A 56,563-nucleotide genomic window follows, 5' to 3' on the forward strand; every position below is an offset into this window, starting at 1 on the left:
CGCCCTCGGCCGGCGCGGTGCCGGCGGCGGGCTCACGGCCCTCCGCCGGCTCCCGGCCCTCCGCGGACCTGCGGCCCGGCTCGGCCGCCCGCTGCGCGGACGCCGCGGCCCGCTGGGCCGCCTTCTTCAACGGCTTCAGCTCGAGCCGGCGCTCGTGCTTGCGCTCCGAGCGGCGCTCCGTGCGCCGCTCGGCCTGCTTCTCGGCGCGGCGCTCCCGCTTCGCATCCTCCGGGGCCTTCTCGCCCGGTGCCCCGGCGGCGGGGGTGGCGGTCTCCCGGCGCGGGGCGCGCTCCTTGACCGGGGCGCTGCCCGAGGCGCGCAGCCGCCGGTAGTGCTCGGCCGCCTCCTCCTGGCGCCGGGCCTCGATCCCCGTGGCGATCTCGGCCCGCAGGTGCTCCGGCTCGAGCTCGAACGCGGCCACGAGGTCGAGGGCGTGCGGGCGCAGGCGGGCGAGCAGCCGGTCGATGTACTCGTCGAGGCTGCGCCCGCGCCGCATGGACAGCCGGCCGTAGGAGAGGTACCACGCGAGGTTCTTCTCGATGAGCCGCAGCCCGAAGACGTCGCGCAGCCAGGTGAGCACAGTGCGGGTGCCCGGGTCCTCGACCTGCTCCAGGCCGCGGGTGAAGGCCTCCCACTGCAGCAGCTCGGCGTGGGCGCGCGCCGCGGCGATGATCTTGTGCTGGTTCTCGTTGAACAGCGCCGCGGCCTCCGCTCGGGGGAGCTTGGCGCTGGGCCGCAGGTTCTCCGCGATCTCGGCGACCATGGTCTGCACCCGGTCCGTGAGCAGCGCGCGCTGCGCGGACTCCTCGCGCAGGGCGTTGACGGAGCGGCGGACGTCCCCGGTGTCCCGGAAGGCCTGGCCGAGCTTGCGCAGCCCCGACCGGTGGTAGGTGGCCTCGGTGGCCCGGCCGGCCACGTAGCGGGCCATCACGCCCACGTCGACGTGCTTGAACTCGTCCGCCCAGTCGGAGAGAAGCCGCTTGGCCACGAGCTGCAGCAGCACCGTGTTGTCGCCCTCGAACGTCGCGTAGACGTCCAGGTCGTGGCGCAGGGAGGTGAGCCGGTTCTTGGTCAGGAACCCCGCCCCGCCGCAGGCCTCGCGGCATTCCTGGACGGTGTCGAGGGCGCTCCAGGTGGACAGCGCCTTCAGGGCCGCGGCGAGCGTCTCGAGGTCCTGCCGGTTCTCGTCGGTGTCCTCGCGGCCGGAGAAGACGTCGTCGTACTTGTGCAGCAGCTCCTGGTGGGCGAAGTGCATGGCGTAGGTCTCCGCCAGCCGGGGCAGCAGCCGCCGCTGGTGCTGCTGGTAGTCCATCAGCACCTCCTCCTGGACGTCGGAGGACGCGTTGAACTGTCGGCGCTCGCTGCCGTAGCGGATCGCGATGCTCAGCGCGGCCTTGTTCGCCAGGACGGCCGCGCCGTCGAGGGAGACCCGGCCCTGCACCAGGGTGCCGATCATCGTGAAGAACCGGCGGCCCGGGCTCGCGATGGGCGAGCTGTAGGTGCCGTCCGGAGCCACGGCGCCGTACTTGTCCAGCAGGTGCGTGCGCGGGACCCGCACCCGGGTGAAGTGCAGCCGCCCGTTGTCGATCCCGTTGAGCCCGCCCTTGTGGCCGTCGTCCTCGCCGCCCACGCCGGGCAGGAAGTTCCCGTCCGCGTCCCGCAGGTCCACCCAGAACGCGTGCACGCCGTGGTTCACGCCGAGCGTGACGAGCTGGGCGAAGACCACGGCGGCGCGCCCGTGCACGGCGGCGTTGCCGAGGTAGTCCTTCCACGCCGCCGTGAAGGGGGTGTGGATCTCGAACTCCTCCGTGGCGGGGTCGTACGTGGCGGTGGTGCCGATCGAGGCGACGTCGGAGCCGTGGCCGATCTCGGTCATCGCGAACACGCCCGGGATCTTCAGGTCCCGGATGTCCGCGAGCCAGCGCCGGTGGTGCTCCTCGGTGCCGAGGTTGAGCACCGCGGAGCCGAACAGGCCCCACTGCACCCCGGCCTTGATCTGCATCGAGGGGTCCCCGAGCAGCAGCTCCTCGAAGCCCGAGACGTTGCCGCCCGGGTCGTTGTGCCCGCCGTACTCCTCCGGCAGCCCGCGGCTCATCGCCCCGTGCTCCACCAGCAGGTGCAGCTGGCCCAGGACCCGCTCGCGGTGCTCGTGGTGGGTGAGGCCCGGCTGCTGGTGCAGCCGCTCGTCGAGCAGCATCCGGCGGGTCTCGCGCCGGACCTCGGCCCAGCGCCCGAGCAGCACCTCGCCGAGGGCGGCGACGTCCACGGCGGGCGCCGGGAGCCCGGCGCCGTCCGCGGTGGCGGGCCCGGCGGCGGAGCCGGCTGCGGCGGTGGTCGGTCGGTCGACGGTGGTGGTCATGTTCGCTCCTGTCGTGGGTGACCGGCGGTGGCCGGTGCGGTCACGGGGTGGTGGGGCCGGCCGGGGTCCGTGCCGGCCCGGGCGGTGGTCAGGTCGAGGGGGGCTCCGGCACGGGTGCGCCGGGCGGGCGCAGGCCGTCGACGGCCCAGCCCACGATCAGCTCCGTCATCCGCTCGCGGGACGGTCGCCGCGTGCCCTCGGGGGTGTTCATCCAGGCCTCGCCGGCGCCGCGGACCATGCCGATCGTGGACGCGGCCCAGTAGCTGAGCACCGGCTCCTCGAGCCGGCGCTCGGTGGGGGTGTGGCGCACGTGGGCCTCCGCGAGCAGCCCGCTGACGGACTCGGCGAACTCCTGGATCAGCCAGCGCTCGCCGCCGTCCCCGGCCGGGGCGTCCTCCTTGCCGGAGCGCTCGCCGCGGGCCCGCTCGGCCCGGTGCCGGTCGTGCCGCGAGCGCCCGGGGTCGGGGGAGAGGGCCACGACGAAGCGGTACACCGACGCCGAGCGCTCGATGCTGAGCAGGTACTCCGCGACCATCGCCTCGACCGAGTCCTCGAAGGAGCCGGCCGCGCGGGCCGCCTCCTCGAGCCGGTCGCGCATCCGCGTCACGGTGTACTCGCCGACCGCCCGCTGCAGTCCCGCCTTGTCCCCGAAGTACCGGTAGTAGACGGACTTGGAGGTCTGGCACGCGGTGGCGATCTCCTCCATGGACGCCTGCGCGCCGAGCTCGTCCACGGCGCTGCGCGCCGTGCGGATGAGCTCGATCCGGCGCTGCGCGCGGTGCCGGGCCCAGCGGGAGGAGCGTCCGTCCGTGGCGGGCGTGCCGCCCGGGGCGGCGGAGTCAGTGGCGTCGACCTGTTTCACGATACCCAGAGTATCAGGTATTGTCTTTGGTGACGTGATCATCATCACAACACCACCGAGGAGTTACCTGTGAGCGAGTCCACCCCCGAGCAGACCGTCGAGCCCACCGCCGAGCACACGACCCCCAGCGGCGCCGGACGCACCGGCGTGGCCCGCCGTGCGGTCGTGGTCGGCGCCAACCGCATCCCCTTCGCCCGGGCGCACGGCGCCTACGCCAACGCCGGCAACCAGGACATGCTCACCGCCGCCCTGGACGGCCTGGCCGCCCGCTACGGCCTCGCCGGGGAGCGGATCGGCGAGGTCGCAGCCGGCGCCGTGCTCAAGCACCCCAAGGACTTCAACCTCACGCGCGAGTCCGTGCTCGGGTCCGTCCTGGACCCCCGCACCCCGGCCTTCGACGTGCAGCAGGCCTGCGCCACCGGCATGGAGGCCGTCTCCACGCTGGTCAACAAGATCCGGCTCGGCCAGATCGACTCGGCCGTCGCCGGCGGCGTCGACTCCGCCTCGGACGCGCCCGTCGTGGTGAGCGAGCGGCTGCGCCGGAGCCTGCTCGAGCTCAACCGGGCCAAGAGCACCCCGCAGAAGCTCAAGGCCCTCGCGGGCCTGCGCCCGGCCGACCTCAAGCCGGTGGCCCCCGGCACGGGGGAGCCGCGCACGGGGCTGTCCATGGGAGAGCACCAGGCCCTCACCACCGCCCGCTGGGGGATCTCCCGCGAGGCCCAGGACGAGCTCGCCGCCGCGAGCCACCGCAACCTGGCGGCCGCCTACGAGCGCGGGTTCTTCGACGACCTCGTCACCTCCTTCCGCGGCCTGTCCCGGGACAACAACCTCCGCCCGGACAGCACGGTCGAGAAGCTCGCCGGGCTCAAGCCGGTCTTCGGGAAGTCCCTCGACGCCGGGGCCACCATGACGGCGGGCAACTCCACGCCCCTCACCGACGGCGCCTCCACCGTGCTGCTCGCCTCCGAGGACTGGGCCGCGGAGCGCTCCCTGCCCGTGCTCGCCGACGTCGTGGACGTCGAGGCGGCCGCCGTCGACTTCGTGCACGGCGACGAGGGCCTGCTGATGGCCGGCGCCTACGCCGTGCCCCGCCTGCTGGCCCGCCAGGGCCTGGCGCTCGAGGACTTCGACTTCGTCGAGATCCACGAGGCGTTCGCCGCGACCGTGCTCGCAACCCTCGCCGCGTGGGAGGACGAGCAGTTCGGCCGCGAGCGGCTGGGCCTGGACGGCGCCTTCGGCACCGTGGACCGCAGCCGGCTCAACGTCACGGGCTCCTCGCTCGCGGCCGGGCACCCGTTCGCCGCGACCGGCGGGCGCATCGTCGGCACCCTCGCCAAGCTCCTGCGCGAGCGCGCCGACGAGACCGGCCGCCCCGCCCGCGGGCTCATCTCGGTGTGCGCCGCCGGCGGCCTGGGCGTCACCGCGGTCCTCGAGGCCCGCTGAGCCCGCGCCCCCGACACCCCGCCGACCCCCACAGCAAGGACCCCGCCCCCATGGCAGACACCTATCTCGACCTCGTCAGCTCCGGCCCCGGCGGCCGGCTCGCCCGGCAGCTCGGGCTGCCCGCCCCCGCCCGGCTGCGCCGCCACCGCGCCGGGGACCCGCTCGTGCCTGGGCCCGTCCTCGTGCTGGGGTGGGGGGAGGAGGCCGACCGGATCGCCGCGGCCCTGCTCGGCTGGGACCTCGACGTGCGCCGCCACCCCGACGACGTCCACCGCTTCGGCGCGGTCGTGCTGGCCCTGACCGAGCTCGCCCGGCCCGCCGAGCTGGCCGAGCCCGCGCTCGGCCTGGGCGGGGCGCTGCGCTCGCTCGCCCCCGGCGGCCGGGTGGTCACCGTGTCCCGGCCCGCCCCGGGCATCGGCACGGGCGCGGCCTCGGCCACGCCCGCGGCGGCGGAGCCGCTCGACCCGGCCGTCGCCGCGGCCCGCCAGGCCGTCGTCGGCCTGCTGCGCTCCACCGCCCAGGAGATGCGCGGCGGGGCCACCGCCAACGGCGTCCTGCTCGCCGAGGGCGTCGCCCCCGAGGCCCCCAGCGTGCTGGGCGCCCTGCGGTTCCTGCTCTCCGGGCGCAGCGCCTTCGTCTCCGGGCAGTTCGTGACGGTCGGGGACGACGCCGGGGCCCTGCCCGCGGACTGGGAGGCCCCCCTGCGGGGCAGGGTCGCCGCCGTCACCGGCGCCGCCCGCGGCATCGGCGCACAGATCGCCCGCACGCTCACCGGCGCCGGCGCGCGCGTCGTCGTCGTGGACGTTCCCGCCGCGGGCGAGCCCCTGGCCGCCCTCGCCAACGAGATCCACGCCGTGGCCCTCCAGCTCGACGTCACGGACGAGCACGCCGGCGAGCGGATCCTCGGGCTCGCCCGGGAGCGCTTCGGGCACCTGGACGTGGTGGTGCACAACGCCGGGATCACCCGGGACAAGCTGCTGGCCAACATGGACGAGTCCCGCTGGGCCTCGGTGCTGGCCGTGAACCTCGAGTCGCAGCTGCGGATGAACGACCAGCTCCTGGCGGGGGAGGGCCTCGGCGAGGCGCCGCGGATCGTCTGCCTGGCCTCCACGAGCGGTGTGGCGGGCAACCGCGGTCAGACCAACTACGCCGCCTCGAAGGCCGGGGTGATCGGGATGGTCGCCGCCACCGCGCCCCTGCTGGCCCGGCGCGGCGGCAGCATCAACGCCGTGGCCCCCGGGTTCATCGAGACGGAGATGACCGCCCGGATCCCGGCGGCCCGCCGCCAGGTCGCGCGCCGGCTGAACTCCCTGCAGCAGGGCGGGCTGCCGGAGGACGTGGCCCAGGCCGTGCTGTTCCTCGCCTCGGACGCCGCCGGCGGCGTCAACGGGCAGACGCTGCGCGTGTGCGGCCAGAACCTGGTGGGGGCGTGAGCATGGCCGCCGACCGGCACGAGACCGTGGTCCTGCCCGGCGTCCCCTCGCTGGGCGGGCTCTACGCCCGTGCGGCGGCGGGGGCGGCCGGGGACCTGCTGCCGCGCGCCCTCGCCGACCGGGTGCCGGGCCGGCTGTCCGGCCGGCTGCCCGGCCGGCCGGCCGGGTCGCGCCGCGGCACCGGCGACGCCCCGCTCGAGCTGCCGGCGGTGGCGCACGTCGTCGAGGACGTGGTCGTCGACCCCGCCGGGCACGAGGCGTTCTGCCGCGCGGTCGGGGCGCCGCTGCGCGAGGGCCCCGGCGGCACCGAGGCCTTCTCCGGGCACCTGCACGCCCTGGCGTTCCCCGTGGCCATGAGCGTGCTCACCCGCCCGGACTTCCCGCTGCCGGTCCTCGGCATGGTGCACCTGGCCAACGAGGTCGAGCACCTCCGGGCCGCGGCGGTCGGGGAACACCTCACGGTCACCGCCACCGCCGAGCGGCTGCGCCCGCACCGCTCCGGCGCGCAGGTGGACGTCGTCGCCCGCCTCGCGCGCCGGGACGGCGAGACCGTCTGGACGGGCCGCTCCACCTACCTCGCCCGGGGCGTGCGCGTGCCCGGGACGGCCGACGACACCCCGCGCGCGGAGTTCGTGCCCCCGGCGCCGACCGGGCACTGGCGCCTGGCGGCCGGCACGGGGCGGGACTACGCCGCGGTGAGCGGGGACTGGAACCCCATCCACCTCTCCGGCCCGAGCGCCCGGGCGCTCGGCATGAAGGGCGCCATCGCCCACGGCATGTACTCCGCCTCGCGCGCCCTCGCCGAGGTGGGGGTGCCGCCCGGGACGCCCTTCCGCTGGACGGTCGAGTTCGCGGCCCCGGTCCTGCTCCCGGGCACGGTCGCGGTCGCGATCACCGACGACGGCCGGGGCCCCGGCTGGCGGGGCTCGCGCTTCGCCGGATGGGACCCGCGGCGCAGGCGCCCGCACTTCACGGGGACGGTGGCGCGGCTGGACGGCTGACCCGCCGCCGCGGGCCCGGTCGACGGTGACGTCCGGCGCGTGGGCCACAATGGTCGGGTGAGCCCACAGCAGAGGACAGACGCACGACCCGTCGACGCCACCGGCCAGGACCTCCACCCCGCCCCGCCCAGCGAGGACCTCAAGGAGCAGTACGCGGAGCTCGTGGACCGGGTGCGCGCGGCACGGACCGCCTACTACGTCGAGGACGCGCCCACCATCTCGGACGCGGAGTACGACGAGCTCTACCGGCGGCTCGAGGAGGTCGAGGCGCTGCACCCCGAGCTGGTGGCCAACGACTCGCCCACCCAGGAGGTCGGCGGCGAGGTCTCCGCGGCGTTCACGCCCGTGACGCACCTCGCGCGGATGTACTCCCTCGAGGACGTCTTCTCGATCGACGAGCTCACGGCCTGGCTGGCGAAGGCCTCCGCCTCCATCGAGGCGCTGCCGGACGCGCCGGAGTCCGCGTGGCTCACCGAGCTGAAGATCGACGGGCTGGCCGTGAACCTGCTCTACCGCAACGGCGAGCTCGTGCGGGCCGCGACCCGGGGGGACGGCACCACGGGCGAGGACGTCACGCACAACGTGCGCACCATCGCCACCATCCCCACCGTGCTCACAGGGGAGGACGTGCCCGAGGAGGTCGAGATCCGCGGCGAGGTGTTCATCTCCTCCCGCGACTTCCGCGCCCTCAACGACGCCATCGTGGCCGAGGGCCGGGCGCCCTTCGCCAACCCCCGCAACGCCGCGGCGGGCTCGCTGCGGCAGAAGGACCCGGCGGTCACGGCCCGGCGCCGGCTGTCCATGTACGTGCACGGGGTGGGCGCCGCCACGGGCCTGCACGCCGACACCCAGTCCCAGGTCTACGAGCTGCTCGAGCGGTGGGGCCTGCCCGTCAGCCCGTACTACCGCGTGCTGCCCTCCACGGAGGACGTCCTCGCGTTCATCGAGGAGTACGGCCGCCGCCGCCACGACCTCATCCACGAGATCGACGGCATCGTGGTCAAGGTCGACGACCGCCGCACCCAGTTCCGGCTCGGGCACACCTCCCGGGTGCCCCGCTGGTCCGTGGCCTACAAGTACCCGCCCGAGGAGGTGCACACCCGGCTCAAGGACATCCTGGTCAACGTGGGCCGCACCGGGCGGGTCACCCCGTTCGGGCTCATGGAGCCGGTGCGGGTCGCCGGGTCCACCGTGGAGATGGCCACCCTGCACAACCAGGACGTGGTGCGGGCCAAGGGCGTGCTCATCGGGGACACCGTGGTGCTGCGCAAGGCGGGCGACGTGATCCCCGAGATCGTGGGGCCTGTGGTGGCGCTGCGGGACGGCACGGAGCGCGAGTTCGTGATGCCCACCCACTGCCCGTCCTGCGGCACGGAGCTGCGCCCGGCCAAGGAGGGCGACGTCGACATCCGCTGCCCCAACGCCCGCAGCTGCCCGTCCCAGCTGCGGGAGCGGGTCTTCCACGCCGCCGGCCGCGGCGCGTTCGACATCGAGGCCCTCGGTTACGAGGCCGCCCTCGCCCTGACCCGGCCCGACGAGCCGGAGACCCCGCCGCTGACCAGCGAGGCGCACCTGTTCGACCTCACCCCCGAGGACCTGCGCGAGGTGCGGATCCGGCGGGAGAAGAAGTCGCGCGGCACGCCCACGGGCGAGACCGAGCTCGTGCCCTACTTCTGGACGAAGGGCACGGCCAAGAAGCCCTCCGAGCCCACCGCCACCACCCGCAAGCTGTTCGAGGAGCTCGAGAAGGCCAAGGCGCAGCCGCTGTGGCGCGTGCTCGTGGCCCTGTCCGTCCGGCACGTCGGCCCGACCGCGGCCCGCTCCCTGGCCACGGCCTTCGGCTCGCTGCCGGCCATCCGCGACGCCGACGAGGAGACCCTGGCCCAGGCCGACGGGGTGGGGCCCGTGATCGCCGCGGCCCTCACCGAGTGGTTCGCCGAGCCGTGGCGCCGGGAGATCGTGGAGCGCTGGGCGGCCGCGGGCGTGCGCATGGAGGACGAGGTGGACGAGTCCGTGCCGCGGACCCTCGAGGGCACCACCGTGGTGATCACCGGCACCCTCGAGCGCTTCAGCCGCGACTCCGCGAAGGAGGCGGTGCTGGTGCGCGGCGGCAAGGCCTCCGGCTCCGTGTCGAAGAAGACGCACTTCCTGGTGGCGGGCGAGAACGCCGGCACCAAGCTGGACAAGGCCGAGCAGCTGGGGGTGACCGTGCTCGACGAGGCCGGGTTCGAGCGGCTCCTCGCCGAGGGGCCGGACGCGCTCGCCGGCGCGGCCGGGAGCACCTCCGAGGACGCCGCGGTCGGCACGGAGAACGGCACGGAGAACGGTACCGACGACGAGGACGGGGCCTGAGCATGGGACGCCACGACGACGCGCTGGAGGGCCTCGGCCCGACCGGCGCCCACCTGGAGGAGCTGCTGGAGCTGGCCCTGGCGGCCGCCGAGTCCGGGGCGGAGGTCCTGCGGGGCCGCGACGCCGGCCGGCTGGGCGTCACCGGCAAGTCGGGGGAGGGGGACTGGGTCACCCGCTTCGACGTCGCCGCCGAGCAGGCCGTGCTGCGCACCATCCTGGACCGCCGCCCGCACGACACCGTCACCGGCGAGGAGTCGGGCACGCACCGCCCGGAGCCCCCCTCCGGGATCCGCTGGTCGGTGGACCCGCTCGACGGCACCACCAACTTCATCCGCGGCATCGTCTACTACTGCACGTCCGTGGCCGCCGCCGACGCACAGGGCAACTGGCTCGTGGGCGCCGTCAACGCCCCCGCCCTGCGCCGCACCTACTTCGCCGTGCGCGGGGCCGGCGCGTGGGTGGAGGAGGACGGCGCGTCCCGCCGGCTCGAGGGTCCCGTGCCGGACCGGGCGGGCCGGCTCTACGGCACCGGCTTCTCCTTCGACGCCGACCGGCGCGAGCGCCAGTTCCCCGCCTTCGCCGCCACCATGCGGCAGTACACGGACATGCGGCGCCTGGGCTCGGCGGCCCTGGACCTGTGCATGGTCGCGGACGGCGCGCTCGACGGGTACGGCGAGCAGGGTCTGCACGAGCACGACTGGGCCGCCGGCGCGCTCATCGCCGAGGAGGCCGGCGCCCTCGTGACCCGGCCGGAGCTGCCCTCCCCGGCGGCGGGCGAAGTGCCGGCCGCCGACCGCCTCGCGGCCTGGATCACCGCACGCGAGCGCGGCATTCCGGGCTGAGTGCGGGCCGGGGCCCGGCCCGCTGAACGTGTGAGATGGCTCTCGTCACTTGACCGAGACCAAAACGTTGCCATAGCGTGACCTTCGAAGCGTTCTTCCCGAGGGCATGCCCTCCGCTTCCCGGAGTGCGAACTCCTGCGCCGGCGTCCTTCACGGGCCGGCACCCCTGCAGACCGCGAACGTGTGATACCTCACGACGGGCCGAAAGGGGTAGCGCAACAAAAATCGTTACGCTATCGTGATAATCAGCTTCCCCGAGGATTCCTCCGGGGATCCGGTGTGCCTGGGGTCCGACTCCCGGCGCGCCACCACACCATGCTGGGTGCTGCCGTAACACCGCACGTCGTCTGAAGGGCAGACACCTGTAAGCACTTACCCACCAACACCTTGACGGGTAGACGACGGCGCGAAGACATCCGGGGACGGAAACGAGCGCAGGTGGCCCAGGGAGCATCATGACCAACGCTTTCGCTGTTCGTCGCAACGTCCGTCGCGGTGCCGCCGCTCTGATCCTCGGCGGGACCGCCGTGGGCGCCATGGCCCTCCCGGCCAACGCCGCTCCGGCCTCCACCTGGGACGCCCTCGCCGAGTGCGAGTCCGGTGGCAACTGGGGCACCTCCACCGGCAACGGCTTCTCCGGCGGCCTGCAGTTCACCCCCTCCACCTGGGCCGCCTTCGGTGGCCAGGGCGCCCCGCAGGACGCCTCCCGTGAGCAGCAGATCGCCGTGGCCGAGAACGTTCTCGACGGCCAGGGCTGGGGCGCGTGGCCCGCCTGCTCCGCGAAGCTGGGCCTGTCCGGCTCCGCCGCTCCCTCCGCCAACCCGATGGGCTCCGCGTCCGTGACCCCGCAGTCCGTCGAGGCCCCGGCCCCGATCGAGGCTCCGGCCCCCGCCCCGGTCGCCGCCCCCGAGCCCGGCCCCGTGGCCGCTCCCGTCGAGGCCCCGGCCGCCGTCCAGGCCCCGGTCGTCGAGTACGTGGCCCCCGCCGCCGCCGTGGCCCCGGCCTCGGTCTCCGCCGAGACCTACACCGTGGTCGCCGGCGACACCCTCGGTTCCATCGCCGACAAGCTCGGCATCGAGAACTGGGAGGACCTGTACGCCGCGAACGAGGGCACCATCGCCGACCCGAACCTGATCTTCCCCGGCCAGGTGCTGAACATCCCCGCCTGATCCCCACCGGACAGGCACCGCGCGGCCGCGCCGCGCGAGAGCATGCGAGAGGGCCCCTCCGATCGGAGGGGCCCTCTCGCATGCTCGGCGGGCACCGGCACGGCGCCGACCGTGCGCTCAGCTCACGGCGTGCGCTCGGGCCGGCTCCACAGCCACGGCTCGGCGGGCTCGGCCCCGGCGTCGCCGAAGCTCACGGAGCGCTCCGCGCCCTTGACCCGGTACGGCTGGATCACCGTCAGGGACTCGCCCTCCCGGTGCTGGGTCTCCACGGCCACGGCCGTCTGCCCGGAGCGGTCCGGCAGGGTCACGGGGAAGGCGACCGCGGCGCAGAGGAGGTCGTCCCGCAGCTCCACCGCCCGCGCCCGCAGGGCGTCCAGGGCGGCCTCGGGGCTCAGCTCCTCCGCGTCCTCGGCCGGCAGGCTGTCGAGCTCGTACTCGCCGTCCTTGCGCGCGGTGACGAGGAAGGGGGGAAACGCCCCGTGCTGCCCCAGCTGCTGCTCGGCCACGGCCTGGACGTGGGCCATGACCGTGTCGATCGTCGCGGCGGCGTCCTTGCTGACCCGCTGGCGCCACGCGTTGGCGGCGTCCGTCGCGGAGGTCGCGCGCGCGGCCTTCCCGGAGCGGGCGCCGGGGCGCCCGCTCTTGGCGCCTCGGTCCTTCTTCGTGCGGGCGGGGGTGCTCTTGGCCATGTCCGGGTGCTCCTGTGCGGTGGTCGGTGCGTCCCTCCAGGGTATGCCCCTGCGGGGCCCCCTCCGGCCGGGAAGGAGGGGAGTGCCGCGCGGCTAGACTGGACCGGAAACCACCCCCGATCACGAGCAGGAGTGCGCATGTCTGCGATCACCCGCGAGCAGGTCGCCCACCTGGCGAAGCTCGCGCACATCGAGATGACCGAGGAGGAGCTGCGGTCCATGGCGAAGGAGCTCGACCTCGTCGTCGACTCCGTCGCGTCCGTCAGCGAGGCCGCCGGCCCGGACGTCCCGGCCACGAGCCACCCCATCCCGCTGCAGAACGTCTTCCGCGAGGACGTCGTGGGCGAGACCCTCACCGCCGAGGAGTCGCTGCTCAACGCACCGGACGCCGCCGAGGGCAAGTTCAAGGTGCCCGCGATCCTGGACGAGGAGTAGCCGCATGAGCAGCACCGGAACGCCCCAGGGACCCGTCGGTCTCTCCGCCGCCGAGCTCGCCCGCCGGCTCGCCGCCGGCGAGATCACCTCCGTCGACGCCGTCCAGGCCCACCTGGACCGCATCCGGGAGACCGACGGCGAGCCCGTCGACCCCGCCGACCGCAGCCGCGGCCGGACCGGGCTCAACGCCTTCCTGCACGTCAACACCGAGGAAGCCCTGTCCGTGGCCGCCGAGGTGGACGCCGCCCGCGCCCGCGGTGAGGAGCTGCCCGAGCTCGCCGGCGTGCCGATCGCGGTCAAGGACCTCATCGTCACCAAGGGGCAGCCCACCACCGCGGCGTCCCGCATGCTCGAGGGCTGGATGAGCCCCTACGACGCCACCGTGACCCGGCGGCTGCGCGCCGCCCGGATGCCGCTGCTGGGCAAGACGAACCTCGACGAGTTCGCGATGGGCTCCTCCAACGAGCACTCCGCCTTCGGCGACACCGCCAACCCGTGGGACCTGTCCCGCATCCCCGGCGGGTCCGGCGGCGGGTCCGCCGCCGCCGTGACCGCGTTCCAGGCGCCGCTGGCCCTGGGCACGGACACCGGCGGGTCCATCCGCCAGCCCGCGGCCCTGACCGGTTCGGTGGGCGTCAAGCCGACCTACGGCGGGGTCTCGCGCTACGGCGTGATCGCCATGGCCTCCTCGCTGGACCAGGTGGGCCCCGTGGCGCGCACGGTGCTCGACGCCGCGCTGCTGCACGAGGTGATCGGCGGGCACGACCCGCAGGACTCCACGTCCCTGCCCGACCCGGTCGGCGACCTCGCCGCCCAGGCCCGGGCCGGCGCCGCCGAGGGCGGGCTGGCGGGCCTGCGCGTGGGCGTGGTCAAGGAGCTCACGGGCGAGGGCTTCCAGCCCGGCGTCCAGCAGCGCTTCGAGGAGGCCGTGGAGCTGCTGCGCTCCGCGGGCGCCGAGGTCGTGGAGGTCTCCACCCCGAACTTCAAGTACGCCCTGGGGGCCTACTACCTCATCATGTCCTCCGAGGTCTCCTCGAACCTCGCCAAGTACGACGGCGTGCGCTTCGGCCACCGCGTGCTGCCCGAGGACGGGCCCCTGACCATCGAGCGCGTGATGGGCTCCACCCGCGCCGCCGGCTTCGGGGCCGAGGTCAAGCGCCGCATCATCCTGGGCACCTACGCGCTGTCCGCGGGCTACTACGACGCCTACTACGGCTCGGCGCAGAAGGTCCGCACCCTCGTGCAGCGCGACTTCGCGGCCGCGTTCGAGCAGGTGGACGTGCTGGTCTCCCCGACGTCCCCGACCACCGCGTTCGAGCGGGGCGCCGTGGACGAGTCCGCCGACCCCATGCAGATGTACCTCAACGACATCGCCACCATCCCCACCAACCTGGCCGGGGTCCCCGCGATCTCCGTCCCCGGCGGCCTCGCCCCCGAGGACGGGCTGCCCGTGGGCATCCAGTTCATGGCCCCCGCCCGCCAGGACGCCCGCCTCTACCGCGCCGGCGCCGGCCTGGAGGCCCTGCTCGAGCAGCGCTGGGGCGGACCGCTCTGGCAGCGGCTGCCGGACACCGCCGCCCTGGTCCGGGACCTGGCCGGCGGCCCCGCCGCGTCCGATCTGTCCGCACCCGTCCGGGGAGGAGCCCGCTGATGAACCGGAGCACCGAAGAGGTCCTGTCCTTCGACGAGGCCATGGAGAAGTACGACCCCGTGCTGGGCTTCGAGGTCCACGTGGAGCTCAACACCCGGACCAAGATGTTCGACGCCGCCCCCAACGTCTTCGGGGACGAGCCGAACACCAACGTCACCCCCGTCTCGCTCGGCCTGCCCGGGGTGCTCCCCGTGGTGAACCGGGTGGCCGTGGAGTCCGCGATCAAGCTCGGGCTCGCCCTGGGCTGCGAGATCCGCCCGGTCTCCCACTTCGCCCGGAAGAACTACTTCTACCCGGACACCCCCAAGAACTTCCAGACCTCCCAGTACGACGAGCCGATCGCCGAGAACGGCTCCGTCGACGTGGAGCTGGAGGACGGGACCGTGTTCACGGTCGAGATCGAGCGCGCCCACATGGAGGAGGACGCCGGGAAGCTCACGCACATGGGCGGCGCCGCCGGGCGCATCCAGGGCGCGGACTTCTCCCTGGTCGACTACAACCGCGCCGGCGTCCCGCTCATCGAGATCGTGACGAAGCCCATCGTGGGCGCCGGCACCCGCGCGCCCGAGCTGGCCCGCGTGTACGTGGCCCTGATCCGGGAGATCGTGAAGAACCTCGGGATCTCGGACGCGAAGATGGAGCGCGGCAACGTCCGCTGCGACGCCAACGTGTCCCTCATGCCCAAGGGCAGCGCCACGTTCGGCACCCGCTCCGAGACGAAGAACGTGAACTCGCTGCGCGCCGTGGAGCGTGCCGTGCGCTTCGAGATCCAGCGCCACGCGGCGGTCCTCGACTCCGGCGGCACGATCGTGCAGGAGACCCGGCACTGGCACGAGGACACCCGCTCCACCACGAGCGGGCGCCCCAAGTCGGACGCCGACGACTACCGCTACTTCCCGGAGCCCGACCTCGTGCCGGTCGTCACCGACCACGAGTGGATCGAGCGGCTGCGGGCCGAGCTGCCCGAGCCCCCGGCCGAGCGCCGGAAGCGGCTCAAGACCGACTGGGGCTTCTCCGACGAGGAGTTCCGGGACGTCGTCAACGCGGGGGTCCTCGACGAGATCGAGCAGACCGTGTCCGCCGGCGCCGCCCCGGCCGCGGCCCGCAAGTGGTGGATGGGCGAGATCGCCCGCCTGGCCAACCAGCGGGAGGTGGAGATCGCCGAGCTCGGCGTCACCCCGCAGCACGTCGTCGAGCTCAACGGGCTCATCGACGCCGGGAAGATCAACGACAAGCTCGCCAAGAAGGTCCTCGCCCACGTCCTGGAGGGCGAGGGCTCGCCCGCGGAGGTCGTGGAGCGGCGCGGCCTGGCCGTGGTCTCCGACGACTCCGTGCTGACCGCGGCGATCGACGACGCCATGGTGCAGATGCCCGACGTCGTGGCGAAGGTGCAGGCCGGCAAGGTCCAGGCCGTCGGCGCCCTCATCGGCCCCGTCATGAAGGCCACCCGCGGCCAGGCCGACGCGGGCCGGGTGCGCGAGCTGATCCTGGAGAAGCTCGGCGTGCAGGGCTGACCGCCGCCCGCGCCCGCGCAGGACTGCGTGCGCGGAACACCGAGGGGTCGCCTCCTGTGGGAATCCGCAAAGGATTCCGGCAGGACGCGACCCCTCGCTGCGCGGCGGGGTCCAGACGCGACCCCTCGTTGCGGGGCGTGCGAGCATGGGCGCATGGACCCTGCGTGCGACGTGCTCATCATCGGCGGCGGCATCGCCGGACTGTCCCTGGCCTCGGAACTGGCCGAGCGGCGGGGGAGCGGAGCCGGGATCGTGCTCGCGGAGACCGAGCCCGTCCTGGCCCACCACACCTCCGGGCGCTCGGCCGAGCAGCTGATCCCCAGCTACGGCCCGGCCCCCGTCCGGGAGCTGACCGGGGCGACCGTGGCCCGGCTGCTCGACCCGCACCCGGCCCCGCCCCGGCCCCTGGCCTGGCCCAGCCGCATGGTCCTCGTCGGGACCGAGGCCCGGCTGGGCGCCGAGGCCGCCCCGGGGACGCAACCGCTGTCCCGGGCGGAGCTCGTGGAGCTGTGCCCCGAGCTGGCCTGCTCCCCGGCGGACGCGGTCGAGGCCGGCCGCCTCGACAGCACCTCCGTGCGCACCGACGCCGCCGCGCTCGTGGCCTGGCACCGCGACCGGGCCGCGGCGGCGGGCGCCCGGCTGCTCACCGGCGCCCCGGTGACCGCGGCCGAGCCCGACGGCGCCGGCTGGCGGGTCACGGCCGGTCCGCACCGGCTGCGCGCCCGGCAGGTGGTCGTCGGCGCAGGCGCCTGGGCGGACGAGGTGGCGGGCCTGTTCGGCGCGGCCCCGCTGGGCCTGCGCCCGCTGCGGCGCACCGCGGCCCTCGTGCGGCTCGCGAAGCCGCTGGCCCCGGACCACCCCATGGTCGTCGCCGCGGACTCCGGCTGGTACTACCGGCGGGCCGGGAACGGCGCGCTCGTCTCCCCGTCCGAGGCCGTGCCGAGCGAGCCCTGCGACGCGCAGCCGGTGCTCGAGGACGTCGAGGACCTCCTGGGGCGGCTCAACACCGTGACCTCCCTCGGCGCCACGGGGATCGAGCGGGCCTGGACCGGTCTGCGCACCGAGGCCCCGGACGGCGTGCCCGTGTGCGGCGCCGACGCTGACGTCCCGGGGCTCCTGTGGCTGGCCGGCCAGGGTGGCTACGGGTTCCAGACCAGCGCCGCCATGGCCCGGGCGGCCGCGGACGTCCTCCTGGACGGGACGGTGGGCCCGTGGTGCTCCCGGGAGACGGCCGCCGCCCTGGACCCGGGCCGCTTCCGGCGCTGAGCCCCCGGGGGCCGGCGCGGCGGGCGCCGTCGACCGCCGTGCCGTCGGGCGCCGTGCCGCTCGGCCGCGGGGGTCGGCGGGGCAGACCGCGCGCGGGACCCGCCGGCCCGGGTCAGGCGCCGGCGAGGCCCATCCGGTCCAGCACCCAGGCGTACTCCCAGGCCGTGTCCTTCCACTGCGAGTACCGCCCCGAGGCGCCGCCGTGGCCCCCGGCCATCTCGCAGCGCAGCAGCACCGGCTCGCCGGAGGTCGAGGCCTCCCGCAGCGCGGCGACCCACTTGGCGGGCTCCACGTAGAGCACCCGGGTGTCGTTGAGGCTCGTGACCGCGAGGACCGGGGGGTAGGGCAGCGGCCGGACGTTCTCGTAGGGGGAGTAGTCGCGCATGTACCCGTAGACGTGCGCGTCCTCGATGGGGTTGCCCCACTCCTCCCACTCCAGGGCCGTGAGCGGCAGGGACGGGTCGAGGATGGAGGTCAGCGGGTCCACGAACGGCACCGCCGCCAGCGCGCCGCAGTACCGCTCCGGGGCGAGGTTGAGCACCGCGCCCACCAGCAGGCCGCCGGCGGAGCCCCCCATCACCAGGATCCGCCGCTCGTCGACGTCCGGACGGGCGGCGAGGTGCTCGGTGACCGCCACGTAGTCGGTGAACGTGTTCGTCTTGTGCAGCTTCTTGCCGTGCTCGTACCAGGTCCGCCCCAGCTCCCCGCCGCCGCGCACGTGGGCCACGGCCCAGACCACGCCGCGGTCCAGCAGGGACAGCCGGGAGACCGAGAACGCGGGGTCGGTGCTGTGCTCGTAGGAGCCGTAGGCGTACTGCAGCACCGGTGCCGGCACGGAGGGGTCGAGGTCGGCGCGGCGGACCAGGGAGACGGGGATGCGGGTCCCGTCCGCCGCGGTGGCCCAGTCCCGCTCCACCGCGTAGTCGGCGGGGTCGTAGCCGCCGAGCACCGTGGCCTCGCGCCGCAGCAGCGGCTCGGCGGGCAGTGCGCCGTCGCCCCCGGTGGCGCCCGCCACGAAGAGGTCGTAGACGCGCGGGGGCGTCGTGAAGGACGTGTAGGACAGGCGCACCACGGGGGCGTCGTGCTCCGCGGCGGAGACGCTCGCGGTGTAGAGCTCCTCGGCGAAGGCCGGTTCCACGGGGGCGGCCTGGGCGTCAGTGCCCAGCCCGGCGAGCGGGAGCAGCCGGACCCGCAGCGTGGTGTCCGCCCGGACGGAGACCACCAGGTGCGTGGCCGTCACGGCGCAGCCGTTGACGCGGACGGTGTCCGAGGCCGGCACGACGTCGCGCAGGGCCACCTCCGCGACCGGGCGGCCGAGGTCGGCCGGGTCCATGAGGGAGATCCGGGAGTTCGGGGCCTCGTGGTCGTGGGTCAGCAGGATCTGCTCCCGCCCGTCCAGCAGCAGGGGCTCCGCCTCGTAGAGCACCCGGTCGGTGCGGGGCAGCACCACCCGCAGCGGCGCCGCCGGGTCCGCGACCGGCTGGATGAGCTGCTCCGAGAACTCGGAGCACATGGCCTCCACCACGATCCAGCGCCGGTCCGCGGACAGGCCCGCCCCGAGCCACAGGCCGGGGTCGGTCTCCTCGTGGACGACGACGTCCTCGGCCACCGGGGTGCCCAGCTCGTGCCGGCGCAGCTGGTGGGGGCGCCAGGACTCGTCCACCACCGTGTAGTACACGGCGCGCGCGTCCGGGGTGAGGAAGGACCCGTAGAACGTCCCGGGGATCTCGTCGGCGAGCAGCGCCCCCGTGGTGAGGTCCCGGACCCGCAGGGTGAAGCGCTCGTCGCCGGTGACGTCCTCGGCCCAGGCCAGCAGCTCCCCGTCCTCGGAGACGTCGAAGCTGCCCAGGGAGTAGAACTCGTGCTTCGCGGCCTCCGCGTTGGCGTCGAGGAGCACCTGCTCCCCGGCCATGGGGGTGCCGGGCTCGACGACGGGCGGGGTCCAGTCCGCGAGCACGTCACCGGTGGTCACGGCCGGGACCCGGCAGAACACCTGGTGCGCGCCGCCCTCCACGGTGCGGGCGAAGTACCACCAGGCGCCGCGCCGGCTGGGCACGGACAGGTCGGTCTCCTGGGTGCGGTCCTTGATCTCCCCGAAGATCGTCTCCCGCAGGCCCGTGAGGTGGGCGGTGGCGGACTCCGCGTACTCGTTCTCCGCGGTGAGGTGGGCCAGCACCTCGGGGGAGTCCTTGTCCCGCATCCACTCGTACGGGTCGGAGAACACGTGGCCGTGGAAGGCGCGCTCGACGGGCTGCTGGCGGATCTGCGGGGGAAGGACAGTCATGGTCCCCATCCTAGGGAAGACGTCATGGGTGGGGAGGGGGCGGTCCGGTCGGGCCCGGGGGCGCCCGGCGCGGGCTGCGCAGGGCGGCCGGCGGGCCGGTGCCAGAATGGCCGCATGAGCACCCCCGCCCACCTCGCCCCGCGACCGCCCGCCTTCGGCTCCACCCGCGCCGACCTGTGGCTGCAAGTGCTCCTCGTGCTCGGGGTGTCCCTGGGCGCCTCGGCCCTCTGGGCCGCGCTGTCCCTCGCCGAGCACCTGGCGCGCGGACCGCTGTCCGAGGCGCAGGCCACGATGAACCCGCCGCTGAGCCCGCAGCCCCTCATCGACCTGCTGCGCCAGCTCACCGGGATCGCCCTGGACCTGGTGCCGGTGCTGCTCGCGCTCTACCTGCTCGCCGGCTCCGCCGGAGCGCTGGGCACCGTCCGCCGGCGGATCGGCCTCGACGCCCGGATGCCCCTCCCGGACCTGGGCCTCGGCACCGTGCTCTTCCTGCTCATGGGCCTGGGCACGCTGGCGCTCTACGGCGCCGGCCGGGCCCTGGGCGTCACCGCGGAGGTGACCACGTCCGGGCTCGCCGCGCACTGGTGGACGGTGCCCGTGCTGCTGCTCTCGGCCGTGCGCCACGCCCTGGTCGAGGAGGTCGTGGTGGTCGCGTTCCTGACCGACCGGCTGACCCGCATCGGGTGGAGCTGGCCCGTGGTGCTGGTGGTCACGGCCCTGTTCCGCGGCAGCTACCACCTCTACCAGGGGATCGGGCCCTTCCTCGGCAACGTGGTGATGGGCCTCGTCTTCGCGGAGCTCTACCGGCGCACCGGCCGGGTGATGCCCCTCGTCGTCGCGCACTTCCTGCTGGACGCCGTCGGCTTCCTCGGGGCAGCCCGGCTGCTGGGCTGAGCCCGCCCCGCGGTGCCCGGCCTCAGATGGTGACGGCGCCGTCCGGGGTGCTGAACGAGACGGAGAGCACCCCGGGGGTGCCGTCCGGATAGCGCCAGTCGACCTCGAGGTCCTCGAGCGCGGTCTCGACGGGAGCGCCCAGCCACTCGGCGACCCGTTCCGGGGCACCGGCGATGGTCATTCCCGCGAGCCCGACGTCCGTGATCCGCGCCTGGGACGGGTGCATCTCCGGGGCGGAGTCGAAGTGGATCATGAACGGCAGCTGCGGATCGGCGATCAGGCCCTTGACGCCGATCTGGTGCCACTCCAGGCACCGGCCGTCCGGGAACACCCGGTGGCCGGGCACGGAGCGGCGCCCCAGGCGCTGCTCGAAGGGGGCGAGGTCCTCGACCTCCACGACCCAGCCCAGCCAGCCGCCGCCGGCGGCGGACCGGGCCCGCACGGCCTGCCCGAAGGGGGCCTTCTCCGCCGCCGGGTGCTGGAGGACCTCGACGACCTCCACGTACTGGTGGTTCGTGAGCGGCAGGATCATGTTGCGGGTGCCGAAACGGGGGTGCACCCCGCCCTTGACCGGTTCGATCCCAAGCTGGTCGGCGATGCGCTCGGTGGTGGCCTCCAGGCCCTCCGGGCGGCAGGCGTAGGACACGTGATCGACTCTCATGGGCACATCGTGGCACCCTGTGAGTTTCGTCTCCAAATCGGTCCGCGACGCGCCGGGCACCGTGCGGGCGGCACCCCTGCCGCAGCGTCACGCCCGGCCCCGGCTTGACGCCGTGCGGGCCTGATCCGGAGAATGCTGTCCAGGTCATGAGCGCCAGCGTCCAAGCCCCAGCTAGCTGGCCGGCAACCCTCCACCGCGGTGGGGTGCCCTGGGTGAAGACCAGGCTCCTCGCGACCAGCGAGCGAGCAAGCGCGGGTCCCCGGCGCCCGGCCGTTCCCGGCCGCACCGCCTCGGCCGGGACGGGACCCCTGAGATCCACAAGGAGTCCCACGGCATGTCCGATCTCCCCGCTTCCCGCACCGACGCCTCCGCCGCCCGCACCGACGCGGCCGAGCGCCCCACCCCCGAGAACCCCGGGGGCTGGGCCTTCGAGACCCGGCAGATCCACGCGGGGCAGAGCCCCGACCCGGTCACCGGCTCGCGCGCCCTGCCGATCCACCAGACCACGTCCTTCGTCTTCCCCGACGCCCAGGCCGCCGCCGACCGCTTCGCGCTCGCCGAGCTCGGCCCGATCTACACGCGGATCGGCAACCCGACCACGGAGGTCGTGGAGAACCGGATCGCCGCCCTGGAGGGCGGCGTGGGCGCCCTCATGCTCAGCGCGGGGCAGTCGGCGACGACGTTCGCCGTGCTCAACGTCGCCGGCGCGGGGGACCACCTCGTGGCCAGCCCCAGCCTGTACGGCGGGACCTACAACCTCTTCAAGTTCACGCTGCCCAAGCTCGGCATCGAGACCACCTTCGTCTCCGACCCCGACGACCCCGAGGCGTGGCGGCGGGCGGTCCGGCCGAACACGAAGGCCTTCTTCGCCGAGACGATCCCGAACCCGCGCAACGACGTCCTCGACATCGAGACGGTCTCCGGGATCGCCCACGACCACGAGGTCCCGCTCATCGTGGACAACACCGTGGCGACCCCCTACCTCGTCCAGCCCCTGCGCTGGGGCGCGGACGTCGTGGTGCACTCGGCCACCAAGTTCCTCGGCGGGCACGGCACGGCCATCGGCGGCGTGATCGTGGACTCCGGGGCCTTCGACTACGGCCGCTACCCGGACCGCTTCCCCGGTTTCAACCAGCCGGACGAGTCCTACGGCGGTCTCGTCTACGCCGAGGCCCTGGGCGCGGAGGGGCCCTTCGGCGTCAACCTGTCCTACATCCTCAAGGCCAGGGTGCAGCTGCTGCGCGACCTCGGCTCGGCGATCTCCCCGTTCAACGCGTTCCTCATCGAGCAGGGCATCGAGACGCTGTCCCTGCGGATGGAGCGGCACGTGGCCAACGCCGGGACGGTGGCCCGCTGGCTCGAGGCCCGCGAGGACGTGCGCTCGGTGACCTGGGCCGGGCTGGAGTCCTCCCCGTGGCACGGGCGGGCGCAGAAGTACGCGCCCCGGGGCGCCGGGTCGATCCTGGGCTTTGTCCTCGACGGCGGACGGGAGGCCGGGGCCGCCTTCGTGGACGCCCTGACCCTGCACTCGAACGTCGCCAACATCGGCGACGTCCGCTCCCTGGTGATCCACCCCGCGTCCACCACGCACAGCCAGCTCCTGCCCGAGGAGCAGCTGGCCGCCGGCGTGGAGCCCGGCTTCGTGCGCTTGTCCGTGGGTCTGGAGCACATCGACGACATCCTGGCGGACCTGGAGCAGGGCTTCGCAGCGGCCGCGGCCGCGCAGGGAGGACAGGAGTGACCGTGACGGTCGTGAGGGGCTCCGGCGCCGGGACCGCCGTCCGCGAGGACGGCGTGCCGCGGGTCGCCGGGATCGGCGAGCTGGAGCTCGAGTCGGGCTTCCGGCTGCCCGACGTCCGGATCGCCTACGAGACGTGGGGGACGCTCGCCCCGGACGCCTCCAACGCGGTGCTCGTCGAGCACGCCCTCACCGGGGACACCCACGTGGCGGCCGGCCGGGCCCGCCCCGGCGCCCCCGAGGCCGAGCGGCGCGCCGCCGAGAGCGGCGGCTGGTGGGAGGGCCTGATCGGCCCCGGCGCCGCCATCGACACGGACCGGTGGTTCGTGGTCTGCACCAACATCGTGGGCGGCTGCTACGGGTCCACGGGCCCGGCGACCCCCGCGCCGCCGAGCGTGGACCCCGAGGGCCGCCCCTGGGGCTCCCGCTTCCCGCTCATCACCGTCCGGGACTCCGTGCACGCCGAGGCGGCGCTGGCCGACGCCCTCGGCATCGACGCCTGGCGCCTGGTCATCGGCGGCTCCATGGGCGGGGCCCGCGCCCTGGAGTGGGCCGTGACCCACCCGGACCGGGTCCGGGCGTGCGCGGTGGTCGCCGCGTGCGCCCAGTCCAGCGCCGAGCAGCTCGCGTGGGGCCAGGCGCAGAACCTCGCGATCCGCCAGGACCCGCACTTCCGCGGCGGGGACTACTACGACGGCCCGCCGCCCGTCACGGGCCTGGGCCTGGCCCGGCGGATCGCCCACATCACCTACCGCTCGGCCGACGAGCTGCACCACCGGTTCGGGCGCTCGCCGCAGGCCGAGGAGCAGGTCATCGACACGCACGCCGGCGGGCGGGGGCGCTACCAGGTGGAGAGCTACCTCGACCACCAGGCGTCCAAGCTGGCAGGCCGCTTCGACGCCAACAGCTACCTCGCCGTCAACGAGACGCTCATGTCCCACGACGTCGCCCGGGGCCGCGGCACGCTCGAGGAGGCGCTGTCCGTGACCTCGTGCGAGTGGCTCGTGGCGGCGGTGGACTCCGACCGGCTCTACCTGCCCCGCGAGTCCGACGTCCTGGCCGCCGCGCTGCCGGGGGACGTCCGGCGGCACACCCTGACCTCGCCCTCGGGCCACGACGGCTTCCTCATCGAGGCGCCCCAGCTCGGCAAGCTGCTCGTGGAGACCGTGCTGCCCGAGCGCTGAGCCGGGACGGAGCCCTCCGCCGCGCGCGCCCCGGGCGCCGTGCGCGGCCCGGTCCCCGCGCCGCGGCCCCGGGGACCGGGTGGCACACTGGTGCCATGACCGACGCCACCGTCCCGACCGGGACCGCCACCCCCTTCGCCGTGTGGAGCAGGGACGCCGACGCCCGCCCCGGCACCCCGCTGCTCGTGCTCCTGCACGGCTACGGCTCGCACGAGCAGGACCTCATGGGTCTCGTCCCGGCCCTGCCGGGCGAGTTCAGCGTGGCGTCCGTGCGCGCCCCCCAGCCCGCCGGGTCCGGCTACCAGTGGTTCCCGCTGGCCGCGGACCTCAGCTTCTCCCTCGACCGGGTGGCCGAGGCCGTGGAGCCCGTCGCGGCGTGGCTGCGGGAGCTGGCCGCGGACCACCCCAGCACCACGCTGCTGGGGTTCTCGCAGGGCATGGCCATGGCCACGTCCCTCGCCCGGCACATGCCGGGAGAGATCGCCGCCGTGGTGGGGCTCTCCGGCTTCGTGGTCCCCGGCGAGCACCCCCTGTTCGCCGACGAGGAGCTGCGGGAGCGGCCGCTGCGGATGTTCTGGGGCCGTGATCCGCAGGACCCGGTCATCCCGCAGGAGCTCGTCGACTCCACTGCCGAGTGGGCGCTGGAGCACGCCGACGTCATGAAGGTGCACTACACCGGGGTCGGCCACGGGATCAGCCCGCAGGAGGTGGGGCACGTGCGCGAGTACCTCACCCACGTGGTGCTGGGGGACCCGGACCGCGCGGTCAGCCGCCCGCGGTGATCCGCACCGAGGCGCCCCCGGCGGAGACGACGTCCCCCGGGTGCAGCTGCCGGCCGCGCCGCGTCTCGACCTCGCCGTTGACCGAGACCTGACCGTCCTCCACCAGGCCCCGGGCGTGCGCCCCGTCCTCGGCGAGGTTCGCCAGCTTGAGGGCCTGGCCCAGCCGGATCATGTCGTCGCGGATGGGCAGTTCGTCGGGGCCGCCAGGCTGCTGGGGAGTCGTCATGCCCCCATTGTCCCAGGTCCCGTCCGGTCGTCGGGCACGGCGGGAATTGGCTACCCTGGGACGAGGACGTCGCCCGCGGCGTCCTCGTTCGTGACGGCCGACGACGGCCGGTCCCCGCCCGGCGCACCGCCGGGCCACACCACCCACCACGCGCGTCCGCAGCCGGCGGTCGGGCGAGACCCTGGAGGAATCCCACATGGCCCCCAAGTCCACGCTGGACAACGTCATCTCGCTGGCCAAGCGCCGCGGTTTCGTGTTCCAGGCGGGTGAGATCTACGGCGGTTCCCGCTCCGCCTGGGACTACGGGCCCCTCGGCGCGGAGCTCAAGGAGAACATCAAGCACGAGTGGTGGCAGACCTTCGTGCGCGGGCGCGAGGACATGGTGGGCCTCGACTCCTCGATCATCCTCCCGAAGGCCGTGTGGGAGGCCTCGGGTCACGTGGCGACCTTCACGGACCCGCTCGTGGAGTGCACCTCCTGCCACAAGCGCGCCCGCCAGGACCACCTGGTCGAGGCCTTCGAGGAGAAGAAGGGCCGCGCCCCCGAGAACGGCATGGCCGAGATCCCCTGCCCCAACTGCGGGACCAAGGGCCAGTGGACCGATCCGCAGCAGTTCTCCGGGCTGCTCAAGACGTTCCTCGGCCCGGTCGACAACCAGGAGGGCCTGCACTACCTGCGGCCCGAGACCGCCCAGGGCATCTTCGTGAACTTCAACAACGTGGTCACCGCCGCCCGGAAGAAGCCGCCGTTCGGCATCGGGCAGATCGGCAAGGCGTTCCGCAACGAGATCACCCCGGGCAACTTCATCTTCCGCACGCGCGAGTTCGAGCAGATGGAGATCGAGTACTTCACCCACCCGTCCGAGGCCGGGCACTTCTTCGACGAGTGGGTCGAGGCGTGCTGGAACTGGTTCACGGACCTGGGCATCGACCCGGACCACATGCGCCGCTACGACGTCCCCGAGGACGACCGGGCGCACTACTCCGCCGGCACCATCGACATCGAGTACCGGTTCGGCTTCCAGGGCAACCCGTGGGGCGAGCTCATGGGCGTGGCCAACCGGACCGACTACGACCTCGGCGTGCACAACGAGCACTCCAACACGGACCTCAGCTACTTCGACCAGCAGACCAACGAGCGCTACGTCCCGTACGTGATCGAGCCGTCCTTCGGCCTGACCCGGTCGATGATGGCCTTCCTCGTGGACGCGTACACCGAGGACGAGGCGCCCAACTCGAAGGGCGGGGTGGACAAGCGCACGGTCCTCAAGCTGGACCCGCGCCTGGCCCCGGTCAAGGCCGCGGTGCTGCCGCTGTCCCGCAACGAGGACCTCTCGCCGAAGGCCAAGGACCTGGCCGCCGAGCTGCGCCGGAACTGGAACATCGACTTCGACGACTCGGGGGCGATCGGGCGCCGCTACCGCCGCCAGGACGAGATCGGCACCCCGTTCTGCATCACGGTGGACTTCGACACCCTCGAGGACCAGGCCGTGACCATCCGCGAGCGGGACGCGATGACCCAGGAGCGCGTGGCCCTCGACCAGGTGAAGTCCTACCTCGCCGGGAAGCTCGTCCGCTGATGAGCGGCGCGCTGACCGGCTCCGGGCTGCGGCCCTGGCGGGACGGGGACGACCTGCGGCTGCTCGAGGTGTGGCCCGACCCGGAGACGCCCCAGGCCGCCGCCTTCCGGGCGACCCTGCGCCCCGACGACGACGCCCCGTGGTCCCGCACGGTCGTGGCGGAGGACTCCGGCGTGCCGGTCGCCGCCGGCACGGTCTACGAGTCGGCGCTGCACCCCTCGAGGCTGTGGGCCTACGTGGAGGTCGCCCCCGACCGCCGCGGCGAAGGGCTCGGGCGGGCCCTGCTGGAGCGGCTGCGCACCGAGGCGGCGGGCTCGCCCTCGGGCGTGCAGGCCCTGCGCACGAAGGCGGCGCCCGGCTCGGCCGGCGAGCGCTTTGCCCGGGCCGCCGGCCTGGACCCCGTCCAGGACTCGCGCGTGGTCCGGGTGGCGGCCGGGGCCCTGCCCCTCCAGCCGCTGCGGGAGCACCCCGACGGGACACCGGCGCAGGCCGTCGAGGACCTGGCCACCGGCTCGGTCGAGCTGACCCGGGCGCTGTGGGCGTTCTACCGGGCCGTGCACGCCTGGGACGAGCCGGCGGACCTGTCCGTGGGACGGGTCAACCAGCTGTTCCTCTCCGACGCCGCGCACGCCTTCGGGGCGCTCGTGCTGCGCAACGGCGTGGGCCCGGGGGAGCGGGGCAGGATCTCCGCGTTCGCCGTGAGCTACCGGCCCGTCGAGCTCGACGCCGCCCCCGGCGCCCCCGCCCCTGAGGACGGGCCGGACGAGCCCGCCCACGTCGTGCTCGGCTGGACGCCGGGGGACGCCGCGGCAGGTCCCGCGCTCGAGCAGCTGCTCGCGCTGCTGGCCCACCACCACCCCGTGCAGTTCCAGGTGGACGGGTCGATGGAGCCGCTGACCGCCGTCGTCGACAACCTCCTGGCGGCCGGCGCCGCCACGGTCGTGGAGACCTCCGTCGTCCTCGCGGAGGCCGGGGACTGAGCGCACGGGCCGAGCACCGGCACGCGGGAGGCCCCGGCACCTCGAGGTGCCGGGGCCTCCCGCGTGCCGGCGCCGGGTCCGGCCGGCGCGGGGACGGGCTCAGCCGGCCGTGCTCGCGTCGACGCGCCGGACCTCGGCCCGGTCGCCGGCCTCGGCGCTGACCTCGGCGCCGGTGTAGTCCTGCTCCCCGTAGAGCCAGTCGGTGTAGTCCCAGATGCCGTGCCGGTCCGCGGACTTCCACAGCATGTTGCGCACGGTCCGCTCGACCGGGCCGGTGAGGTGCCAGGACTCGCCCCACACCCGCGCCGTCGTCTGGATCCGCGCGGTGCGCGGCTGGCGGACGGCGTTGTACTCCCGGAACACGGCGTTCCACCGGGAGGCGTCGTGGTGCTCCGGGTCCGCGAACACGGACCTCGCGGCGATGGCCTCGAGGGCGGCGGCGTCCTCGAGTGCCTGGCAGGCGCCCTGGGCGAGGTACTGCAGCATCGGGTGCGCGGCGTCGCCGGCCAGGGCGATGTTGCCGTCCACCCAGTTCTCGATCGGCACGCGGTCGAACATGGGCCAGCGCTGCACGTGGCTGAGGTTGTCGAGTGCTGCCCGGACCTCCGGCACGCAGTCCCGGTAGGCCTCGCGCAGCTCGGCGTCGCCCTCGTAGACGAGCTGACCGGCGGCGAAGGACGGCGAGCGGTAGACGGCCACGGTGTTGAACAGCTCCCCCTGGCGCAGCGGGTACTGCACGAGGTGGCACTCGGGTCCCATCCACACGACCACGGCCTCCATGTCCCCGGCGTGGGTGATCTGCGAGATCGGCAGCGCGCCGCGGTAGGCCACGTACTCGGAGCCGACGGGCTGGTCGTCGGAGAGCTGCGCGCGGACCACGGACCTGATCCCGTCCGCGGCGACGATCGCGTCGGCCTCGAAGACCCGGCCGTCGTCGGCGGTCGCCCGGGCCACGGCGCGCCCGTCGACCTCCACGTTCTCGGTCTTCGCGACCCGGACGTTGTTGTGCAGGGTCACGCCGAGCTCGGCGCACTCCTCCATGAGCAGGCGGTGCAGGTCCGAGCGGTGGGCCACGATGTAGGGCGCGCCGTAGCGCTCGTAGTACTCGCCGGTGACGTCCTCCCGGAGCAGCTCCTCGCCCGTGAGGGCGTCGCGGAAGACGATGTACCGGGGGGCCACGCCGGTCTCGACGGCCCGGTCGAGCACCCCCCACTCGCGCAGCAGGCGGGTGGCGTTGGGGGACATCTGCAGGCCGGCGCCGACCTCCCCGAACTCGGGGGCCTGCTCCACGAGCTCGACCTCCGCGCCGAGCCGGCGCAGGGCGAGGGCGTTGCCGAAGCCGCCGATGCCGCCTCCGATGACGAGGACCTTGGTGTGCTGTGCCATGGTGGTGATTCCTTTCGAGCTGTGCTGGGCGATGTCAGGCAACCGGCTGGGTCCGTACGACCCGGGGCGCCTGGCGGGCCTTGGTGATGACGGGCAGGAGGGCGAACTGCAGGACCGTGGCGACGGCCGCCGCACCCGCGAAGAGGAGGAACACGGGGTGGACGCCGTCGGCGGGGTCGGCGTAGGCGCCGAGCACGAGCCCCGCCGTCTGCGGGGCGAGGACGGCGCCGATGCGCCCCACGCCCAGGGCCCAGCCGAGGGCGGTGCCGCGGAGGCTGTCCGGGTAGTACAGGGTGATGGCGCCGATGATCAGGGACTGCGTGCCGTGCGTACCGACACCGGCGAGCACGAGCATCAGGTAGATCAGCCAGACCGGCTCGTCGCCGACGACCATGATCACGAGCAGCCCGGCCGCGGCGGCGCCCGAGGCGACGGCGCCGGTGAGCACCGGACCGAACCGGTCCCCGGCCCAGGCCGTGAGCACGGAGCCCAGCACCGCGCCGAGATTGAGGACGAGCGCGAACGTCAGGGCCCCGCCGATCTGCGCGCCCTGCAGCCGCATGAGGTTCGGCAGCTCGGTGCCCAGCCCGTACCAGGCGAAGAGGGTCGCGAGGGTGGCGGCGGCGAACAGGATGCTCATGGTCAGGTGGGGCGGGCGGAGCAGGGACCCGAAGCCGGGCCCGTGCATCTGCGCGGCGGCCGCGGCGGCCCGCTGCTCCGGGCCGGGGTCGGCGGGGATCACCTTCAGGGCCACGGGCACGAGCACGACGAGGGCCAGGACGGGGAAGACGAACATCCACCGCCAGCCCTCCCAGCCGAGCCAGTCCGCCGGGATCACGGGGATGCCGGTCAGGGCGGCGAGCGAGCCGCCGATCGGCACGCCGGACATCATGAGCGTGGCCATGGCCGAGCGCCACCGGGGCGGGATGAAGTCCGCGGCGAGGGCGTTGGCCGAGGGCACGAGACCGCCCAGGCCGAGCCCCGCCACGAGGCGCAGCAGCGCGAAGACCCACTCGTCGGGGGCCACGGCGCACGCCACGGTCGCCAGGGAGAACACCACCGTGCACCAGACGACCGTCTTCTTCCGGCCCAGCCCGTCGGAGAGCCGCCCGGCGAAGACCGCCCCGATCATCATGCCGAGGAACGCCGAGGAGCCCACCGTGCCGGCGGTCGCCTGGGACATCCCCCACTCCTCCATGAGGGAGGGCTTGACCGTGCCGAAGACGATGAGGTCGTAGCCGTCGAAGACGATGAGCAGCCAGCAGACCAGCACGGCGATCCATCGGGCGCGCCGGCCCACCGGGGCGGGCGGGGCGGCGGCGGCAAGAGCCGTTGCGGACATCGGGACTCCGTTTCACAGGTGAGGGGCGCCACCGGCGTGCGGCGCGTCACACCAGGATGTGCCCGTGACCGGCACGCCCCGAAACTTATTCTGCTGGATGGAACAAACGGTGTGTCGTGGATCTCCATCGGGGTGCGGCGGGCGCCTAGACTGGGCCCGTGCAGAACCAGGACCTGGAGCGGAAGCCGGCCTACTCCCTGCAGTCCGTGGACAACGTCCTGCGCCTGCTCCAGATGCTGCGCGACTCCGGCGGGGTGCGGCTCAAGGACGTGGCGCAGGAGCTGGGCGTCGCCCCCTCCACCGCGCACCGCCTCCTGTCGATGCTCGTCTACCGCGGCTTCGCCGTCCAGGACGACTCCCGCCGCTACCTCGCGGGGCCGGGGCTCGGCGTCTCGGTCCCCGAGTCCGGCTCGCACAGCCGCCTGCGCGCTCTCGTGCAGCCCTACCTGGAGCTGCTCAGCGAACGGACCCACGAGACCACGAACCTCATGGTCAGGGTCGGCACCACGGTCCGCTTCCTCAGCTCCGTGGAGGGGGCGGGGCTGCTCAAGGTCGGCGACCGGCGCGGCGCCGTCCTCCCGGCGGCCGCCACCTCCGCGGGCAAGCTCCTCCTGTCCTACCTCTCCGAGGAGGACCTCGCGCGGCTGTTCCGCACGGGTTCGGCCCGGACCGTGGGGGAGTACCTGGACGAGGCCGCCTTCGGCTCCTTCGTCCGGTCCCTGGCGATGATCCGCTCTGTGGGACTGGCCTTCAACCGCGAGGAGGCCGAGCGCGGCGTCTCCGCCGTGGCCTGCGCCGTGCGCGATCCCGAGGGGCGCCCCCTGGCCGCCCTGTCGGTGTCCGTGCCCGTGCAGCGGGCCGGCGTGATCGAGGACCGGGCGGTGATCCGGGCGCTGCGGGAGGTGTGCCGGGAGATCGAGGGCGAGATCGCCGCGGAGATCGAGTCCGGCCGGCCCCGGTGAAGCGGCCGTGGAGCACCGGAGGAAGTTTCCATCCAGCAGAATTCATTGCCGGTCCCGCCGGTGCCTGCTCTAGCGTGGCCAGTAACTCACATCACAGCGCAGGGTGGTCCGCCCCGCGACCCGCGAGCACCGAGGAGCTCACCATGAGTCACGACAACCAGATGACGGTCCCGGCCCCCACGCCTCAGGAGCAGGCCCAGCTCGACGCCCTCTACCAGGACTTCGAGTCGGGCCACATGGTCCCGCTGTGGACGGAGATCGGCAACCTCATGCCGGAGGCCCCGGCCTCGGCGGCCGTCCCGTTCGTGTGGGAGTGGAAGAACCTGCTGCCGCTGGCCGAGCGGGCCGGGGACCTGGTGCCCGTGGGCCGCGGCGGGGAGCGCAGGGCCATCGCGCTGGCGAACCCCGGTCTGGGCGGGCGCCCGTACGCCACCCCCACCCTGTGGTGCGCCATCCAGTACCTCGGCGGCCACGAGGTGGCGCCCGAGCACCGGCACTCCCAGAACGCCTTCCGCTTCGTGGTCGAGGGCGAGGGCGTGTGGACCGTGGTCAACGGCGACCCGGTGCGGATGTCCCGCGGGGACTTCCTGCTCACCCCGGGCTGGAACTTCCACGGCCACCACAACGAGCTCGATGCGCCCATGGCGTGGATCGACGGCCTCGACATCCCGTTCGTGCACTACACCGACACCGCGTTCTTCGAGTTCGGCATCGACCGGGTGACCGACGAGTCCACCCCGGAGTTCTCCCGCGGCGAGCGGCTGTGGTGCCACCCGGGCCTGCGGCCCCTGTCGGGTCTGGGCAACACCGTGTCCTCCCCGATCGGGGCCTACCGGTGGGAGCACACCGACCGGGCGCTCACCGAGCAGCTGGCGATCGAGGACGAGGGCTACCCCGCCACCGTGGAGCAGGGCCACGCCGCCGTGCGCTTCGTGAACCCCACCACCGGCGGGGACGTCATGCCCACCATCCGGGCCGAGTTCCACCGCTTCCGCCCCGGCACCGAGACCCGCACGACGCGGGAGGTCGGCTCCAGCGTCTACCAGGTCTTCGAGGGCCGCGGCCGGTTCGTGCTCGACGGCGAGGTCCGGGTCGTGGAGAAGGGCGACCTGGTGGTCGTCCCGTCCTGGACGGCCTGGCAGATCCAGGCCGAGACCGGGTTCGACCTGTTCAAGTTCGGCGACCAGCCGATCGTCGAGAAGCTGAACTTCAACCGCACCTTCGTGGAGGGCGAGGAGAAGTAGCACCGCACCTCCGGCGCGCGGAGCGGACCGCCCCGCGCGCCGGACCACGTCCGTGGCGCCCCGCCGGGCGCCGCCGCACACCGACCCCCACATCCCGACCCAGGAGACACTGACCGATGAAGCTTGCAACCCTGCGCACCAACGGGACCACCACGGCCGCCCGCCTCGACGGCGAGGTGTTCACCGAGATCGAGGGCTGCCCCGACCTCGGCGCCCTGCTCGCGGAGGAGAACTGGCAGCAGATCGCCGCCGACGCCTCCGGGCCGACGCACCCGGCCGCCGGCGCCGAGCTCGAGACGATCGTCGCCGACCCCGGCAAGGTCCTGTGCGTGGGGCTCAACTACAAGAGCCACATCCAGGAGATGGGCCGCGACCTGCCGTCCTACCCCACGATCTTCGCCAAGTTCACCGAGACCCTCACCGGCCCGAACGACGACATCGAGGCCGTCGCCGAGGACCCCCAGCTGGACTGGGAGGGCGAGCTCGTCGTCGTCGTCGGCAAGCGCGCGTACAAGGTGGACGAGGCCGACGCCGGTCAGTACATCGCCGGGTACGCCGCCGCCAACGACATCTCCATGCGCGAGTGGCAGTTCCGCACCAAGGAGTGGCTGCAGGGCAAGATCTGGGCGAAGTCCACCCCGGTGGGCCCCGTCATGGTCACCGCCGACGAGTTCGACCCGAAGCAGGCCGTCCTGCACACCCGGGTCAACGGCGAGACCATGCAGGAGCACTCGATCGGGGACCTGCTGTTCACCCCGGAGCACCTCGTGGCCTACTTCTCCACGATGCTGCCGCTGAACCCCGGGGACATCATCCTCACCGGCACCCCCGGCGGGGTGGGCCGGGCCCGCAACCCGCAGGTCTTCCTGAAGTCCGGCGACGTGGTGGAGGTCGAGATCGACGGTCTGGGCGTGCTCACCAACAAGATCGTCGACCCCGCCTGAGCGCGGGCACGAGAGGAGTCAGCCATGGTCGCCCGTCAGGACCTCACCACCGACGAGGACCTCAAGGCCCAGCTGCTGCTGGTGCGCCGCGGCACGGCGTTCTGGTCCCGCAAGGTCAACGAGCTCACGGACGACGAGCTCGACGGACCCTCACTGCTGCCCGGCTGGTCCCGCCGGCACGTCATCGCCCACGTCGGCTACAACGCCCGCGCCCTGACCCGGCTCGTGCAGTGGGCCAACACCGGGGTGGAGACCCCGATGTACTCCTCCCCTCAGGCCCGCAACCAGGAGATCGCCTACGGGGCGACCCTGCCGGCCCGGGCGCTGCGCCACCTCAACGACCACGCCTCGGTGTCCCTGAACGTCGAGTGGCGGGACACCCCGGAGGCGGCGTGGAGCCACGAGGTGCGGACCGCCCAGGGCAGGACCGTGCCGGCCACGGAGACCGTCTGGATGCGCAACCGCGAGGTCTGGATCCACGCGGTCGACCTCGACAACGGGGCCCGCTTCTCGGACGTCCCGGCCGAGGTCCTGACCCGGCTGCTGAAGGACGTGACCGGCAACTGGGCGGGACAGGACAAGGACCCCGGGCTGCGGATCCAGGTCTGTGACGCCCCTGAGCTCGGTGAGCTCGGGGCCGGCGCCGGCCAGGACGCGGGGATCCTGGTGCGCGGGGACCTGGCCGCGGTCGCGCAGTGGGCCTCCGGGCGCGGCGGGGCCCGCCTCGAGGTCGGCGCCGACGTGGCGAACCCGCGCTGGATCTGACCCGCGCCGGCCGGCGCAGGGCCCCGGGGAGCACCCCGGGGCCCTGCGCCGCTGCCGTCCGTGAGAGAATTCCCCGGTGATGGACACCCGTACCGAGAACCACCCCGCCCGGCTCGACCTGCCGCCGCTGCACCTGGGCGCGCTCACGATCGACGTCCCTGTGGTGCTGGCGCCGATGGCCGGGGTCACCAACAAGGCGTTCCGCCGGCTGTGCCGCGAGTACGGCGGCGGCCTGTACGTCACCGAGATGGTCACGGCCCGCGCCCTCGTGGAACGCCGGCCCGAGTCGATGCGGATCATCGACCACGACCCGGACGAGACGCCCCGCTCCATCCAGATCTACGGCGTGGACGCCGTCCACGTCGGGCAGGCCGTGCGGATGGTCGTCGAGGAGGACCGGGCCGACCACATCGACCTGAACTTCGGCTGCCCCGTCCCCAAGGTCACCAAGCGCGGCGGCGGCTCCGCCCTGCCCTGGAAGACCGACCTGTTCACCGCGATCGTGCGCACCGCCGTCCAGGAGGCCTCCCGCGGGAACGTCCCCGTGACGGTCAAGATGCGCAAGGGCATCGACGACGGCCACCTCACCTTCCTCGAAGCCGGCCGGATCGCCCGCGACAGCGGCGTCGCGGCCGTGGCCCTGCACGGGCGCACCCTCGAGCAGCACTACTCGGGGACCGCGGACTGGGACGCCATCGCGCAGCTGCGCGAGGCCCTGCCGGACGTGCCCGTGCTCGGCAACGGGGACATCTGGAGCGCCGAGGACGCCGTGCGCATGGTCGAGCAGACCGGCGTGGACGGCGTGGTCGTCGGCCGCGGCTGCCAGGGCCGGCCCTGGCTCTTCGGGGACCTGCAGGCCGCCTTCGAAGGCCGCCCCGACCGCTTCCGCCCCGGGGTGGACCAGGTCGCCCGCACGATCTACCGCCACGCCGAGCTGCTCGTGGAGATGTTCGGCGACGAGGCCAAGGGGCTGCGCGACATCCGCAAGCACGTCGCCTGGTACTTCAAGGGCTACCCGGTGGGCGGTGAGCTGCGCGCCAGGATGGCCCAGGTGCCGGATCTCGCGACCCTGCGCGAGCTGCTGGACGAGCTCGACCTGTCCCTCGGCTACCCGGGCGAGGCGGTCGAGGGCCCGCGCGGCCGCGCCGGCTCCCCGAAGAAGCCGCACCTGCCGGACGGCTGGCTGGGCTCCCGCGAGCTGGGGGACGCCGAGCGGCTGGGGCTGGTCGCGGCGGAGCTCGACGTCTCCGGCGGCTGAGCCGTCCCCACCACACGGAAAGGACCGGGCATGCCCCACACGTCCATCGAGATCGACCGCACCGGCGCGCCCGCCCCGGGCTACGAGGCCCGCGACGTCGCGCGCTGGGTGGCGGAGGACCACCACAACAAGTACCGCTCCGACTTCGAGCGGGACCGCGCCCGGATCCTGCACTCCTCGGGGCTGCGGCGGCTGGCGGCCAAGACCCAGGTCGTCTCCCCGGACACCGACGACTTCGTGCGCAACCGCCTGACCCACTCCCTCGAGGTCGCCCAGATCGGCCGGGAGCTGGGCCGGATGCTCGGCTGCGACCCCGACGTCGTCGACGCCGCCTGCCTCTCCCACGACCTCGGGCACCCGCCGTTCGGGCACAACGGGGAGGCGGCCCTGCACCGGCTGACCCAGCACATCGGCGGCTTCGAGGGCAACGCGCAGACCCTGCGCCTGCTGACCCGGCTCGAGCCCAAGGTGCTCGACGACGACGGGCGGCCCGCGGGCCTGAACCTCACCCGCGCCGTGCTGGACGCCGTGTGCAAGTACCCCTGGGAGGCCCACGAGGCGCCGCTGCGCCCGGACGGGACCAGGTCCCCGAAGTTCGGGGTCTACACGGACGACCTGCCGGTGTTCGCGTGGTTGCGCGACGGCGCCCCGGCGCGCACCAAGTGCCTCGAGGCCCAGGTCATGGATCTCTCGGACGACATCTCCTACTCCGTGCACGACGTCGAGGACGCGATCGCCTCCGGGCTCGTGCAGCTGGGCTGGCTCGCCGACACCACCCAGCGGGACCGGGTGCTCGAGCTCACCCGGCGCTGGTACCTGCCCGAGGCCGCGCCGGAGTCCCTCGACGCCGCCCTGACCCGCCTCGAGGACTCGTCCCTGTGGGTCCGGGAGATGGACGGGTCCCGCAAGGACCTCGCCCGGCTGAAGAACATGACGAGCCAGCTCATCGGCCGCTTCGCGATGTCCGCGGTCGGCGCCACCCGGGACATCTACGGCGAGGACCCGCTGACCCGCTACGACGCCCAGCTCGTGGTGCCGGAGGGGACCACGGAGGAGATCGGCGTGCTCAAGGGCATCGCCACGACCTACGTCATCACGGTGCGCGACGCCCAGCCGATCTACGACAACCAGCAGGAGGTGCTCTCGATCCTGGTGGGGGCGCTGATGGACTCCGACGGCCGTTTCCTCTCGCCCGCCTTCACCGCCGACTGGCACGACCTCGGCGACGGGCCGGGCACGGAGGCCGCCCGCCTGCGCCTCGTGGTGGACCAGATCGCGTCCCTCACCGACCTGTCCGCCGTGTCCCTGCACGACCGGATCCGCGGCACCCACTGGCGGGTGGGGGACAAGCCGCTCTGGTGAGCCGTCCCACCGGAGCGGCGGCCGATCCCGTTCAATGACTGTGCGCTGGGTCGCACGCGGCGCCGCTCCCTAGACTCGGCGCGTTTGTGCTCCTCCTCACAAAGGTCTGATCGTCATGGAAAACTCCACCGGACCCGCCCCGCAGGCCGCGTCCCCCTCCTCCCCGGGCGCCCGGCCCGTCCTCCGCTCCCGGGCGTGGGTGGCGCCGCTGTGCTGGATCGCGGTGCTGCTGGACGGCTTCGACGCCGTGGTCCTGGGCGCGGTGCTGCCGTCCATGCTCGAGAACAACGAGCTCGGGATGACCACCGCGCAGGGCACCGCCGTGGCCACCGTCGGCCTCGTGGGCATGATGATCGGCGCGCTGACCATGGGCTACCTCACCGACCGGCTCGGCCGCCGCAAGATGCTCATCGGCGCCGTGGTCATGTTCTCCCTGCTGACCTTCGCCGCGGCGTTCTCCCCGAGCGTGTTCGTCTTCGGCCTCCTGCGCTTCCTCGCCGGCCTGGGCCTCGGCGGCTGCCTGCCCACCGCCATCGCGATGGTCACCGAGTTCGCCCGCCTCGGCCGGGGCTCCAACGCCACGACCCTGGTGATGACCGGCTACCACGTGGGCGCGGTGCTCACCGCGGCGCTCGCCATCGTCGTCGTCGTCCAGTTCGGCTGGCAGGAGATGTTCGTCCTGGGCTCCCTGCCGGCGCTCGTCCTCGTGCCTCTCATGCTCGTGTTCCTCCCCGAGTCCCCCTCGTTCCTCGCGTCCAAGGGGCGGATGGCCGAGGCCCGCGCCGTGGCCGAGCACTACGGCGTGCACCTCGAGCACCACACCGCCGAGGAGCAGGCCGAGAAGGTCGGCGCCACCATGCTGCTCTCCACCGGCTGGCGCCGGAACTCGATCGCCATCTGGGTCGCCTCCTTCATGGGCCTGCTGCTCGTCTACGGGCTCAACACCTGGCTGCCGCAGATCATGCGGGCGGCCGACTACGACCTCGGCAACTCCCTCGGCTTCCTGCTGATCCTCAACGTGGGCGCCATCGCGGGGCTGGCGGTCGCCGGCCGGGTGGCCGACCGGATCACCCCGCGCGCAGCCGGCATCATCTGGTTCCTCGGCTCGGCCGCGCTGCTCGCGGCCCTGGCGATCAAGCTGCCGCTGCTCGGGATCTACGCCATGGTCTTCGTCACCGGCTGCTTCGTGTTCTCCTCCCAGGTGCTCGTCTACGCGTTCACCGCCGCCAATCACCCGCCGCGCGTGCGCGCCACGGCGCTGGGCATGTCCGCCGGGGTCGGCCGGCTCGGGGCGATCTCGGGCCCGATCATCGGGGGCACCCTGCTGACGGCGGGCCTGGCCTACCCGTGGGGCTTCTTCGCCTTCGCCGCGGTGGGCGCCCTGGGCGGCCTCGCCCTGACCGGTACCCGGACCCGGCAGGACCTGCGGGAACGCTCCCGCTGAGCCGCTGACGGCTCCCGCTCCACGGGCCGCCCCGGGCCGCACGGCGATCCACCGCGCGGCCCGGGGCGGCCCTCCGCCGTCCGGCCGCGCGCCTAGACTGGCGGTGTGGCAGGACTGATCAGACGCGAGGACATCGACGAGGTGCGGGCGCGCACCGACATCAAGGAGATCGTCGACGGCTACGTCACCCTCAAGAGCGCCGGCATCGGCTCCTGGAAGGGGCTCTGCCCGTTCCACGACGAGCGCACCCCGTCCTTCCACGTGCGGCCGCAGATGGGCACCTACCACTGCTTCGGCTGCGACGAGTCCGGGGACGTCATCTCCTTCCTCATGACGATGGACCACACCACCTTCTCCGAGACCGTGGAGAAGCTCGCGGCCCGGGTGGGCTACGAGCTGCACTACGAGCAGGGCTCCGGGCCGAACAAGGAGGAGGTCGGCCGCCGCCAGCGCCTGCTGGACGCGCACAAGGTCGCCGCGGAGTTCTTCCAGCGCAACCTCTACACCCGCCAGGCCGCCCCCGCCCAGCAGTTCCTGGGCGAGCGGGGCTTCGACGGCGAGGCGGCCCGGCGCTACGGCGTGGGCTACGCGCCCCGCGGCTGGGACCACCTCCTCAAGCACCTGCGGGAGCGCGGCTTCACGGACCAGGAGCTCAAGCTCACCGGGATGTTCTCCGAGGGCAACCGCGGGCTCTACGACCGGTTCCGCGGCCGGCTCGTCTGGCCCATCCGCGCGGTCGCCGGCGAGGTCATCGGCTTCGGCGCCCGCAAGCTCCACGACGACGACCAGGGCCCGAAGTACCTCAACACCCCCGAGACCGCCCTGTACAAGAAGTCCCAGGTGCTCTACGGCATCGACCTCGCGAAGCGGGAGATCGCCAGGCAGCGGCGCCTCGTCGTCGTCGAGGGCTACACCGACGTCATGGCCTGCCACCTCGCGGGCGTGACCACGGCGGTGGCCACGTGCGGCACCGCCTTCGGGGCCGAGCACATCAAGATCGTCCGGCGGTTCCTCTCCGACGACGGCGGCGGGGGAGAGGTCGTCTTCACCTTCGACGGCGACGCCGCCGGGCAGAAGGCCGCCCTGCGCGCGTTCGAGGAGGACCAGAAGTTCGTGGCGCAGACCTACGTGGCGGTCGAGCCCCACGGCATGGACCCCTGCGACCTCCGGCTCGCCCGCGGGGACGCCGCCGTGGCCGAGCTCGTGGAGAACCGCCGCCCCCTGTTCGAGTTCGCGATCCGCGCGACGCTGAAGAACTTCGACCTGGACACCATCGAGGGCCGCATCCGGGCGATGCGCGCCTGTGCGCCCATCGTGGCGCGGATCCGCGACCGCTCCCTGCGCCCCGCCTACGCGCGGCAGCTCGCGGGCTGGCTCGGGCTCGAGCCGGCGGAGGTCCAGCGGGCCGTCGACGCCGCGGGCCGCGCCCAGCGGGAGGAGGCCCCCGCGCCGCACCGGCCGGCGGAGCCGGAGGCGTCCGGGCCGGCCCCGGTCGAGCTGCCCGACCCGCGCGAGCCCGTGGCCCGGATGGAGCGCGAGGCCCTCGAGACCGTCATCCAGTGCCCGGACCTGATGCTCGCGCGGCACTGGGAGGAGTTCGGGCTCAGCGACTTCCGCTACCCCGTGCACGGGGCCGTGCACGACGCCGTGCTCGCCGCGCGCGCCGAGCTGCTCGGCGACGGCTCCGCCGTGCCGAGCGGGCAGGCCTGGGTGGACGGGGTGCGCGGACACCTGCCCGAGCCGCTGCACGGCTACCTCGCCGAGCTCGCCGTGACCCCGCTGCCGGCCACCACGCAGCAGCAGCTGGAGCGCTACACCGCGGACATCCTCAACCGCCTCTTCGAGCTGCAGATCAACCGGCGGAAGTCGGACCGGCTGGCGGAGCTCCAGCGCACGGATCCCACCGGGCAGCGCGAGCGCTACCAGGAGCTCCAGCGGGAGCTGCTGGAGCTGGAGATGCAGCGGCGCGGCCTCCGCCAGGACTGACGCCACCGGGCGGAACCGGATTTGTCGAAGCCCGGCGGGAACGGTAAAGTGATGGCTCGTTGCACGTCCGCGTGCACGGTCCCCCGTAGCTCAATTGGCAGAGCATTCGACTGTTAATCGAAGGGTTACTGGTTCGAGTCCAGTCGGGGGAGCAGCACAGGAGGCCCTCACCGGTGGAAACGCCGGTGGGGGCCTCCGTCGTCCCCGACGACGGCTGCATCCTGGGGACACCGGGACCTGGTCTCAGGACCCGGTCCGTCGTTGCTCACTCGTGTGTGAGTGGTTCACAGTGCCTGCACGACGACGAGGACGCAGTCGTGGATGGTCGACGACCGCCTGTGGGAACTGATCGCCCCGGTGCTTCAGGAGCAGGGCGAAGGAATCGGTCCTCCAGGGCGGTGGCCGCCTCCTTGGGGGCGAGTGAGGATCATCAGGGAGTCCTCTGGTGTCGGGCGGCCGCGCGCGGGTCAGGAGACCATGTGTGCTGACAGCCCGTCTCAGCCGCGCCCCTCGCGCCTTTCGCGCTCGGCCCGGCGCCGAGCCATCAGGGCGTGCTTCATGTGGCGTATCGCCTCTGCTTGCGCATCGTCGGTGAACGCTTCGGCGAGCTCGGTACTGGCCCCGACCAGGGTGATGATGTTGAACAGGTCGGCAGTGCGCTCCGCCAGCAGGCCCAGGGCCTCCAGGGAGAAGCTGCTCAGATCTGCGCAGTCCAGCAACGCCTCCTGCGGCGGCAGGTCGCGGCCGGTGAACGGCGCCAGCAGCGCGGTGACCTGCTCGGGCTCCAGCAGCCTACCCGGCATGGTGATCGTGACCGGGAGGAGGGAGTCGGGGCCCGGCTTCAGATGGGTGAGAGCCATCTTGATCATCTCGCCGAGCACCTCGATGAGCTGGTCGGCCGTCAGGGAGCTGGACAGCGGGTCGCCGACGATCTTGCCGCGAGAGGACTCCAGCTTCGGGAACCCGGAGGGCCGGTGGTCATGGACGCTCGGGGTCTGGGTGCCGGTGGGCCACACACGGAAGCGGGCGAGGTCGCCCCGGTAGGTGAAGACGAAGGGGCGACCGGACAGCACGCCGGTGGCCGTGAGCGGGATGTCACTGAAGCGGTGCAGCGCCCCGTCCTCGTCACGGCGGAACTGCAGTCCCGGATGGCGGGATTCCAGGGCGGCGGCGACCTCTGCGTCCGCGTCGTGCTCGACAGGGGGCTCGTGCTCCACGGGGGTCTCCTCGGGGTCTGACCCGGATACGGTAGCCCCGGGTCATGATCCATTTGTACGGACTGGCCCTGTGGTGATGCTGAGACAGCCCTATGGTTTCTCCAGCGCATTCGCCGCCGGTATCACTCCCGGCCGGTCGGTGACCGCCTAGTAGTGCTACCCACTGCCTCCAGTGCGCGTACTCGGCGGCGAGCTCGCGGGCTGCGGCCCGGACCTGCTCGTCCGTGGCGTTCAGGGGCACCTCGACGGTGTCGCACCCACGACGCGGCCAACCTCATGGCCGTGACGCCCCGGCGCGTCGCGCGTCAGCCGGTGACGCTGATCCGCACCCCGTCGGAGGGCGCGGGCACGTCGAAGACGGCCGTGTAGTTGAGGACGGCGGTCCAGACCGCCACCCGCACATCGCTCTCCGACATGTCGGGCGGGTGGTGGGACACGGTCACGGCCCACTCCTGGCCGTCGAACAGCATCTCGACGGAGGTGACGGTGACGCCGCGGGCGGCGAGCGCGCCGACGACGCCGGCCCGGACGAGGGACTCGGCGGGATGGGCCCGGGGGATGGCGGTCATGGTGGTCGTCCTTCCGGCGGGAGCTCGGATCAAGCTCCCTTCCATTGACCCGCATCCAGTGGCAAAAGTAATGCCCGCTCTTTGCCCGACAGGGCGGAAGCGGCGGGGAGCGGACTGCCCGCCCCGGCCCGAGGCGCGCGCAGGTCTTATGGAATCCTTATGTTTCTCCTAGCGGGCACGGAAGTCCGGGGCGCATCATGAGTCCAGGGCGGTCCCGGACGAGCCGAGATCCTGGACGCACCGGACCGCATCCTCGGCGGGCTTCCGGACGAGGCTCGGCATCTCAGGGGGCACCATGCGCTGGTCGGCCAGCAGGGCAGCCGGACCCGCCCCGTCCCGGGAGCGGGGCGCCGCGGGGAAGCCGTCGAGGCGTCTGACCGGCGTCGACGCGGCCCGCGGTCTGGCGCTCATCGGTCTCATGTCCGTCCACGTCCTGCCGTCCTCCGACGACGAGACCGGCGAGCCGACCTGGTCGCAGATCCTCTTCTCCGGGGACTCGGCGGCGCTGTTCGCGCTGCTGGCGGGCGTGGGACTCGCCCTGTCCACCGGTGGACCCCGCCCGCACGGAGGCCGGGAGCTGGGCGCCGACCGTGTGGCGCTCGTGGTGCGGGCGGTGCTGATCGCGGTGCTGGGACTGGCCATCGGATCCCTGCTGGCCGACGACCTGCCGGCGGACAACATCCTCATCTACTACGGCGTGTTCTTCCTCCTGGCCGTTCCCTTCCTGCGCGCGGGCCCGAAGCCGCTGTTCGGCTCGGCGGCGGTCTTCCTGCTCGTGGCTCCGGTGCTCATGCAGTCGCTGCGCGACGCACTGCCCGAGCCCGTCGCCGACAACCCCGCGTTCGGGGAGCTGCTGACGGAGCCGGGGGCGACGGCGGCCCAGCTGCTGCTGACCGGCACCTATCCGGCGCTCGCCTACCTGACCTACCTGCTGACCGGCATGGGGCTCGGCCGGCTCGATCTGCGGAGGAGGGCGACCCAGCTGCGCCTCCTGGCGGTCGGCGTGGGTCTGTCGGTCTGCGCGCAGGCGGCCTCGTACGTCCTGCTCCACGGCCTCGGCGGCTACGAACGGCTGCTGGCCTCCTCGTCGGGGGACGCTAGGCAACTGGACGAGATCCTGGTCTGGGGCGAGGACTGGCTGCCCACCGACACCTGGTGGTCGCTCGCCGTCGACGCGCCGCACACCAACACCCCCCTGGCCATCGCGGTCAGCCTCGGCACGGGCATGGCCGTCCTGGGCGCCTTCCTGCTGATCTCCCGCGTGGTCGGCGCCTGGCTGCTGCCCCTGTCGGCGATGGGCTCGATGACCCTGACCCTGTACACCGCGCACCTGGTCGTCCTGTCGTTCGAGGTCCACGAGGACCGGCCCCATCTGTGGCTCGCCGTCCAGCTCGTGTCGGCGGTCCTGTTCGCCGTGACGTGGCAGCGGACCATGGGGCAGGGGCCGCTGGAGCGGGCGCTCGGCGCCGTGACGAAGAGTGCGCGGCGACGGTTCCTGGGATCCTCCGGGGCGGGGCGCCACTAGGCCCGGGCGGGGGTCCTGGATGCTACCGACGGGGCGCGCTCGTGACAGAGCCGATTTGTGAACGTAATGATTTGTCTTTGTCAAGATTTGCTATTGAACCCCTAGTCAGGCCGGACTTAGGGTCACCTCATCTTTTCCAACGAGGGGGACAAAGTGAAAAATCTGCGCAGCAGGCTGGCCGCCGCCACACTGGCGGGATTGCTCGTGACGGGTGGGTCCATGACGCCGGCGCTCGCCGGCGGGTGGGGCGACAGGGACACCACGGACGGCAAGGTCGTCGTGCACATCGAGACCTACAAGAAGAACGGGGCCAAGAAGAGCGTCGAGACCAAGGACCTGTCCTATGACAAGGCCGCCAAGCGGGCCGCCAACAAGTGCGGTCTGAAGAGCGAGCGGGCGCTCAAGGACCTGCGGCGCCAGGCGTGGTCCGTCGACAAGCACGACGCGAAGTGGAAGGTCCTCGTCTGCTCCGACGAGAAGGGCAAGAAGGGCAAGAAGGAGTACGTCAAGGTGCACTTCGTCGACAACAAGGAGAAGAAGGACGACAAGAAGCGGCACTAGTCACCCGCACACGGAAGGTGCCCGTCCGGCGATCGGACGGGCACCTTCCGTGTGCGCCGCTCCGGCGGACGACCGGCCCGTGCGCGCCCGCCGGCGGCGTCCCCGATGGTAGCTTGGTGCTCAGTCCACGTACTTTTCTCATCATCAACGGAGGCGGGCATGAGTCATTCGGTAGGCCCCAGCACGGGCGGAGCGTCGGGAGCGGGGTCGGAGCACTCCGATCCCGGATCGGCGTCGATCCTCGATGTCGTCAAGGTCTTCGCCAGGCTGCTGCCCAAGCAGCTCAAGGACGAGGCGCAGCTCGCCAAGCTCGAGCTCACGGAGAAGGCGAAGACGCTGGGCAAGGGCGCGGCCTTCGTCGTCGTCGGCCTCGTGTTCCTGCTGCTCGCCACGATCGCCCTGGTCGGCGCGGCGATCGCGGGTCTGTCGCAGATCATGCCGGCCTGGCTGGCCGCCCTGCTGCTCGCCGTGCTGTTCCTGATCATCCTGGCCGTCGCGGCGCTCATCGGGGTGTCCACCATCAAGAAGGCCCTTCCGCTCGTGCCGCGCAAGGCGCTCTTCGGGGTCAAGTACGACCTCGGCGTGGTCAAGGAGGGCTCCGCCTACACCGAGAGCCGTGTCCAGCGCGAGGAGCAGCTGGCCCGCGAGCGCAAGGAGCAGGAGAAGCGGGAGGCCGCGCAGGACCCGGCCCAGCAGAAGCCCCCGGCGCCCACCGAGGAGCAGCTGCGGCACCGGCTCAAGCTGCGCCGCGAGCACCTCAAGACGCTGCGCGACGACGTGCAGGGCCGTGCGGAGACCATCCAGTCCACCACCAAGGGCTTCGTGGACCGCACCAGCCGCACCGTGAAGACCACCCCGAAGGACGTGAAGGGCCTCCTCGCCCAGGGCGGCGCGAAGTCCCGCTCGACCTCCGGCTCGTCCGCCGGGTCCGGCCTCGGCGAGCGGTGGCAGCCGCTCACGGTGCTGGCCGTGGCGGGGAGCGCGTTCGTCGTCTTCCTCCGCAAGCTGTTCCGGTGACGTCGCCGTCCATGGGTTCCCCGTGGACGAGCGCACCGGTCGAGGGCCCGGAAGCCACAGGCTTCCGGGCCTTCCCCGTGTGTTCACCGGGTGTCCACGCGCCCCGGGCCGGACGGGCGGGCCGGCTCGATAGACTCCCGGGCGTGACGACAGATCGGTGGATGCCATGAGCCAGTGGTTGGCGGTCGCCCTGGCGCTGCTCTCGGCCGTGTGCCTGGCCGTCGGGACGCAGCAGCAGGGCAGTGCCGTGGCGGACGTCGCGAAGGGACGGCTGCGCCTGCGCAGCATCGCGGTCCTGCTGCGCCGTCCCCGCTGGCTGCTGGGTCTCACCCTGCTGGGCCTCGGCACCGGCCTCAACGTCACCGCCCTGGGACTCGCCACCGTGACGGTGGTCCAGCCGATCGGCGTGGTGGCCCTGGTGATCACCACATTGCTGCACGCACGGCACCGCCGGCTGCGGATCAACCGGCGCACCTGGACGGCGATCGGACTGTGCACCGCGGGCGGGGCGGTCTTCGTGACGTGCGCCGTGGCGGCGACCGACCCCGCCCGGGGCATCTCGCGGTGGGCCGAGCACACCGTGGTGGTCATGCTCGTGGTGCTGATCTGCGTCCTGGGGGTCTCCGCGGCGATGTTCGGCCGCAGCCTGGGCGGGACGTTCTACGTGGTGGGCGCCGGCATCCTCTACGGATTCGTGGCGGTGCTCGTGCGGCTGACCCTGATCCGCATCCAGGGCAGCGCCGGGACGCCCCTGGACGACGTCAACTGGCTGGCCGCGGGCACCGCCGTCGTCGCCGCCGTGCTGGGCGGGTGGTTCGTGCAGACGGCCTTCGCGTCGGGTCCGCCGGACCTCGTGATCGCGGGGCTGACCGTGATCGACCCCATGGTGGGCGTCCTCCTGGGGCTGCTGGTGCTGGGCGAGGCGGTGCCGGGCTTCTCCGTCCCGGTCGGGATGCTCATGGCCGCGGCAGGCGGCGTTGCTATAGTCGGGGTCGCCGTGCTCTCACAGCACCACCCGGAGGTGCTCGAGCGCCGGGCCGAACGCGCACGGCAGGACCGGGCGCAGCCCCCCTCGGGCTCCGCCGCACGGCGCCCCGCAGCATCCGACCGCCCCACGGCATCCGACCGCCCCGCACACGACCGACCGGGAAGACACGCTTGAGCGCCCACACCGCCTCCGCCGCACGCCCCCTGACTGTCCTCCTGGGCGCCGAGACCTACCCCCCGGACGTCAACGGGGCCGCGCAGTTCGGGCACCGTCTGGCCCGGGGCCTGCACGAGCAGGGCCACCGGGTGCACGTCCTGTGCGCACGGCCGGACCCCGGGCCGTCGTACCGGGCCGAGGACGACGGCGTGGTCGAGCACCGGCTCCGCTCCCACCGGGCCTTCACCCACCCGTACTTCCGCCTGTGCTTCCCGTGGCAGGTGGCCGGGGAGATCCGCCGCGTGCTGGACGAGGTGCGACCCGACGTCGTGCACGTCCAGTGCCACTACATCCTCGGCCGGATGCTGGTGCGGGAGGCCCGGCGGCGGGGCATCCGCACCGTGGCCACCAACCACTTCGTCCCCGAGAACCTTGAGCCGTTCCTGCCGTTCCCGGCATGGGTGCTGAACCGCTACCGCGCGGTGTCGTGGCGGGACATGGTGCGGGTGTTCGGCGCCTGCGACGTGGTGACCGCACCGACCCCGCTCGCGGTGGAGGCCATGCGCCGCAACGGCTTCCCCGACACCGTGCTCGCCGTGTCCAACGGGATCCGGATCGCCGACTACGAGGCCCACGACGGCGAGCGGCGGCAGCCGGCCGCGCACCCGACCGTCCTGTTCACCGGCCGGCTCGCGGTGGAGAAGAACGTGGACGTGCTCATCGAGGCGATCTCCGTGCTGCCCGCCGAGCTCGACGCCCACCTGGAGATCGTGGGCGACGGCGAGCAGCGGCCCGCGCTCGAGAAGCTGGCGCGGGCCCTGGGAGTCGCCCACCGGGTCCGCTTCCTGGGCTACGTCCCGGACGAGGGCCTGCGCGCGGCCTATCTGCGGGCCGACGTGTTCTGCCAGCCGGGCACGGCCGAGCTCCAGTCGCTGGTCACCCTGGAGGCGATGGCGGCGTCCCGGCCCGTGGTCCTGGCCGACGCACGGGCCCTGCCGCACCTGGCCGAGGACGGCGTCAACGGCTGGCTCTTCGCCCCCGGCGACGCCCAGGACCTGGCGCGCAAGCTCGCCCTCGTCCTGGGCGCCCCGCGCGAGGAGCGCGCCCGGATGGGCCGGGAGAGCCGCCGCAAGGTCGCGCAGCACAGCTTCCCGCGGACCCTGGAGACGTTCCTGCGGCTCTACCGCGGCGAGCACCCGGAGTCCGTGCGCACTCCTGCTCCGAGAGCGCGCGAGCACCAGGAGCCGGCGCGCGCCCCCGCCGCGGGCCCGCGACGGATCCGGACCAGGCTGGCCTCGCTCGTGCGGTAACGTGGTGCTGCGCCGCCGGGCCCGTCCCGGCGCGGGGCCGTAGCTCAGCTGGTCAGAGCAGAGGACTCATAATCCTTCGGTCGTGGGTTCAAGCCCCACCGGCCCTACCCGACACCCCTTCCACCGCGCGTCCCCCGGTGGGAGGGGTGCTTCCGTCCGCACGTCCCGTCCACCGGGTGCGCGTCCCCTGCGGATGTGGTGCACTGGTGGTCCGATCCGCGCACCACCCACCGAGAGGACGCCGAGATGAGCCGACGCACGCCGTGGAGCCTCCTGTCCGTCGCCGCCCTGGCGCTCGCCGCACTGACCGGCTGCGACACTTCCACCGAGGACGTAGAGGAGGGCGCTGACCAGGTCCAGCAGGAGGTCGAGGAGGGTGCCGACCAGGTCCAGCAGGAGGTCGAGGAGGGTGCCGACCAGGTCCAGCAGGAGGTCGAGGAGGGCGCCGGCCAGGTCGAGGAGGGCGCCGACCAGGTCCAGCAGGAGGTCGAGGAGGGCGTCGACGACGCTCAGGACGACGAGGGCTGAGCGGCCGCGCGCAGCCGCTCGGGCACGGGGAGCAGCACCGACGGCTCGAGCGCGCCGACGAACTGCAGCGGGTTGACGTAGTCGCCGTCCCGGCGCACGCCCCAGTGCAGACAGGTCCCCGGGCCGCAGTGGTCCCGGCCGCGCAGCACGCCCACGACCTGGCCGCGGTGCACCCGGTCCCCGGGGACCAGGGACGACTCGACGGGCTCGAAGCTCGAGCGCAGACCCCCGCCGTGGTCGAGCGTGAGCACCGGGCGGTCCACCACGAACCCCACGAAGGCCACCGTTCCCGCGGCCGGGGCGCGCACGGCGGCGCCCGGGCCCGCGTCCAGGTCCACGCCCCGGTGGCCCCGCGCCCACCGCTGGGCGGGCGGAACCCACTCGCCCACCACGGCCGGCCGCGGCGACAGGGGCCACGCCCACCCCTGGGCCGCCGAACCGGGGGAGGGAAGCAGCACCCCCAGCACGAGCACGATCGCGAGCCCCACCACGCCGGCCGGCCCGGTCCGGGCAGGGGTCCGGTGCAGGAGACGGAGGAGCGGGGAGGGTCCGGTGGGCATGTCCCGACTGTCCGCCACCGGGGCCGGGCGGAGGGCCACCCGGCAGCGTGCTGTGGACGGTCCCGGGGCCCCTCCGGCAGCCCCCGGCCGGGTGCAGGGCGGACGAGGCCCTTGTAGTACACTCGATCCCGCAGTGTGCTCTGAGGCGCCCCTCGTGGCGCGCCCTCGCGCCCACCCGGACCCGGCCCCGACGCCGGAGCCGACGGCGCGGTGGCGAGCAGCTGACTTCGCGCGCAGCGCCGCCGGGACCTCCCGTCCCGGTCCGGCCGCCCCGGTCCGCGTTCCCCGTCCCGGCGGGGTGCGGCACGGCGGCCGGGAGACGGACCCGCAGGGTCCGTCCACCGCTGCACCAGGGGCTCGTCCGCCGGACGCAGCCGAGAACCGAACCCGCGGGCCGGGCGTCGTCGCACGCCCTCCCGCACGAGAGACCAGGAGACGACATGTCCGTCGTTACCATGCGCCAGCTCCTCGACAGCGGCGTGCACTTCGGCCACCAGACCCGCCGGTGGAACCCGAAGATGAAGCGCTTCATCTTCACCGAGCGCAACGGCATCTACATCATCGACCTCCAGCAGTCGCTGTCCTTCATCGACCGCGCCTACGAGGCCGTCAAGACCACCGTGGCCCACGGCGGCACCATCCTCTTCGTCGGCACCAAGAAGCAGGCCCAGGAGGCCATCGCCGAGCAGGCCACCCGCGTGGGCATGCCCTACGTGAACCACCGCTGGCTCGGCGGCATGCTCACGAACTTCGCCACGGTCTCCAAGCGCATCGAGCGCATGAAGGAGCTCGAGGAGATCGACTTCGACGACGTCGCGGGCTCGCAGTACACGAAGAAGGAGCTCCTGCTCCTGCGCCGCGAGAAGGAGAAGCTGGAGCGCACCCTCGGCGGCATCCGCAACCTGACCAAGGCCCCCTCCCTGATCTGGATCGTGGACACCAAGAAGGAGCACCTCGCGGTGGACGAGGCCCAGAAGCTGGGCATCCCGGTCGTCGCGATCCTCGACACCAACTGTGACCCCGACGAGGTCGCCTTCCCGATCCCGGGCAACGACGACGCCATCCGCTCCGTCAACCTCCTGACCCGCGTGATCGCCGACGCCGTGGCCGAGGGGCTCATGGAGCGCCACAACAAGAAGTCCGGCGGTGCCGACCAGGCCGCCGAGCCGATGGCCGAGTGGGAGCGCGAGCTGCTCGAGCAGCACGCCGCCGAGCAGACCGCCGCGACCGAGGCCCCGGCCGAGACCGCTGCCCCGGCCGAGGCCGAGACCGCCGCCGCGACCGAGGCCCCGGCCGAGACCGAGGCTCCCGCCGAGGCCCCGGCCGAGACCGAGACCGCCGCCGAGTAGTCTCCGTCCACCGTCCGTTTCCCCCGGCGGGGCACCGTCCCCGCCCGAGGCCGGCCGGGGCGGGCCCGTGCCCGCCCCGGCCGGCACCACCGACCGAGTGAGGAGTTTCCATGGCGAACTACACCGCCACCGAGATCAAGGCCCTGCGTGAGCGCACCGGCGCCGGCATGCTGGACGTCAAGAAGGCGCTCGACGAGGCCGACGGCGACCTCCAGAAGGCGCAGGAGATCATCCGCGTCAAGGGCCTCAAGGGTGTCACCAAGCGCGAGGGCCGGGCCACGGCCGAGGGCCTCGTCGCCGCGCGCGTCGAGGGCACCGTCGGGTACATGGTCGAGGTCAACTCCGAGACCGACTTCGTGGCGAAGTCCGCCCCGTTCGTCGAGTTCGGCAACAAGGTGCTCGACGCCGCCGTGGCCGCCGACGCCACCACGCTCGAGTCCCTCATGGACGCCCAGGTCGACGGCAAGGCCGTCTCCGAGCTCGTCACCGAGACCGGTGCCCTGCTCGGCGAGAAGGTCGTCGTCCGGCGCATCGCCCGCGTCGAGGGCGACAACGTGGCCGTCTACCTGCACAAGACCTCCAAGGACCTCCCGGCGCAGGTCGGCGTGCTGCTGGCCGTGGCCGGTGCCGACGCCGGGCAGGTCGCCCACGACGTCGCCGTGCACATCGCCGCGATGTCCCCGACGTTCCTCTCCCAGGAGGACGTGCCCGCCGAGACCGTCGAGTCGGAGAAGCGCGTCGCCGAGGAGACGGCCCGCGCCGAGGGCAAGCCGGAGAAGATCCTGCCGAACATCATCAACGGCCGCCTCAAGGGCTACTTCAAGGACGTCGTCCTGCTGGACCAGGACTTCGCCAAGGACTCCAAGAAGACCGTCGGCAAGGTGCTCGAGGAGGCCGGTGCGACCGCCACGGCCTTCGCCCGCTTCCGCGTCGGCGCCTGACCGGTCCTCTCCCGGGCGCCCGGCGCCCGCTCGCGACGGAGGCGTTCCTGCACGGCAGGGGCGCCTCCGTCGTCGTTCCCGGTCCCGCCTGCGACGACGCCCTCGAGGCCCCGGGGGCCGGCGCCCGGGGGCGGACGCGTTCTGTATGCTGAGGGAGGCCCGCCCCCCGCGCCAGCTGCACCCCCGCGGGGCCGAGCCGGTCCACGCAGCTCCGTCGTCGCCGGGAGGAACCATGCCCACCACTTCTGCCTCCGAGATCAAGGACGAGGCCCTGCGCCTGAGCAGGGACCCCCGGGTCGCCCCCGCCCGCCGCCGGGTGCTGCTGAAGCTCTCGGGCGAGGTCTTCGGCGGCGGCTCCATCGGGGTGGACACGCGCGTGGTCCGCGACATCGCCGAGCAGATTGCGGCCACCGTGGGCCAGGTCGAGACCGCCATCGTGGTGGGCGGCGGCAACTTCTTCCGCGGCGCGGAGCTCTCCCAGGCCGGCATGGACCGCTCCCGTGCGGACTACATGGGGATGCTGGGCACCGTCATGAACTGTCTGGCCCTGCAGGACTTCCTCGAGCAGTGCGGGGTCGACACCCGGGTGCAGTCCGCGATCAAGATGGAGCAGGTGGCCGAGGTCTACATCCCGCGCCGGGCCATCCGGCACATGGAGAAGGACCGGGTCGTGATCTTCGGCGCCGGCGCCGGGCTGCCCTACTTCTCCACCGACACCGTCGCGGCCCAGCGGGCCCTGGAGGTCCACGCGGACGAGGTCCTCATGGCGAAGAACGGGGTGGACGGCGTCTACACCGCGGACCCCCGCACGAACCCGGACGCCCAGCGGCTGTCCACCCTCACCTACGGCGAGGCCCTCGCCCGCGACATCCGGGTCATGGACCAGACGGCCTTCAGCCTGTGCCGCGACAACGACGTGACGATGCGCGTGTTCGGCATGGAGGGCGAGGGCAACGTCACCCGCGCGATCCTCGGGGAGCAGATCGGCACCCTCGTCACCGCGTGAGCCGGTGCCGGGCGGCCCCCGGTTAGACTGGGGCGAGCACGGCCGGGCGGCGTGGTTCCCGCGCGGCGACCGGCCGAACCGACCCCGCGCGGAGGACTCCGTGCGACACGACGAAGGAGCCCCTACGTGATCTCAGAGACCATGTCCGAAGCGAAGACCAAGATGGGCAAAGCCGTGGAGGGCGCCAAGGAGGACTTCGCCGCGATTCGCACCGGCCGGGCCAACCCCTCCCTCTTCTCGAGCCTGCTGGTCGAGTACTACGGCACTCCCACCCCGCTCCAGCAGCTCGCCTCCTTCCAGAACCCCGAGGCCCGCACGCTGCTCATCACGCCGTACGACCGCTCCGCCCTCAACGACATCGAGAAGGCGCTGCGCAACTCGGACATCGGGGCGAACCCCGCCAACGACGGCAACGTCATCCGCGTGGTCATGCCGGAGCTGACGCAGGAGCGGCGCAAGGAGTACGTCAAGGTCGTCGGGCACAAGGCCGAGGAGGCGCGCGTCTCCGTGCGCAACATCCGCCGGCACGCCAAGGACCAGATCGAGAAGGCCGTCAAGGACGGCGACATCGGCGAGGACGAGGGCAAGCGCGCCGAGAAGGACCTCGACGCCGCGACCAAGAAGCACATCGACCAGATCGACGAGATGCTCAAGAACAAGGAAGCGGAGCTGCTGCAGGTCTGATGCCGGACCAGCCGCGACCGCACCAGGAGACGAAGGCTTCCCCGGGAACCGCCGGGGGGGCCTTCTCCCCGCGTGCCCGGCCGGCGCCCGTCCGGGCCGGCGCCGCGACGACCCCCGGCACGCCGGGGCGCCGGCACACCGCCCCCTCCCGCGCCGGCCGGAACCTGCCGGCCGCCGTGGGCGTCGCCGTGGTGCTCATCGGGACCCTGCTCGTCGGGCTGTTCGTCCAGCCCCTCGTCCTGGCGCTCTTCGCCGGGACGGCGGCGGGGATCGGCGTCTGGGAGGTCGGCCGGTCCCTGCGCTACCGCGGCATCGTCATCCCGCGCGTCCCGGCGGTGACCGCGGGCGTGCTGATGCCGGTCGCCGCGTTCGCCGGTGGCGGCGAGGCGCTGATGATGGCCGTGATCGTGGGGCTGACGCTCGTGATCGTCTGGCGGGCCCTGGGGGGCCGGGACGGCATGATCCTGTCCATCATGGGCTCCGTGTTCGCCCTGGTCTGGGTGGGCTTCCTGCTGAGCATCGCCCTGCTGCTCTACCACACCGAGGCGGGCCCCCTGAAGGTGCTCACGGTCATCCTGCTGGCCGTCGGCTCGGACACGTGCGGCTACGCCGTGGGCGTGGTCTGGGGCCGCCACCCCATGGCGCCGCGGATCAGCCCCAAGAAGTCCTGGGAGGGCTTCGCCGGGTCGCTGGGCGGCTCGGTGCTGATCGGCGTCCTGTGCGCCGTGCTGCTGCTCGACCACGCCTGGTGGGAGGGCGCCGTGCTCGCCGCGGTGCTCGTGCTCGCCGCCACCCTCGGCGACTTCTCCGAGTCCATGGTCAAGCGCGAGCTGGGGATCAAGGACATGGGCACCCTCCTGCCCGGCCACGGGGGCGTGATGGACCGGATCGACTCCATCCTCTTCGCCGTGCCCGCCGGGTACCTGCTGTTCGAGCTCTTCGCCGCGAGCGCCTGAGCCCGGCGTCCAGGACCCGCAGCCCATGCCTCCCGACCGCCCCGGAGCCCGGCCGGCCACCGCCCGCATCCCGCGGTGCACCGAGGCCGAGCGCGGCTACGACGTCGTCCAGGTGGACGAGCTCCTGGCCGGCGTGCACGCGGCCCTGCAGGACGCGCCGCCCGGTCCCGGACCGGCGCACCGGTCCGGGGCCGTGCTGAGCACTCAGGTGCGCGCCGCCGTCTTCGCCGACGCGCGGGGCGGTTACCGGCCGGAGGCCGTCGACGGGCTGCTGGACGCGGCCGAGGACGCGCTGGCCGCGGCCGAGCGCGAGCAGTGCCTGCGCGACCGGGGCCCCGAGGCCTGGCAGGAGCACGTCGACGCCCTGACCCGGCTGCTCCGGAACCGTCTCGACCGGCCGCGCACGCAGCGCTTCCGGCGCCCCTCCCGGCCGCGGGCCCAGGGCTACTCCGCGGCCCACGTGGACGTCCTCTGCGAGCGCCTGGGCGCCCGGCTGGAGGGCGCCGCGGACCTCGCGCCGGCCGAGCTGCGCCGGGCCGTGTTCCCGCCCGCGCAGGGGGAGCGCAGCTACGAGGAGCAGCAGGTGGACGCCTTCCTGGACCGCGCCGTCCAACTGCTCCTGGCCTCTCGCTGAAACAGGCTCCCCGAAGCCTCTGTGTATACATGCTGGACCGGTCCTCGTCCAGAAACGCCGTTCCGTGTTCATCCTGACCCCTGAAAAGCAACTTTTGGGTGTCACGCCTTGCTCCTGTGCATACAACGGCCTAGTGTGGGCCACATCACATGAGGAGGTAGCCCATGTCCACCCAGCCACCCATCGACGCCGACGACCTCGTCGCCGACATCGATTTCCCCGCGGCCCAGCGGTCGCCAGAGTTCCAGGAGCTGCGGAGGACCCATCGCGGCTTCGTCTTCCCGCTCGCCGTCGCCTTCCTGGTCTGGTACCTGCTGTACGTGGTGCTCGCCATGTACGCGCCGCAGCTGTTCGCCATCCAGGTCATCGGCAACGTCAACCTCGGCGTCGTCCTGGGCCTGCTCCAGTTCGTCACGACCTTTGCCATCACGGGGGCCTACGTGTCCTTCGCCAACCGCAAGCTGGACCCGAAGGCCACGGCCATCCGGGAGCGTCTCGAGCCCAGCCTCGGCACCACCGGCGGCGTCCACGGACAGGAGAACTGACCGATGCACCAGCTGCACACCGCGCTCGCGCCCATGACGGCCGCCACCACGGAGACGGTCGGCACGCCCTGGATCAACATCTCCATCTTCGGCGCGTTCGTCGTCGTCACGATGGTCATCGTCCTCCGCGCCTCGAAGTCCACGTCCACGGCGGCCGACTACTACGCCGGCGGCCGCGGCTTCAGCGGCACCCAGAACGGCCTGGCCATCGCGGGCGACTACCTCTCGGCGGCGTCCTTCCTGGGCATCGTGGGCGCGATCGCCCTCCAGGGCTACGACGGGTTCCTCTACTCCATCGGCTTCCTCGTGGCCTGGCTCGTGGCGCTGCTGCTGATCGCCGAGCTGCTGCGCAACACCGGCAAGTTCACGATGGCGGACGTCCTGTCCTTCCGCCTGCGCCAGCGCCCCGTGCGCGTCGCGGCGTCCATCTCCACCCTCGCCGTGTCCGCGTTCTACCTGCTGGCCCAGATGGCCGGGGCGGGCGCCTTGGTGTCGCTGCTGCTGGGCATCAGCTCGCGGGTCGGGCAGTCGCTGGTCATCGTGGTCGTGGGCGTGCTCATGATCGTCTACGTCCTCGTGGGCGGGATGAAGGGCACCACCTACGTGCAGATCATCAAGGCGGTGCTCCTGGTCTCCGGCGTGGCGGTCATGACCGTCTGGATCCTGGCGCTCTACGGCTTCAACTTCTCCTCCCTGCTCGGTGACGCGGTCGCCGTCTCCGGCAACCCGGCCATCCTCGAGCCGGGCCTGAAGTACGGCGTGAGCGAGACCAGCAAGCTGGACTTCATCTCCCTGGGCCTGGCCCTCGTCTTCGGCGCGGCGGGCCTGCCCCACGTGCTCATGCGCTTCTACACGGTGCCCACGGCCAAGGAGGCGCGCACCTCCGTGGTCTGGGCCATCTCGCTGATCGGCCTGTTCTACCTCTTCACCCTCATCCTGGGCTTCGGCGCGGCGGCCCTCATCGGCGCCGAGCGGATCCAGGCGGCACCCGGCGGCGTGAACTCCGCGGCCCCGCTGCTGGCCTTCGAGCTCGGCGGGTCCCTGCTGATGGGCATCATCGCGGCGGTGGCCTTCGCCACGATCCTCGCGGTCGTCGCCGGCCTGGCCATCACGGCCTCGGCCTCGTTCGCCCACGACATCTACACCAGCGTGATCAAGAAGGGGAACTCCGATCCCCGCAAGGAGCTGAAGGTGGCGAAGACCACGGTGGTGGTCATCGGTCTCGTCTCCATCGCGGGCGGCATCGGCGCCCAGGGCCAGAACGTCGCGTTCCTCGTGGCGCTCGCCTTCGCGGTCGCGGCCTCGGCGAACCTGCCGACCATCCTGTACTCCCTGTACTGGCGGCGCTTCACCACCCGGGGCGCGGTCTGGTCCATGTACGGCGGCCTGATCCTCTCGGTGGGCCTCATCGTCTTCTCCCCGGTCATGTCCGGCTCCGAGACGTCGATGATCCCGACCGCCGACTTCGCGTGGTTCCCGCTGCAGAACCCGGGCATCGTCTCGATCCCGGCCTCCTTCCTGCTCGGCTTCATCGGTTCCATGACGGAGCGCCGTCTCGAGGACCCGATCAAGCAGTCCGAGATGGAGGTGCGCTCCCTCACAGGCATCGGCGCCGAGAAGCCCGTCGCCCACTGACGGATTCCCGCTCCCACCTGGGAGGATCCACCGGCCCGCCCGAAGCCCCGGCTTCCGGCGGGCCGGTCCGCGTCCGGGGGAACGCGTCGATTGGCTAACGGGAACAGACAGGCGGCTGACCGTCGGCTAGGGTGAGGCGCAGAAGCAACCTCAGGGTATTCCAGGGATACTCGCCGGTTGCGTACAATAAAAGTCCCTCCCGGGACGGATAAGGAGCCATCATGGGAATCATCAGCTGGATCATCCTCGGCCTCATCGCAGGCGCCCTCGCCAAGCTCATCATGCCGGGCAGCCAGGGTGGCGGCATCATCGTCACGATCGTCCTCGGCATCGTGGGGGCCCTCC

General features: G+C 73.2%; 51 protein-coding genes, 2 tRNA genes and 1 riboswitch (1 of these 54 cut by a window edge). Of the genes, 41 read left to right on the forward strand and 12 right to left on the reverse strand.

Going from position 1 to position 56,563, the window contains the following annotated elements; translation table 11 throughout:
* Both CK505_RS13075 and CK505_RS13080 read right to left on the reverse strand, forming a co-directional pair.
* Positions 1–2,359, reverse strand: a 2,359-nt coding sequence (locus CK505_RS13075) for an acyl-CoA dehydrogenase (protein WP_095651343.1), incomplete at its 3' end; no start/stop codon positions are given.
* Between the two features lie 88 nt (positions 2,360–2,447).
* Entirely contained in the window at positions 2,448–3,221 is a 774-nt protein-coding gene (locus CK505_RS13080) for a TetR/AcrR family transcriptional regulator (protein ID WP_176475347.1), read from the reverse strand.
* 147 nt (positions 3,222–3,368) lie between these two features.
* On the opposite strand from CK505_RS13080, the gene CK505_RS13085 reads away from it, so the two are divergent.
* The 6 genes from CK505_RS13085 to CK505_RS13110 all read left to right on the forward strand — a co-directional run bounded on the left by CK505_RS13085 (position 3,369) and on the right by CK505_RS13110 (position 11,461).
* On the forward strand, positions 3,369–4,664 hold the full coding sequence (locus CK505_RS13085; RefSeq protein ID WP_255250957.1) for an acetyl-CoA C-acetyltransferase: 1,296 nt from the start codon (positions 3,369–3,371) through the stop codon (positions 4,662–4,664).
* 50 nt (positions 4,665–4,714) lie between these two features.
* A complete protein-coding gene (locus CK505_RS13090; RefSeq protein WP_095651346.1) occupies positions 4,715–6,097 on the forward strand; it encodes a 3-oxoacyl-ACP reductase in 1,383 nt (460 codons plus the stop codon).
* Positions 6,098–6,099: 2 nt separating this feature from the next.
* Positions 6,100–7,098, forward strand: a complete 999-nt coding sequence (locus CK505_RS13095) for a MaoC/PaaZ C-terminal domain-containing protein (protein WP_095651347.1) — start codon at positions 6,100–6,102, stop codon at positions 7,096–7,098.
* Between the two features lie 57 nt (positions 7,099–7,155).
* The gene (gene ligA / locus CK505_RS13100) at positions 7,156–9,450 is read left to right on the forward strand and encodes an NAD-dependent DNA ligase LigA (protein WP_095651348.1); all 2,295 of its coding nucleotides are present in this window, start codon (positions 7,156–7,158) and stop codon (positions 9,448–9,450) included.
* A gap of 2 nt (positions 9,451–9,452) precedes the next feature.
* On the forward strand, positions 9,453–10,292 hold the full coding sequence (locus CK505_RS13105; protein WP_095651349.1) for an inositol monophosphatase family protein: 840 nt from the start codon (positions 9,453–9,455) through the stop codon (positions 10,290–10,292).
* Between the two features lie 455 nt (positions 10,293–10,747).
* Complete coding sequence (locus CK505_RS13110) at positions 10,748–11,461, forward strand: transglycosylase family protein (protein ID WP_035926415.1); 714 nt, start codon at positions 10,748–10,750, stop codon at positions 11,459–11,461.
* Between the two features lie 122 nt (positions 11,462–11,583).
* Here the strand turns inward: CK505_RS13110 and CK505_RS13115 are convergent, their stop codons facing one another.
* Positions 11,584–12,150, reverse strand: coding sequence for a hypothetical protein (locus CK505_RS13115; protein ID WP_017833832.1), 567 nt, complete (start codon positions 12,148–12,150; stop codon positions 11,584–11,586).
* Between the two features lie 138 nt (positions 12,151–12,288).
* Between CK505_RS13115 and gatC the strand changes: the two genes are divergently transcribed.
* The 4 genes from gatC (at position 12,289) to CK505_RS13135 (ending at position 17,016) form a co-directional block, all read left to right on the forward strand.
* On the forward strand, positions 12,289–12,585 hold the full coding sequence (gene gatC, locus CK505_RS13120) for an Asp-tRNA(Asn)/Glu-tRNA(Gln) amidotransferase subunit GatC (RefSeq protein WP_017833831.1): 297 nt from the start codon (positions 12,289–12,291) through the stop codon (positions 12,583–12,585).
* A gap of 4 nt (positions 12,586–12,589) precedes the next feature.
* Positions 12,590–14,236: an Asp-tRNA(Asn)/Glu-tRNA(Gln) amidotransferase subunit GatA gene (gatA, locus tag CK505_RS13125; RefSeq protein WP_035926412.1), complete on the forward strand. Its 1,647-nt coding sequence runs from the start codon at positions 12,590–12,592 to the stop codon at positions 14,234–14,236.
* Complete coding sequence (gene gatB, locus CK505_RS13130; protein WP_095651350.1) at positions 14,236–15,750, forward strand: Asp-tRNA(Asn)/Glu-tRNA(Gln) amidotransferase subunit GatB; 1,515 nt, start codon at positions 14,236–14,238, stop codon at positions 15,748–15,750. Before gatA ends, gatB begins: the two co-directional genes overlap by 1 nt.
* Positions 15,751–15,903: 153 nt before the next feature.
* A complete protein-coding gene (locus CK505_RS13135; protein WP_095651351.1) occupies positions 15,904–17,016 on the forward strand; it encodes an FAD-binding oxidoreductase in 1,113 nt (370 codons plus the stop codon).
* Positions 17,017–17,128: 112 nt separating this feature from the next.
* Here CK505_RS13135 and CK505_RS13140 read toward each other — a convergent pair whose 3' ends face one another.
* Complete coding sequence (locus CK505_RS13140; RefSeq protein ID WP_095651352.1) at positions 17,129–19,300, reverse strand: S9 family peptidase; 2,172 nt, start codon at positions 19,298–19,300, stop codon at positions 17,129–17,131.
* Between the two features lie 114 nt (positions 19,301–19,414).
* Here CK505_RS13140 and CK505_RS13145 point away from each other — a divergent pair, with 114 nt between their 5' ends.
* The gene (locus CK505_RS13145; RefSeq protein WP_095651353.1) at positions 19,415–20,194 is read left to right on the forward strand and encodes a CPBP family intramembrane glutamic endopeptidase; all 780 of its coding nucleotides are present in this window, start codon (positions 19,415–19,417) and stop codon (positions 20,192–20,194) included.
* A 22-nt stretch (positions 20,195–20,216) separates the two neighbouring features.
* Here CK505_RS13145 and CK505_RS13150 read toward each other — a convergent pair whose 3' ends face one another.
* Positions 20,217–20,855, reverse strand: coding sequence for a VOC family protein (locus CK505_RS13150; RefSeq protein ID WP_031283179.1), 639 nt, complete (start codon positions 20,853–20,855; stop codon positions 20,217–20,219).
* Positions 20,856–20,997: 142 nt separating this feature from the next.
* Positions 20,998–21,113, forward strand: a riboswitch (SAM riboswitch).
* Between the two features lie 76 nt (positions 21,114–21,189).
* Here CK505_RS13150 and CK505_RS13155 point away from each other — a divergent pair.
* From CK505_RS13155 to CK505_RS13165, 3 genes are all read left to right on the forward strand, one after another.
* Positions 21,190–22,596: a bifunctional o-acetylhomoserine/o-acetylserine sulfhydrylase gene (locus tag CK505_RS13155; protein ID WP_095651354.1), complete on the forward strand. Its 1,407-nt coding sequence runs from the start codon at positions 21,190–21,192 to the stop codon at positions 22,594–22,596.
* 11 nt (positions 22,597–22,607) lie between these two features.
* Positions 22,608–23,777, forward strand: coding sequence for a homoserine O-acetyltransferase (locus CK505_RS13160; protein WP_237740447.1), 1,170 nt, complete (start codon positions 22,608–22,610; stop codon positions 23,775–23,777).
* 95 nt (positions 23,778–23,872) lie between these two features.
* Positions 23,873–24,559 (forward strand): alpha/beta hydrolase, encoded by a 687-nt coding sequence (locus CK505_RS13165; RefSeq protein ID WP_095651355.1) that lies wholly within the window; start codon positions 23,873–23,875, stop codon positions 24,557–24,559.
* Here the strand turns inward: CK505_RS13165 and CK505_RS13170 are convergent.
* A complete protein-coding gene (locus CK505_RS13170; RefSeq protein ID WP_035926391.1) occupies positions 24,543–24,785 on the reverse strand; it encodes an RNA-binding S4 domain-containing protein in 243 nt (80 codons plus the stop codon). The genes CK505_RS13165 and CK505_RS13170 overlap by 17 nt on opposite strands.
* Before the next feature lie 196 nt (positions 24,786–24,981).
* Here CK505_RS13170 and CK505_RS13175 point away from each other — a divergent pair, with 196 nt between their 5' ends.
* Together CK505_RS13175 and CK505_RS13180 are read left to right on the forward strand one after the other, a co-directional pair.
* Entirely contained in the window at positions 24,982–26,364 is a 1,383-nt protein-coding gene (locus CK505_RS13175; RefSeq protein WP_017833819.1) for a glycine--tRNA ligase, read from the forward strand.
* Positions 26,364–27,344 carry a GNAT family N-acetyltransferase gene (locus CK505_RS13180; protein WP_095651356.1) on the forward strand — a complete coding sequence of 327 codons (981 nt, stop codon included), beginning with the start codon at positions 26,364–26,366 and terminating at the stop codon, positions 27,342–27,344. The genes CK505_RS13175 and CK505_RS13180 overlap by 1 nt, the downstream gene beginning before the upstream one ends.
* 99 nt (positions 27,345–27,443) lie before the next feature.
* On the opposite strand, the gene CK505_RS13185 is transcribed toward CK505_RS13180, so the two are convergent.
* Together CK505_RS13185 and CK505_RS13190 are read right to left on the reverse strand one after the other, a co-directional pair.
* Positions 27,444–28,730 carry an FAD-dependent monooxygenase gene (locus CK505_RS13185; protein ID WP_095651357.1) on the reverse strand — a complete coding sequence of 429 codons (1,287 nt, stop codon included), beginning with the start codon at positions 28,728–28,730 and terminating at the stop codon, positions 27,444–27,446.
* Between the two features lie 34 nt (positions 28,731–28,764).
* Positions 28,765–30,072: an aromatic acid/H+ symport family MFS transporter gene (locus CK505_RS13190; protein ID WP_241975692.1), complete on the reverse strand. Its 1,308-nt coding sequence runs from the start codon at positions 30,070–30,072 to the stop codon at positions 28,765–28,767.
* A 158-nt stretch (positions 30,073–30,230) separates the two neighbouring features.
* Between CK505_RS13190 and CK505_RS13195 the strand changes: the two genes are divergently transcribed.
* From CK505_RS13195 to CK505_RS13235, 9 genes are all read left to right on the forward strand, one after another.
* A complete protein-coding gene (locus CK505_RS13195) occupies positions 30,231–31,034 on the forward strand; it encodes an IclR family transcriptional regulator (protein ID WP_031283171.1) in 804 nt (267 codons plus the stop codon).
* A gap of 143 nt (positions 31,035–31,177) precedes the next feature.
* Positions 31,178–32,278, forward strand: coding sequence for a cupin domain-containing protein (locus tag CK505_RS13200; protein ID WP_095651358.1), 1,101 nt, complete (start codon positions 31,178–31,180; stop codon positions 32,276–32,278).
* A 116-nt stretch (positions 32,279–32,394) separates the two neighbouring features.
* Positions 32,395–33,222, forward strand: a complete 828-nt coding sequence (locus CK505_RS13205) for a fumarylacetoacetate hydrolase family protein (RefSeq protein WP_095651359.1) — start codon at positions 32,395–32,397, stop codon at positions 33,220–33,222.
* A gap of 24 nt (positions 33,223–33,246) precedes the next feature.
* A complete protein-coding gene (locus CK505_RS13210) occupies positions 33,247–33,987 on the forward strand; it encodes a maleylpyruvate isomerase family mycothiol-dependent enzyme (RefSeq protein ID WP_095651360.1) in 741 nt (246 codons plus the stop codon).
* A 79-nt stretch (positions 33,988–34,066) separates the two neighbouring features.
* Entirely contained in the window at positions 34,067–35,245 is a 1,179-nt protein-coding gene (gene dusB / locus CK505_RS13215; protein WP_017834110.1) for a tRNA dihydrouridine synthase DusB, read from the forward strand.
* A 30-nt stretch (positions 35,246–35,275) separates the two neighbouring features.
* The gene (locus CK505_RS13220) at positions 35,276–36,607 is read left to right on the forward strand and encodes a deoxyguanosinetriphosphate triphosphohydrolase (RefSeq protein WP_017834111.1); all 1,332 of its coding nucleotides are present in this window, start codon (positions 35,276–35,278) and stop codon (positions 36,605–36,607) included.
* 115 nt (positions 36,608–36,722) lie between these two features.
* Complete coding sequence (locus tag CK505_RS13225; protein ID WP_197723074.1) at positions 36,723–38,051, forward strand: aromatic acid/H+ symport family MFS transporter; 1,329 nt, start codon at positions 36,723–36,725, stop codon at positions 38,049–38,051.
* Positions 38,052–38,156: 105 nt separating this feature from the next.
* On the forward strand, positions 38,157–40,037 hold the full coding sequence (gene dnaG / locus CK505_RS13230; RefSeq protein ID WP_095651361.1) for a DNA primase: 1,881 nt from the start codon (positions 38,157–38,159) through the stop codon (positions 40,035–40,037).
* A 79-nt stretch (positions 40,038–40,116) separates the two neighbouring features.
* Positions 40,117–40,189: transfer RNA gene (locus CK505_RS13235), tRNA-Asn, on the forward strand.
* Between the two features lie 345 nt (positions 40,190–40,534).
* Here CK505_RS13235 and CK505_RS13240 read toward each other — a convergent pair.
* The 3 genes from CK505_RS13240 to CK505_RS18910 all read right to left on the reverse strand — a co-directional run bounded on the left by CK505_RS13240 (position 40,535) and on the right by CK505_RS18910 (position 42,234).
* Positions 40,535–41,254 carry a hypothetical protein gene (locus tag CK505_RS13240; protein WP_095651362.1) on the reverse strand — a complete coding sequence of 240 codons (720 nt, stop codon included), beginning with the start codon at positions 41,252–41,254 and terminating at the stop codon, positions 40,535–40,537.
* 305 nt (positions 41,255–41,559) lie between these two features.
* The gene (locus CK505_RS13245) at positions 41,560–41,823 is read right to left on the reverse strand and encodes a hypothetical protein (protein ID WP_035926354.1); all 264 of its coding nucleotides are present in this window, start codon (positions 41,821–41,823) and stop codon (positions 41,560–41,562) included.
* A gap of 195 nt (positions 41,824–42,018) precedes the next feature.
* Positions 42,019–42,234, reverse strand: a complete 216-nt coding sequence (locus CK505_RS18910; protein ID WP_241975693.1) for a hypothetical protein — start codon at positions 42,232–42,234, stop codon at positions 42,019–42,021.
* 7 nt (positions 42,235–42,241) lie between these two features.
* On the opposite strand from CK505_RS18910, the gene CK505_RS13250 reads away from it, so the two are divergent.
* The 7 genes from CK505_RS13250 to CK505_RS13280 all read left to right on the forward strand — a co-directional run bounded on the left by CK505_RS13250 (position 42,242) and on the right by CK505_RS13280 (position 47,908).
* Positions 42,242–43,348, forward strand: coding sequence for a heparan-alpha-glucosaminide N-acetyltransferase domain-containing protein (locus CK505_RS13250; RefSeq protein ID WP_255250955.1), 1,107 nt, complete (start codon positions 42,242–42,244; stop codon positions 43,346–43,348).
* Positions 43,349–43,501: 153 nt separating this feature from the next.
* Positions 43,502–43,909: a hypothetical protein gene (locus CK505_RS13255; protein WP_141246824.1), complete on the forward strand. Its 408-nt coding sequence runs from the start codon at positions 43,502–43,504 to the stop codon at positions 43,907–43,909.
* 159 nt (positions 43,910–44,068) lie between these two features.
* Entirely contained in the window at positions 44,069–44,926 is an 858-nt protein-coding gene (locus CK505_RS13260; RefSeq protein ID WP_017834120.1) for a phage holin family protein, read from the forward strand.
* A gap of 166 nt (positions 44,927–45,092) precedes the next feature.
* A complete protein-coding gene (locus tag CK505_RS13265) occupies positions 45,093–46,088 on the forward strand; it encodes a DMT family transporter (protein ID WP_035926345.1) in 996 nt (331 codons plus the stop codon).
* Positions 46,085–47,380 carry a glycosyltransferase gene (locus CK505_RS13270; RefSeq protein WP_095651364.1) on the forward strand — a complete coding sequence of 432 codons (1,296 nt, stop codon included), beginning with the start codon at positions 46,085–46,087 and terminating at the stop codon, positions 47,378–47,380. Before CK505_RS13265 ends, CK505_RS13270 begins: the two co-directional genes overlap by 4 nt.
* A 33-nt stretch (positions 47,381–47,413) precedes the next feature.
* Positions 47,414–47,487 (forward strand) — tRNA-Ile (locus CK505_RS13275).
* Between the two features lie 139 nt (positions 47,488–47,626).
* Positions 47,627–47,908, forward strand: a complete 282-nt coding sequence (locus CK505_RS13280; protein WP_095651365.1) for a hypothetical protein — start codon at positions 47,627–47,629, stop codon at positions 47,906–47,908.
* Here the strand turns inward: CK505_RS13280 and CK505_RS13285 are convergent.
* Positions 47,890–48,468 carry a M23 family metallopeptidase gene (locus tag CK505_RS13285; protein WP_081994350.1) on the reverse strand — a complete coding sequence of 193 codons (579 nt, stop codon included), beginning with the start codon at positions 48,466–48,468 and terminating at the stop codon, positions 47,890–47,892. The two genes, CK505_RS13280 and CK505_RS13285, sit on opposite strands and share 19 nt — an antisense overlap.
* Before the next feature lie 440 nt (positions 48,469–48,908).
* Between CK505_RS13285 and rpsB the strand changes: the two genes are divergently transcribed.
* The 9 genes from rpsB to CK505_RS13330 form a co-directional block, all read left to right on the forward strand.
* Positions 48,909–49,817 (forward strand): 30S ribosomal protein S2, encoded by a 909-nt coding sequence (gene rpsB, locus CK505_RS13290; RefSeq protein ID WP_017834129.1) that lies wholly within the window; start codon positions 48,909–48,911, stop codon positions 49,815–49,817.
* Between the two features lie 110 nt (positions 49,818–49,927).
* Positions 49,928–50,758 carry a translation elongation factor Ts gene (gene tsf, locus CK505_RS13295; protein WP_017834130.1) on the forward strand — a complete coding sequence of 277 codons (831 nt, stop codon included), beginning with the start codon at positions 49,928–49,930 and terminating at the stop codon, positions 50,756–50,758.
* Positions 50,759–50,990: 232 nt separating this feature from the next.
* Positions 50,991–51,764, forward strand: coding sequence for a UMP kinase (pyrH, locus tag CK505_RS13300; RefSeq protein ID WP_017834131.1), 774 nt, complete (start codon positions 50,991–50,993; stop codon positions 51,762–51,764).
* A gap of 126 nt (positions 51,765–51,890) precedes the next feature.
* Positions 51,891–52,448 carry a ribosome recycling factor gene (gene frr / locus CK505_RS13305; protein WP_017834132.1) on the forward strand — a complete coding sequence of 186 codons (558 nt, stop codon included), beginning with the start codon at positions 51,891–51,893 and terminating at the stop codon, positions 52,446–52,448.
* Positions 52,448–53,404 (forward strand): phosphatidate cytidylyltransferase, encoded by a 957-nt coding sequence (locus CK505_RS13310; RefSeq protein WP_017834133.1) that lies wholly within the window; start codon positions 52,448–52,450, stop codon positions 53,402–53,404. The genes frr and CK505_RS13310 overlap by 1 nt, the downstream gene beginning before the upstream one ends.
* Before the next feature lie 25 nt (positions 53,405–53,429).
* Complete coding sequence (locus CK505_RS13315) at positions 53,430–54,038, forward strand: DivIVA domain-containing protein (protein WP_095651366.1); 609 nt, start codon at positions 53,430–53,432, stop codon at positions 54,036–54,038.
* A gap of 164 nt (positions 54,039–54,202) precedes the next feature.
* The gene (locus CK505_RS13320) at positions 54,203–54,583 is read left to right on the forward strand and encodes a DUF485 domain-containing protein (protein WP_095651367.1); all 381 of its coding nucleotides are present in this window, start codon (positions 54,203–54,205) and stop codon (positions 54,581–54,583) included.
* Positions 54,584–54,586: 3 nt separating this feature from the next.
* Positions 54,587–56,218: a cation acetate symporter gene (locus CK505_RS13325; RefSeq protein WP_017834136.1), complete on the forward strand. Its 1,632-nt coding sequence runs from the start codon at positions 54,587–54,589 to the stop codon at positions 56,216–56,218.
* A 221-nt stretch (positions 56,219–56,439) separates the two neighbouring features.
* Positions 56,440–56,563: the beginning of a GlsB/YeaQ/YmgE family stress response membrane protein gene (locus tag CK505_RS13330; RefSeq protein WP_017834137.1), read on the forward strand. Its footprint extends 149 nt past the window's final position; only the first 124 of its 273 coding nucleotides appear in the window; the start codon lies at positions 56,440–56,442; its stop codon lies off the right edge, out of view.

Source organism: Kocuria sp. WN036 (assembly GCF_002287015.1).
GTDB classification, from domain to species: domain Bacteria; phylum Actinomycetota; class Actinomycetes; order Actinomycetales; family Micrococcaceae; genus Kocuria; species Kocuria rosea.

Bases quoted from the DNA above. Each gene is read 5' to 3' on its own strand.
- CK505_RS13090 (WP_095651346.1), top strand. From the start codon at position 4,715: ATGGCAGACACCTATCTCGACCTCGTCAGCTCCGGCCCCGGCGGCCGG.
- CK505_RS13095 (WP_095651347.1), top strand. From the start codon at position 6,100: ATGGCCGCCGACCGGCACGAGACCGTGGTCCTGCCCGGCGTCCCCTCG.
- CK505_RS13105 (WP_095651349.1), top strand. From the start codon at position 9,453: ATGGGACGCCACGACGACGCGCTGGAGGGCCTCGGCCCGACCGGCGCC.
- CK505_RS13110 (WP_035926415.1), top strand. From the start codon at position 10,748: ATGACCAACGCTTTCGCTGTTCGTCGCAACGTCCGTCGCGGTGCCGCC.
- CK505_RS13115 (WP_017833832.1), bottom strand. From the start codon at position 12,150: ATGGCCAAGAGCACCCCCGCCCGCACGAAGAAGGACCGAGGCGCCAAG.
- gatC (WP_017833831.1), top strand. From the start codon at position 12,289: ATGTCTGCGATCACCCGCGAGCAGGTCGCCCACCTGGCGAAGCTCGCG.
- gatA (WP_035926412.1), top strand. From the start codon at position 12,590: ATGAGCAGCACCGGAACGCCCCAGGGACCCGTCGGTCTCTCCGCCGCC.
- gatB (WP_095651350.1), top strand. From the start codon at position 14,236: ATGAACCGGAGCACCGAAGAGGTCCTGTCCTTCGACGAGGCCATGGAG.
- CK505_RS13135 (WP_095651351.1), top strand. From the start codon at position 15,904: ATGGACCCTGCGTGCGACGTGCTCATCATCGGCGGCGGCATCGCCGGA.
- CK505_RS13140 (WP_095651352.1), bottom strand. From the start codon at position 19,300: ATGACTGTCCTTCCCCCGCAGATCCGCCAGCAGCCCGTCGAGCGCGCC.
- CK505_RS13145 (WP_095651353.1), top strand. From the start codon at position 19,415: ATGAGCACCCCCGCCCACCTCGCCCCGCGACCGCCCGCCTTCGGCTCC.
- CK505_RS13150 (WP_031283179.1), bottom strand. From the start codon at position 20,855: ATGAGAGTCGATCACGTGTCCTACGCCTGCCGCCCGGAGGGCCTGGAG.
- CK505_RS13155 (WP_095651354.1), top strand. From the start codon at position 21,190: ATGTCCGATCTCCCCGCTTCCCGCACCGACGCCTCCGCCGCCCGCACC.
- CK505_RS13165 (WP_095651355.1), top strand. From the start codon at position 23,873: ATGACCGACGCCACCGTCCCGACCGGGACCGCCACCCCCTTCGCCGTG.
- CK505_RS13170 (WP_035926391.1), bottom strand. From the start codon at position 24,785: ATGACGACTCCCCAGCAGCCTGGCGGCCCCGACGAACTGCCCATCCGC.
- CK505_RS13175 (WP_017833819.1), top strand. From the start codon at position 24,982: ATGGCCCCCAAGTCCACGCTGGACAACGTCATCTCGCTGGCCAAGCGC.
- CK505_RS13180 (WP_095651356.1), top strand. From the start codon at position 26,364: ATGAGCGGCGCGCTGACCGGCTCCGGGCTGCGGCCCTGGCGGGACGGG.
- CK505_RS13185 (WP_095651357.1), bottom strand. From the start codon at position 28,730: ATGGCACAGCACACCAAGGTCCTCGTCATCGGAGGCGGCATCGGCGGC.
- CK505_RS13190 (WP_241975692.1), bottom strand. From the start codon at position 30,072: ATGTCCGCAACGGCTCTTGCCGCCGCCGCCCCGCCCGCCCCGGTGGGC.
- CK505_RS13200 (WP_095651358.1), top strand. From the start codon at position 31,178: ATGAGTCACGACAACCAGATGACGGTCCCGGCCCCCACGCCTCAGGAG.
- CK505_RS13205 (WP_095651359.1), top strand. From the start codon at position 32,395: ATGAAGCTTGCAACCCTGCGCACCAACGGGACCACCACGGCCGCCCGC.
- CK505_RS13210 (WP_095651360.1), top strand. From the start codon at position 33,247: ATGGTCGCCCGTCAGGACCTCACCACCGACGAGGACCTCAAGGCCCAG.
- dusB (WP_017834110.1), top strand. From the start codon at position 34,067: ATGGACACCCGTACCGAGAACCACCCCGCCCGGCTCGACCTGCCGCCG.
- CK505_RS13220 (WP_017834111.1), top strand. From the start codon at position 35,276: ATGCCCCACACGTCCATCGAGATCGACCGCACCGGCGCGCCCGCCCCG.
- CK505_RS13225 (WP_197723074.1), top strand. From the start codon at position 36,723: ATGGAAAACTCCACCGGACCCGCCCCGCAGGCCGCGTCCCCCTCCTCC.
- CK505_RS13245 (WP_035926354.1), bottom strand. From the start codon at position 41,823: ATGACCGCCATCCCCCGGGCCCATCCCGCCGAGTCCCTCGTCCGGGCC.
- CK505_RS18910 (WP_241975693.1), bottom strand. From the start codon at position 42,234: ATGAGCGCCAGACCGCGGGCCGCGTCGACGCCGGTCAGACGCCTCGAC.
- CK505_RS13250 (WP_255250955.1), top strand. From the start codon at position 42,242: ATGTCCGTCCACGTCCTGCCGTCCTCCGACGACGAGACCGGCGAGCCG.
- CK505_RS13260 (WP_017834120.1), top strand. From the start codon at position 44,069: ATGAGTCATTCGGTAGGCCCCAGCACGGGCGGAGCGTCGGGAGCGGGG.
- CK505_RS13265 (WP_035926345.1), top strand. From the start codon at position 45,093: ATGAGCCAGTGGTTGGCGGTCGCCCTGGCGCTGCTCTCGGCCGTGTGC.
- CK505_RS13280 (WP_095651365.1), top strand. From the start codon at position 47,627: ATGAGCCGACGCACGCCGTGGAGCCTCCTGTCCGTCGCCGCCCTGGCG.
- CK505_RS13285 (WP_081994350.1), bottom strand. From the start codon at position 48,468: ATGCCCACCGGACCCTCCCCGCTCCTCCGTCTCCTGCACCGGACCCCT.
- rpsB (WP_017834129.1), top strand. From the start codon at position 48,909: ATGTCCGTCGTTACCATGCGCCAGCTCCTCGACAGCGGCGTGCACTTC.
- tsf (WP_017834130.1), top strand. From the start codon at position 49,928: ATGGCGAACTACACCGCCACCGAGATCAAGGCCCTGCGTGAGCGCACC.
- pyrH (WP_017834131.1), top strand. From the start codon at position 50,991: ATGCCCACCACTTCTGCCTCCGAGATCAAGGACGAGGCCCTGCGCCTG.
- CK505_RS13310 (WP_017834133.1), top strand. From the start codon at position 52,448: ATGCCGGACCAGCCGCGACCGCACCAGGAGACGAAGGCTTCCCCGGGA.
- CK505_RS13315 (WP_095651366.1), top strand. From the start codon at position 53,430: ATGCCTCCCGACCGCCCCGGAGCCCGGCCGGCCACCGCCCGCATCCCG.
- CK505_RS13320 (WP_095651367.1), top strand. From the start codon at position 54,203: ATGTCCACCCAGCCACCCATCGACGCCGACGACCTCGTCGCCGACATC.
- CK505_RS13325 (WP_017834136.1), top strand. From the start codon at position 54,587: ATGCACCAGCTGCACACCGCGCTCGCGCCCATGACGGCCGCCACCACG.